This window comes from Acetivibrio mesophilus (genome assembly GCF_004102745.1).
In the GTDB taxonomy this organism is placed as follows: domain Bacteria; phylum Bacillota; class Clostridia; order Acetivibrionales; family Acetivibrionaceae; genus Hungateiclostridium; species Hungateiclostridium mesophilum.
This window is the reverse complement of sequence record NZ_RLII01000005.1, coordinates 115,343-173,013: the sequence shown is the minus strand read 5'-3', so window position 1 is coordinate 173,013 and position 57,671 is coordinate 115,343. Positions and strand designations below refer to the sequence as shown.

The following is a 57,671-nucleotide window of genomic DNA, read 5'->3' as shown; positions in this document are numbered from 1 at the left end:
GTTTTTTATTGTTTCCTCAAGATTGCTTTCAAAGGCTTTACCCAATTTAGCGCAAAGATATTTCTGTGAATTACTGCTTCGGCTATAAACTCCCGATATATTAAAACCATTGTTTTTAAGACCTACGGCAAGAGCACAGCCTACTTTTCCTGCTCCGACAATACCTATATTCATATCCATACCACCCCCCTGCCGTATCTATTCGATTTCTGCCTAACTTCATTTTGCAAAACTATATACGTTGCAATATCCAAAATAATTTAAAATGCTTATTGCAAAATATATAACCAATAGAATAATACCACAATTTCTAAATTTTATTAATAGCATTTATGGCATTAATATCATATATTTTTTAAGTATTTGTTTCACTTATTTTACAAAGAGTTAACAATTGTTGTACGTGACGTTCACTTTTGATATTATACATAATATATGGGTTACGTATTGTTGTTTCTTTTATCTACATAAAACAACTAAAATAATGAGTGTAAAGAGGATAGTGTTATATATGAAAAAAGCTTTGCTATTACTTATAACTCTGTCGGCAATGATTATGTTAAATGTTTCTGTTGCCTGGGCAGATATAAGCCTGAATTTATATTACAATGGGAAAATTCATACTCTTAAGAATACTGTCGTAAATCAAAACGACAGATATTATCTGGATGCCGATGAAATAGGTCAAATACTTGATTTGAAGCTTAAGGCCGACCTTTCAAGCAAAACCCTTTCCATTAATGATGGAAAATCGGTAAGTACATATTCGGCAAGGCCTTTAGATTATTCCATAGTTGGCTTGAAGAATTACAACTCCAATATACCGGAGATAATAAACGAAAGATTTTATCTTCCCTTTGAGTTTATAGAGGAAAAATTTAATTTGATTGTAAAATACGATAAAGAATCCGGCTCTATATATTTTTTAAGAGACAAAGACCTTAAGAACTTCAAGAACATCACTCACGGATATCTATTAGAGGTTCCTTCCCATAGCAGCATTGATCTTTCAGGATCTTTCGACAGCTTTAGCGATAATTCAATTATGATGATTGATGAGAAGGGAGAGTTTAATTATTCAATAAACTCAGATAAGCTAGATGCTACATCTATTGCCGGCATGCGCCTAATTCTCAACGATTACAGTTCTTCTAACGAGCAGATTTTTGAGGAGATTAGCAATTACACAAAAAGCTATTTTAGAGCCATGCAGTCATTGTATAAAAATGAGTTTCTGTTCAGCGGAACCGATGCGGCCTCCAGTGAATCCAATATGAAAATTTTTGCAGACTATAGCGAGTATATCTATGGCCAGCTTTCTAATGTCGTATTGTACAACATAATAAAAAGTGACAAATATTCCTCCGTTGAAGAAACCCATATTATGATAACTATCCCCATCTACTCCAATATGTCGATATATACAATTAATATATCCGGCAAAAGAGGTTTCTTGACTACAGAGAATATAGGCAAAATAAAAGAGCTTATAAATGCCCTTAAAATTCAAAACCTTCCGGCTAATCAAAACTCTCTGAAAATATTCAATGACGTCAAAACCGTCAGAAGTGCAAATTCCGGAATTTATCCGCTACTTTCCGAAAGCGATATTGAATATACTGAATACATAAACTTGCAGCAGAATTTCAAAATGCAATATCCGTCAACATTTACGCCGTATCTGCAAAACAGTATTATCGACAGTCTTGATTTTACAAGCTTTAAAATTGACTACAACAATTATATATCAATTTCCGTGGAAGAAATACATAACCCCGATACATGTATTGAAAACAAACTAAGCATAATAAAATCTTCTCCTTCAGTAAGATCAGACACTATTGAGGAAGGAAATAGCTTGCTTTCCGGCAAGGATTTCCACTATGTAAAATATGAAATAAAAGATGGATTGGACCTGTATTATATTCAGGACTATTATACAACATACAACTCAAAACTTTATAAAATTGAGTTAAACAGCAGATTTGAAAAGCCATCCGCTGCTGTTGTCAATGAGTTTATCAAAATTGCTGAATCAATGGAGTTTATAGATTCTGTCAAAACCGATTTTATCGCCGACATGGGCTTTAACAAATATATAAATGAATATGAAGGATACTCCTTCTCCTATCCGGATACCTGGGAGCTAAAGAACAAATCCACGGATATTAATTTCGACAGGTTTTCTATAGTATGCCCCGAATACTCAGGACCTCTTGATATTTGCATCAATGAATCCGAATCCTTGATTAATGCTTCTACCGAAGAATTGCTAAAGCTATTTGCCGCAAACAATGCAGAGATCGTAAGAAATTATACCACAAACTATTACGCACCCTATGGCACCAAAAACACAAAAATATTAAATACAAGTTCAAGAGTTGAAAATGACATTATCTATATTTATAGATTAATAAATTTTCTGGATGAAGGCCAAAGACACAAACTCGGTTATTCCATCGATATAATAAGAAATGGCAAGATTTACTCTTTGTTTATATCTGTCAGTGACTATTTAAGCTCTAATGGAAGCCTTTTGGACAAAGAGCTTGGTCAGACAATAGATGCCATCGTAGACTCCTTTACTCTCAAGCAAACAAGGGAATACTTAAAAAGAGAGTCTAAAGGAGAGACCCGAAATCAGAAAGTAGTTTTTCTGGAGAATTGCTTTAAGTTGATCCTTGGAAGATCAACAACCATTACCCATGCCCGGACTTTGGATTCAAATGATGATATTCTTGTTCAGATAAGCAACTGCAAAGAAGCCGGAACATATAGGATTAAGTTTGACTATGAAGAAAAAAACTTCGAAATTGTCAGTGCGGTTATGCAGAAGGATGCGGTAAGCTCTTCGGAGCAAAAACTCAGGGAAATGTACAGCAAGAAGGTAATTCACAGTATAAAACCCGACTATGATAATATGGCACTAACAATCCAGTACTCTGACAGTGTTGGTTTGCCTGCTTCCGAAAAAAGCTACTTTATTGACATATTGCCATCGGAAGACGGCTTTGATATTCGTCTGGTAAGAAACTATACTCCGTCAGAACTTATAGATAAATGTAAATCCTATCTGGAAAATTACCTTCTGACCAAAGTGGATGTGCAGTTCCCCAGAGGCTACAACCATTTAAAAAAGCATTTAGGTAAAGGTAGATATGAATCTTATTTTATTAATGTTTTCGCCAAATACGGTAGCAAATCGGGATACTTTCTGCTAAAGATTGATCCCTCCTCAGACAGCATAAGTGCCGTCAGCTTCATCCCCTCGTACGAAGCCGAAGAAGTATCTATAAGTGAATATAAAAGTCTGCAGTTTTAAAACCGCAGACTTTTATCATAATGTACATTATTTTGACTTTATTATTGTTTCTTTGATATACTTGAAAGATATGAGTTTATAAATCCATCCAATTCTCCATCCATAACAGAATCCACACTTATTTCTTCATAATTGGTCCTGTGGTCTTTCACAAGGGTATACGGACAAAACACATAAGATCTTATCTGACTTCCCCATGCTATTTCCAACTGTACCCCTTTCAAGTCCTCTATCTTCTCCTTATTTTCACGCTCTTTAAGCTCCATAAGCTTTGATTTCAGCATTCTCATGGCAGTATCCTTGTTTTGGAACTGCGAACGTTCAGTCTGACAGGCAACTACTACACCTGTAGGTATATGGGTAATTCTTACGGCAGATTCGGTTTTGTTTATATGCTGACCTCCAGCACCACTGGAACGGTAAGTATCAATACGAAGGTCATCCGAATTTATGTGGATTTCAATATCATCACTCATTTCCGGCATAACATCCAGCGAAGCAAAAGAAGTATGCCTTCTCCCCGAAGAATCAAAGGGAGATATTCTAACAAGGCGGTGAACTCCCTTTTCGGATTTCAAAAAGCCGTAAGCATTTTCTCCAACAACTTGGAAAGTAACACTTTTGATACCTGCTTCCTCTCCATCAAGATAATCCAATACTTTTATAGTGAATCCCTTTTTCTCTGCCCACCTGGTATACATTCTAAGAAGCATCTGCACCCAATCTTGGGCCTCAGTTCCCCCTGCACCGGCATGCATCGTCAAAATTGCATTGTTCTTGTCATACTGTCCGGTAAGAAGTGTCTCAAGCTTCAAGGCCTCAAATTCCTTTTTAAAGCTCTTAAAACTTTCCTCTGTCTCCGGAATCACACTTTCATCCTGTTCCTCAATTCCAAGCTCGCACAATGTGATCAAATCCTCCCACTGTGCAACAAGTTTATTGTATCTTTCCAATTTATCCTTTAATGACTTAATCCTTTGCAAAATTTTCTGAGAATTCTCAGTATCGTTCCAGAAATCAGGTTCTGATGCTTTCTGCTCAAGTTCCTCAATCTGATTGCTTAAACTTGCGATGTCAAAGAGATTTCCCCATTTCGTCTAAATTGTGTTTGAAGTCATCTACTTCAAGCTTAATCTGTTCAAGCTCTAACACTTACATCAACTCCTTAAACTATATTTAAATCCCATTACGGATTATTTTACAACACATAAGAAATAATGTCCATGATAAAATTTGATTGGAAAAATTGCATACTGATTAAAATTATCCTGAAATGCGCAATAATTGTAATTGCTATTCCTTTGACTGGTTGGTTTTTTTAATAGAGTTTATGAGTGGTTTTAAAACTTCTACCGGAAGGCCGGCATCCTGAATTTCTTTTGCCAGCTTTATATAGGGCAGATTACTCTCCTTAAGAACCCATCTCTTGATTTCCCCGTCTTCAGTAAAATCAAGTAGCCCACTTGTCTCTTCATAGGTTTCAGTCATCTTTTGCTGGCTTACCTCCAGCTTGTATAATTCCTTTTCCTTTTCATAAGTTTCAGGAGTATTATAGGTGTAAAAAAAAGAATCCCTCACCTGCGCATATTTTGCAAGAATTTTTATTGTTCCGACAAAGGGCATTCTTTCACCACGAGCATATAACTCAAGCATATCAGGGAAAATCAGCGCTCCCAATTTAGTACTAATATCCTCTGATAGTTCCTTATATGTAAGATTTCCCCTTATTAAATCGATATTTTTCCCTATGGTTATTGCATTAACATCCCTGCAATTGGCTCTTCCCAACAAATAATCAATAGATACATCAAAATAATCTGCAAGCTTTTTAAGAACTTCGTAATCCGGTTCCCTCTTAGCAAGCTCATATGACGCCACTGCCTGTCGAGTAATGCCCAAATAATCGGCAATATCTTTTTGTGAAAGTCGCTTTTCTTCCCTAAGTTGTTTAAGCATTGCTGCAAAAGCCATTCCCATACCACCCCGAGACTATTTGACACTATTTTCTCACAATTACAAACACAAAGCAACAAAATGTTAACAATTTATTGATTTTTTATTGACAGCAACAAAATGTTGCTGTAAAATAAAGTATGTACTAAAGACACGCTTTAAATGAGATTTTTTTGTGAAGATTTACAAGCAACATTTTATCACAGGTTATGGACAATAAACAAGTTTTATAGCAAACTTTATTTTTTAAACACAATTATTTAATTAATGTGATCACGTTAATATCAATATAATATTATGATTATTTGGAGGGGGATGCATTGGATAAGATTGAGTTTCTGAGGCAAAAACTTCATAATGTGATTGAGTCAGGTGATCACCATGCCATTCTGACAGTCAGTCAGGAGCTTGATATATTGATTGTAAGACATATGATTCATCAATTGCATTTAAATGAGTGATTTCTATCTTAATGTTTAATAAATTAATTTATGTTTTTATGTAGTACAAGCATTATATAAAATGCTGAAACTGAAAATTTGTTTTATTTAAATTTGTCATCCTGCACAATTTTACATATAATACTTAGTTTTTCGTACTATGTTATACATAGTACATTTTTTTATCTAAAAAAAGCCCGAGGAATCAAAAGTCCCTTGAGCTTTTTTAGATTAGTGCACCATATCGCCTGTTTCCGTTATTTTTTGTTTTTTTCCACAAATCTCTTGATTCTCTTCATTGCCTCAACTATATTATCCATAGAGCTGGCATAGCACGAGCGTATATATCCTTCTCCACATTCTCCAAAGGCTGTTCCCGGCACAACTGCAACCTTTTCCTCCATTAAAAGTCTCTCGGAAAACTCATATGAAGTCATTCCTGTCGATTTTATACACGGGAAAACATAAAAAGCACCTAACGGCTCAAAGCAGTCAAGCCCTGCACTCCTGTAGCCTTCAACCATGATCCTTCTCCTTCTGTTGTACTCTCTCATCATTGTTTCCACATCATCATCACTGTTTCTGAGAGCCTCTATGGCTGCATATTGAGCAGTTGTCGGAGAACACATTATAGCATACTGATGTATCTTATACATCGCTGAAATCAGGTCGGGATGACCTAGGCAATAGCCCAGTCTCCATCCTGTCATGGCATAAGCCTTTGAAAAGCCGTTTATAACCAATGTCTTTTCCTTCATCTCAGGGAAAGATGCAATGGATATATGCTTACCTTCGTAAGTAAGTTCAGAATATATTTCATCCGAAATAACGATTATATCCCTGTCCTTAAGAACCTCAACAATACCCTCAAGATCCTTCTTTTCCATAACAGCACCTGTAGGGTTATTAGGATAGGGTAGAATCAATACCTTGGTTTTATCGGTAATCGCCTTTTCCAAAAGCTCGGGAGTCAAACGGAACTCACTTTCCGCACTCAAGTTAATTATCACAGGAGTAGCTCCTGCAAAAATAGCACATGGTTTATAAGCAACAAAACTAGGTTCCGGAATAATTACTTCATCCCCGGGCCCGACAAGTGACCTTAAAGCTATGTCAATTCCTTCACTTCCCCCGACAGTCACAATAACCTGGTTCTTTGGATCATACTTTAGGTTATATTTCCTCTCCTGGAATTTGCATATCTCTTCTCTAAGCTCTATAAATCCTGCATTGGGAGAATAGTGGGTATATCCCTTTTCCAATGAATAAATGCCTGCCTCCCGGATATTCCATGGCGTCACAAAATCAGGTTCACCTATACTTAGAGATATAGCATCCTTCATTTCATTTACCAAATCAAAAAATTTTCTAATTCCCGATGGAGGTACTTGCCTGACAGATGGCAAGATCATTTCCGAAATATTCATAGAACAACTGCCTCCCTGTCATCTTTTTGCTTTTTTTCAAAAATAGTTCCCTTGTCCTTATACTTTTTTAACACAAAATGTGTTGAGGTGCTTAAAACTGACTCTAAAGGAGATAATTTTTCAGCAACAAATAATGCAACTTCCTTCATAGTCTTACCTTCAACAATAACAGTCAGGTCAAAACCACCGGACATAAGGTAGCAAGCCTTTACTTCCGGATACCTGTATATCCTTTCTGCAACCTTATCAAAGCCTTCTCCTCTTTGCGGAGTAACTTTTACTTCTATCAAAGCAGTTACAGATTCCTTAGTTGTTTTCTCCCAGTTTATCAGACTGATATACCCGAGAATAACATTATCCTCTTCGTACTTCTTTATAGCATCCCTTACCTCTTCAACACTCTTGTTAACCATTGTGGCTATCTGTTCTTCGGTTATTTTATTGTTGCTCTCTAATATTTCCAAAATTTCTTCCATATATATCCACTCCTTTAATAAAGTAATTATTTAAATAATATAAAAACTCCTTCACCCTATAAAACAAGGGACGAAGGAGTATTCCGCGTTACCACCCTAATTAGCACCATATTGGTGCTCACTCTGTCAGTTCTTATAACAGTATATTATTTATCCATACTGCTATAAACACCGTTCCTCAGTAACGTGAGGCTACGTCATCCTCTAATATCAGAGTTTCCTAAACAAAAGAGTGTTAAAGAAACTCACATTTCTCAAGGAGAAGCTCAAGGGCTGCCTTCTATATAGACACTTTGCCGGGCTTCCACTATCCCCGACTCTCTTATAAAGCACCTATATGTACTCTTCCCCATCATCGCAGTTAATAATTATAAAATCAAGTTAAATTATACTATATTTGATGTCACTATGCAAGCAGATTTACTACCAATTTTTATAATATACAAGATAGCTTGCAAACTTCTATTAAGTCTAAGTATTGGATTTGCCCACATACTCTTCCATAATTTCCTCAAGAATAACCTCGGATATTTCATCCTCATCTTCCGACTCATCATTTTCTGTATCGTCGGTGCTCATACCTTCAAAATTCTCTATGTTTTCACTAGCAAACTCCGCAACCCTATCAAGGTCAAACTCATATTTCTTTAGAGTCTTCGTAATTTCTTGCTTTAACGCCTTTATTTCCCGCTTCATATCCACCAGTTTTTCTTTTTCCTGTTCAGTCATCTCTGACAGTTTCTTTCTTTCTTCATTTGCCTTTTCCTTAGCTTCCTGCAATATCGTCTCGGCCTTCTCCTGGGCCTTTATAAGAACATCGGCAATTTTTGCCCTATCCCCACTGATTTGCTCAGCCTTTCTTGCGATATCTTCGTATTTAATCCTTAATTCCCTGCATTGGTTTTTTAAAGCGGATATTTCGTTGTCCTTTTCCTTCAGTTTGTCGTCAAATTCTCTTAAAATCTTCTCAATATATGAATTTACATCGGATTGTTTAAACCCAAATAATGCGGTTCCGAACCTTTTTTCTCCTGCCATCTATGGTTCCTCCTAATTACGAATAATAGAAATTTTGATATATAAAATTACACATTACCAATCCTATATATTCAATCTTTTTTCTAAAAATCCTTCTTTATTTAGAAAAAAATTATAGCTGCACAAAGCAAAAACCATACATTTTGAAGTAATGTATGGCTAATTAAAAGTGTATATCCGAAATTACGGATGTTCACCAATAGTTGCAGATGCTTGTCAACAATTATAAATGTTTGTCAATAGCACTTGCCAGTTCTGATTTTGATCTTGCACCTATAAGCTTCTCCACTACTTCTCCGTTTTTAAACACCATTATTGTAGGAATGTTCATGATTCTGAACTTTTCAGTAACCTCGCCTTCGTCATCAACATTAAGCTTAGCCACCTTCGCTTTGCCGTCATATTCCTCAGCAAGCTCATCAATTATTGGTCCCACCGCTCTGCACGGACCACACCAGGGAGCCCAGAAATCAACCATAACCACATTATCCGAGTTTAATACTTCCTGTTCGAAATTATCTTTTGTTAAAATCGTTACTTTTTCTCCTGCCATTATTTTTCCTCCTAAACGTAGTTTTTTCATTATTTCTTGTACATATTCATAAACAACACAATATGTACCTATTCCCACTTTTAGTATCCGACATTGTCAATAGTTTATATCATTTTTGGAGTTTATAAACATGTTATTATATTCTTACCCGCGACGCAAAAAGGCGAAACATTAATCAATAAAATAATAATTTTTTTATAAATAAATTATAGCCATAATATACATATTTCACAATAAGATAATTTAATCTTCAAAATAATATTTTTTCTACTATGTCTCGTGAAACACAAGAAATCCGATACCCAACTTATAAAGGTGCCGGATTTCTTGATACGTTCCATTACTTTTTTTGCTTAGGCAATCTTATAGATATCAAGGGTTTTATGAATGCGCTCGAATATCAGTCCTGCAGCAAACCAAGCAGGAGCATAGTCAATCCTTACGAGATTATCCACCGCAAACGGCCCTGTATAAAACCAAGGGGCCGCTCCAAAGATATTAGTCAACAGAAGACCACTTGCATACTCTATCCCCCAAATAATTACCACCCAGATAAGTCCCCTGATCGGCCACCTCCATTGCTTTATAATATCGTGTATAGGTTCTAGAAAAAGGGCACATCCATATATAAAGAACATCCAGATGCTTGTATAACCCTGCAGCTTTATATCTCCTGTCAAAAGTGAGTGTAATCCGGTCCAGATTATTTCCATGCTCCATCCAGCCAATCCATAAATAAAAAAACGTTTAATCATAGATTTATTTTCTTCACTTTACATTACTTTTATTAATAGAAATTAATTGCTATACATGAAAATCATGATAACCCTCTTTTAATTTTCAGATTTCTATCACACTGTAGAATAATTACATCTTTATTTGCCAATTATATATAGCAAATATCTAGGGTGGGGTTTTAATGTTCGAAATGCCTGATTCACATTTATCCCACCTTTTATTCTCATTATATAGCAAAGGAGCATTAGTTTGACTAAAATAGCAGAATTCAAATTAAACAGATATAATTCTTTATTAATAAACCTTGCAGCCTTATTAATATTTTCAATAGGTTGCGCACTAATCCTGCCCTTGACCGGAAAAGATCAATGGCTAATATATATCGAAACAGCTTTATATAACGGGCAAATATTGGCTCTTCCTGCAACTCTTCTGGGAGTTATTATCCTTCATGAGTTGCTTCACGGTGTGGCATACATTATATTTGGAGCAAAGCTGAAATTCGGTATAAAGCATTTAAACATTTATACAATGGACATATCGGGAGCACTTTACACTACCTCTCAGATGACTGTAATATTGCTGCTTCCGCTTTTTATACTGACAGGTTTGCTTCTAATCTCGGGAATAATCTTTCCCGAATATATTTATTGGATAGTAATTGGAATCCTGTATAACATATCCGGTTCCTTCGGTGACATTTTTATGCTGGGATATATTCTGTTTAGGGGAAAAAGCTGTAAAATCAAGGATGAAGAGTATGGATTTGGTCTATATTCATAAGTATAAAAAAAAAATAGAGAAAATTTTTCAAAAAACTCTACCAAAAATATTTTAATTGTGATATCATATTGAATAAGAATTCAGGTAATCATATCCATATTTAAGCCATTTCACTAAGTGAGATTCGGCTAAAAGCAGGAGGGGATTAGCGTTCCCGTGCTTTTATAGTAAATGTCTTATAGGTATCACATTGAAATTGTTAGTAGTTTAATCAAATAGTAAATTATTTAGTTCATTTATAAAAATTTCTATAAAACAAATATTTATGTTATTTATTATTCAAAAAAGGATAATAATATAACATATAATAAAATGGAGGGTGCCTATGTATCTTTTTGGAAAAATCACTGTAACAGCTGTAATACCTGACGAACTATCTAAACTAAAAGACATTGCGTACAACCTGTGGTGGTCATGGAATTCTGAAGCTATCGACCTTTATAGGGAAATCGACCTTGCTTTGTGGGAAAAACTCGGAAAGAACCCGGTAAGATTTCTCAAGGAAGTAAGCCAGAAGAAGCTTGAAGCCAAGCTAAGCGATCCCGAATATATGCAAAGATATCGGAATGTAGTAAAGGATTACGAAGCATATATGGGCGAAACCGACACATGGTTTTCCAGAAATTTTCCTGACAAAAAAGACCACATGGTAGCTTATTTCTCTGCTGAATATGGATTGAACGAAGTACTCCCTATATATTCGGGAGGATTGGGTGTATTATCAGGAGACCACTGTAAATCAGCAAGTGACTTGGGAATTCCTTTTACAGCAATAGGATTATTCTATAAGGAAGGATATTTCAGCCAGCACATAAACTCAGAAGGATGGCAGGAAACAATATTTACTCCTCTCAACACCTCAAATCTTCCAATAAAACCGGCTTTAAATCACAAGGGAGAAGAGATATTTATTAGCGTTGAGCTACCCGGCAGAGTTGTATATGCAAAGGTTTGGGTAGTTAAGATAGGACGTGTAAATCTATACTTAATGGATACTGATATCGATCAGAACAGTCCCCATGACAGAGGCCTAACTGCAAGACTCTATGGCGGAAACCAGGAGACAAGAATACAGCAGGAGATTTTCCTCGGAATAGGCGGCGCAAGAGTACTTGATGCCTTAGGTATAAATGCTACTGTATATCATATGAACGAAGGACACTCAGCTTTCCTTGGCCTTGAGCTTATCAGAAAGCTAGTACAGAACAATAATATTCCTTTCAATCATGCTAAAGAAGTAGTTTCTTCCTCTGTTATATTTACTACTCATACCCCTGTACCTGCGGGTAATGATGTGTTCCCGTTGGAAATGATTGATAGGTATTTCGGAAATTATTGGCCTTCTTTGGGCATAAACAGGCATGAGTTTTTGGATCTGGGACTAAAAATTGGAGAACATCACAACTTCAACATGACTGTCCTTGCCTTGACACTGTCAGGACAGAAAAACGGAGTAAGTGAGCTTCACGGTGCTGTATCGAGAAACATTTTCAAAAATGTGTGGCCCGGAATACCCGAAGACGAAGTGCCAATCGGACATATTACAAACGGTATTCATACACTTACATGGCTGTCCCCAAGCATTAAGTATCTTTATGACAAATATCTCGATAACGACTGGAAAGAGCGCCTTTATGAAGAGAAAGTATGGGATAAGGTTGATGATATTCCTGATGAAGAGCTTTGGAAAACCCATTGTGTCTTGAAGACGAAAATGATCGGATATATCCGCGAAAAACTTAAAGAGCAAAGAGCGGCAAACGGTGAGTCCATCGAAAGAATTAAAGAGGTTGACACACTACTTGATTCTAATGCCTTGACCATCGGGTTTGCAAGAAGATTTGCGACCTACAAGAGGGCAAATCTTATATTCAGAGACCTCGCTAGAATTCAAAGGTTATTAAATGATCCCGAAAGGCCAATGCAGATAATATTTGCAGGAAAAGCCCATCCGGCAGACGGACCTGCTCATGAAATCATAAAACATATTAATGATATTGCAAAGCAGGAAGGCTTCAATGGCAAAGTTATTCTCGTAGAAAACTACAATATGACCCTTGCCCGCAATATGGTTCAGGGTGTAGACATTTGGCTCAACAACCCCAGAAGACCTCTTGAAGCCAGTGGAACCAGCGGACAAAAGGTATGTATAAACGGTATAATCAACTTCAGCGTACTGGACGGTTGGTGGTGTGAAGGCTACAACGGCAAAAACGGTTGGGCAATAGGAGATGATACCTTCTACGACAACGAGTATCATCAGGATAACGCTGACAGTGAATCAATTTACAATACACTGGAGAAGCAAATTCTGCCTATCTTCTTTGACAGAAACGAAAAAGGCATACCGGAGAAGTGGGTAAGCATAATGAAAGAATCAATAAAGTCCAACACATGCCGATACAGTACCCACAGGATGGTTCAGGACTATACAAATAAGTATTATATTACTTCAATGGACAGATACGATAAGCTAAAAGCAAGTAATTATCAATTTGCCATCAACCTTTCGGAATGGAAGCGGAAAGTTGCACATTTGTGGCCTCAAGTGCAAATAATTGCCGATAAAACTGCAAACCAATTGAAGGAAAGAAACTTTATATCCGGTGAGACCATTCCGATTTATGCCACAGTTATTCTTGGAGGACTTGAGCCTTCAGATGTAAAGGTTCAGGCTTACTACGGAACCATTGGAAACAATAATGCTATTGAAAATCCTGAAATAATTGACATGAACATGACGGAAAAGAACAGTGATGGTACTTATCTCTATTCTGCAAACATCACTTTATATGAAGGCGGAGAGTATGGATATACCTTCAGGGTAATTCCAAATAATCCGGATATTATTAATCCATTTAATTTAGGACTCATAAGGTGGATTGTTCAGTAACAAAAGCTCACATAATTGCATTTGAAAAGGCAGAAAGATTTGCATAAAATCTTTCTGCCTTTATCATACCTCTATTTTTCCGTATATTCCTCCCCCACCGGCCTCAATAGAAAGCTTTCCTTCCCTTGATAGTATAATGTTCCTTGCAATATCCTCTTTTACTACCTTTATCAATTCATCGTAAGTGGCTTGATGCAATACCTTCATTTCACTTCCGAAAAAATTTATAAGCTTGTCTATAGTTTTAGGGCCCACTTTAGGAAGAAACTCCAGCGGAACCTGATAAAAATAAGGAGGTCTATTATCCAATAAGGGCTTTTGCCTGTCTCTTATTATCATCAACCTGTCCTTTACACCCACCACCACACGGTGCTTATCGGAGACGGGACATTTCAATATCGGGGCATCCCCTTTGATTATTGAATCGCAGACCAAGCAATAAGTTCTGTGATATTTTCCAAGCTTCGGATCCAGTCCATAATTAGCCTTAATCCTTCTTCCATCAATTCCTTTAAAAGCTTTTAATATTTCTTCATAGTTAGGATCTTCCATTTCAAATATATTGTATTCTCTACCCATCTTTGACAGCGAATGGGCATCGGAATTACTGATAAACGCCTTGCCATCAAGCTCCCTCAACTGTCCTGCCATCATTGAATCGGCACTAAGCCCCAGCTCTACTGCAGGAATTTTCTCAAAGGATTTATCGTCAAATATCTCCAGAAGGCTGTCACAACAATTCCCATAAAAGCTCTTGTATGGAGTGAAAACATGAGCCGGAATAAACATACCGCCATAAAAGTCAACTATATCTATGAGCTGCTGAGCTTCCAATCTGCACATATAAGAGCAACTATGGATATTTTTTATGTGATTTTTCATAGCCCCGGCAAAATCTTTGATTGATTTCAATGAGGGAAAAAAGCAAAGCGAATGGGAGCTTCCGCCCTTTTTTTCATGTGTCTCAAGCTCAGCTCCCAATATCAATATCTGTCCTTTTTTATACTCCATTCCTCCGCCCTGTTTCTCTATGAGATCTCCTCTTTCTATAAGCTCTTCAATATCCTCAATAACATAAGGAGATAAGCAGTCAACCGCACCGATAACATCAATCCCCTTTCTAGTGTAGGATTCATATGCTATATTTTCAAAAGTAAGATTATCTGCAGTGGCTTTTTTTATCTCTTTTCCTTTTGAAGACCTTCCAATATGAACATGAAGATCTACGAAATATTCTTCATAGTATCCCCCTCTTTTACTTAAACCCTACCTTCAATACTAAATGAAAATCCTTTAATTTTCAACCGATTATCAACTGACACTCTGATTCTCTCTTTTTACAGCAGACCATTTTCCGCACCGATCACCCCAACATGCCACAACTACATCATTTGATGCTATTTCAATTACTTCACACATATTGGAACAACCATTGCATTCTATACTCTTGGCTTTAAAATCGTTCTGGGTATTCTCAAATCCAAAGAAGTTGGTGTTTTTGCCGTTTTTTATTACTTCTTCCTTAGCTATAAGCGCAGCTCCGTATGCTCCCATTACGTCATAGTATTGGGGTATTATTATCTTTTTGCCTATTGCCCTTTCGAAGGCAGCTACAATTCCAACATTTGCTGCAACTCCCCCCTGAAATACTATAGGCTCTTCAATGTCCTTTCCTTTTGCCAAGTTGTTCAGATAATTTCTAACCAGAGCTTCACAAAGGCCGTTAATAATATCTTCAATGCTGTGTCCGGTCTGCTGTTTGTGTATCATATCGGATTCCGCAAACACTGCACACCGGCCTGCTATCCTTACAGGTGCCGTAGACCTTAATGCAAACGAGCCGAAATCTTCAATCGGTATTTCGAGCCTGGCGGCTTGCCTATCAAGGAAAGAACCGGTTCCTGCAGCACAGACAGTATTCATGGCAAAATCATAAATTATACCGTTTTTGAGAATGATTATTTTTGAGTCCTGTCCTCCTATTTCCAGTATGGTCCTTACCTCAGGCACAAGCTTTTGTGACGCAATAGCGTGGGTTGTAATCTCGTTCTTAACAATATCAGAGCCTATAATTACACTAGCAAGCTGCCTGCCGCTTCCTGTAGTCCCCACTCCCTCTATCTTTATATCCTTGCCAAGCCTTTGGTACAGCGTCTTCATGCCGTTTCTTAGCGCATTGATAGGCTGTCCGCTTGTTCTTAAATAAAGCTTATCAACTATCTCATCCTTTTCATTAATAACCACAAGATTTGTGCTGACCGAGCCAACATCAATCCCCAAATAATGCGAGGTTTTCAACAACTTCCACCCTCTCCCTTCTTTTATTAAGTAAGTCTACAAAGGCCTCTATTCTGGTCATATATCCTGCTTCCCCCGTCATTTCATCAATAATCAGGGTAAGAATGGGTATATTATAATCTCTTTCTACAGCAGGAAGTATGCTTTCTGCCACAATCTCCGGCATACAGGTCAGTGGATAGATTTGTATTATCCCATCAAAACCGCTTTGGGCATAAAGTATTGTGTTTCCTATGGTTTCCTGGGCATGTCCCCCTATCATGGTACCAAGATAAGGTTTTGCAGCCTCAGCATATCTTTTGTCTTTTGCAAAAGGAACAACTGCTTTGAGCATATGTTCAATTATCCAACCACTGATGGTGTTTTCCCTGTATACTTCCACCCCCATATTGCCCAATATCGAATCAATATTAAAACTGCTATAAGAGTCTATAGTTGTATAAATTTCTCCGACAATACCAATTCTCATCGGTTTGAAATCCTTGTCTATTTCCAATTTTAATAACTGATTCTTGGTATCCTCTACAAGCTTTAGAATCTCTTGAGAGCCTTTTACATCAACCACTTTTTTTCTAAAGCTTTCATAGATTCTATCAGTACTTCCCCTTCTAATCTCCCTCGGCCGAATTTTAAATGCCAGTCGTTCCAGTTCATCCACCCTTTTAGCTACAAGGGTTGTATTTTTTATCACTTTCAAAATCCTGTATATATTTAAGCTGCCGGCAAGCTTTTTGATTTTGCCGACAAATTTCATAATATCCCCGTCCGGGGCTTCCAGAACTATTACATCCATGTCATATCCATTGTCTTGAAGTATTTCCCTGCTCATCTCACAGTAATAGCCAAACCTGCACGGTCCCCGGCCACCAGCTGTCAGAATTGTATTCGCTCCTTTTTCATAGGCCTCAACAAAATTTCCAAGATTAATCTTAAGGGGCAAGCATGCCATTTCAGGAGCATACTTTGTTCCTATTTCCAGTGAGCGTTTGCTGCTTAAGGGCGGAATAACATACTCTGCTCCGATATCGTCTAAAAGTGCTTTGACCGCAATATATGTATTACCCATGTGCGGAAATGTTATTATCATTCCTATACCTCCATCTGATCATATCAATAAATGCGTCAAGTCTTGTATCCATACCTGCCTGGCCGGAGTGTTCATCCAATGTCAAAATGATAAAGGGAATATCTTTTGTTCTTCTTATCCTCCTTTCTATCAAATCACAGATAAAAGAATCCACTCCGCATCCAAAACTCATTAAGTATATTATACCGTCAATATCCTCCCTTTCGAGAAAGTGCATCGAGCCTCCAATTGCCCTGCTGCCAAAATTCCAGAATATGCGCTTAGGAAGCACACTGACGTTTTTTCTTATAACTTCTTCCTCAACCATATCTATGGTTATTATTTTCGTGCCCTTTTTTCTTAGCTTATCTATCATATCCATATTGATATAGTTGTCGTATAGGTTGTAGCCATGACCTATTACCGCAATGTTAAGCTCAGGCTCACTGCTTTTTCTAATTACATTGAGCTTTCTGTCTAAAATATCAGAAGGAAGCACGCCCTGTTTTATTTTCTCATCAAATTCTCTGTAGCTCTCCAAAGCCTTCTTATATGCATTCTTTATTTTTCTTTGATCCTTTGTCAAAAAGCCACCTATTTCCATTATGGCTTTCATGGCATTCTTGCCGGATTTTCTGAGATTAATCTCTGTATCAATTAAAGGTGGTAGGTCCTTTATGGTGTTTCTTATCATATCAGGCAATCCACCGAATTTGGGGCATACGTACTCTTTTTTTGATATGCTTGTAAATCTGGGTATGAACAAATAATCAACTCTATCCTTGATATTCATTACATGACCATAAAAGATTTTTACAGGCAAACAGGCTTCAGCAACGCATGACTTTGTACCTTCATCCAAGGTTTTACTTGTGGTATAATCCGACAATACTACTTCCGTATTAAGCTCCTCAAAGAAAGTTTTCCAGAGGGGATAATACTGATAATAAAATAAAGCTCTGGGTATTCCGACTTTTACGTCCATTTACAACACCTCAGAGCTTATTATTTACTTTCAAGATACCGATTATTCAAAATTAAGAAATCTTCAACCAACAGAAGAATAGCAGTTCTATGTTTATCTTTTCAGTTTCTCGGTTATTTTCTGTGCCTCTTCGTTAAGGCCATGATTTATATACATTTTTTGAATCAAATCCAGATAATATGTATTGTCTCCTACCTTATCTTCTGCCTCTTTCAACAACCCTTTGGCCTTATCCTTGTCACCGCCGTTAAATTCTCCCTCGGCCTGATATAAATAATATTCGATATTAGAAGGATTTTCGTTAATTGCCAATTGGCCTATCTCAATCAATTTGGTCCAATTTTCGGCAAGTCTATATGCCTCACAGGCCCGTTCAATATAGTAGACATCTTTTTCAGCCATGTAAAGTTCTTCGTAGCTTTTTCCCGCCTCACCATACTGCTCTTCTCTGAAAAGTCTAAATGCTTTCATTGCTGGGTCTGTTATCTCAATATCATAGTTTTGCTTGTACTCTTCAAACCACTCTGCATACATATCCGAGTCCACAAACTTTTCCACTGTAAGAAGTTCTGCATATTCATCCCTTGTCCTGGAAAAATCCGTAGCTTTGTCTACAAATACAATTTCATATCCTCGGGCAACCTCTATAGGCTCCAGCAATTGTCCCGCCTCTGCAGCAAAAACTGCATTGTCAAAGATAGCCTCATGAAAACCTGCTCTAAGTTCCTTTATCACTCCACCGGATTCTCGCGTATCCTCATCATCGGAATATTGCTTTGCCAAGGTCTCAAAATCCTCATTATTCTTGAGCCTGCTATAAATCTCTTCGGCTAAATTCTTAGCCTCCTCCTGGGTTCTATCCTTACTGGAAATAAATATATGTTTTATGTCCACCTTTTTGTTTTGAATTTTATGTTTTTCGTACCCTTCATCAAGTTCTTGCTCGGTCAAAGTCACATTTTTCTCTTTCGCAGCCTTATATATGGCTTTGTGCCTTAAGATATATCCCTTAATACCGACCTTCATATCCTCTTCCGTTGCGTAGCCTTGGGAACTCATAAACGTTCCGAGAGACGAGCCCGAGTATCTTAGCTTAATAAACCTGTTAATATAATCTTCCACTTCACTGTCCGTTGCTGTTACTCCGGATTTGTTATTTACATAGTCTTCAATCAACATTCTTTCGATTACCTGATCCAGGAGCATATCATTACGTTCATGTTCATTCATTCGCAAAACTTCTGCGTTCCTTTTCCACTTTTCGTAAAATTTATTACTTTCTTCCTTCATAATATCACTGCTTACATAGGAACCGTTAATTTTAAGAACTTCAAAACTAGAGTCCTTTTTTGGTTCTTGAGGCTTGTCCCTTCCTGAAAAAAAATTATCCCCCCATACCAAAGCGATAATTATTACGACAAACAAAACAGCTATACCGGCTATAACAGCTATTTTCCTTTTTCCTGTCATACTGAATAACCCCCACATACAGTTTTAATAATATATGATCCGATTACGAGGCTTGTTGGCGAAAATGCATAAATCCATTATAATGCCCTAATTCAATATTATCACACTTTTAACCTATAGTTCAATGTTATTCGGAAAACACTCTACAATAAGCAAAAGCTCAGAATCCTCGCATCTGAGCTTTTTAACACATTTATCCTACCACAAAACCTTTAGCCCGGGAAAATACTTAAAAAGAGCCTTTCCAAGGATTTTCTCCTTTTTTACAAACTTATTTTGCCAATATCTAGAATCTGTCGAGTTGTTCCTATTGTCCCCCAACATAAAATAACTGCCTTCCGGGACCGTATAGGGGCCAAAATCCCCCACTGTATTTTCCTTAAGATAGGATTCTGCAAGAAGCTCGCCATCAATATATACCTTTCCGGCCTTTATTTCCACTGTTTCATTCGGAAGCCCGATAACCCTCTTTACATAAAGCATCTCTTCATTATCCGGATACTTGAACACTACAATATCTCCTCTTTCAGGATCAGTTAAATAATAATGAATTCTGCTTGCAATAAGTCTGTCATGAGGCATAATCGTATTTTCCATAGATCCGGTAGGCACATATGCGTTCACAATTACGTATTTTGTAAGTAAAAAGGCTACTACCAAGGCCCCTAGAAAATACAAAGCCCAGCTAACGATTTCTTTAAAAATCTCCTGACTCTTATTTCTATTTTCAGTAGATTCAAGGTTATCCATATTTGTATCCATGCCTTTCTCTTCTCCAATGCTTTTTAGTAAACATAAAAGGTGAAGGCCATTAATCGACCTCCACCATAATAACATTTTTCAAATATTAAGCTTTTCCATCGCATCCAAGAACGTTTACAATTTTATGCTTAACAATCTCTTTAATTGCAGTTCTTGCTGGACCTAAGTATTGTCTTGGGTCAAAGTGTGATGGATTCTCAGCAAAATACTTCCTGATTGTTCCTGTAAGAGCAAGTCTTAAGTCTGAGTCTATGTTTATCTTACAAACAGCCATAGAAGCAGCCTTTCTCAGCATGTCTTCCGGCACACCCTTTGCTCCGGGCATTTGGCCACCAAACTTGTTAATCATTTCAACATACTCAGGCATAACTGAGGAAGCACCGTGCAATACAATCGGGAATCCTGGAAGTCTTCTTTCGATCTCTTCCAATATATCAAATCTTAATTTTGCCTCTCCTTTGAATTTGAAAGCTCCATGGCTTGTTCCTATAGCTATTGCCAAGGAATCAACACCTGTCCTCTGCACGAACTCTTCAACCTGATCAGGATCAGTAAATGCAGCATCAGCGTCAGATACATTTACATCATCCTCTATACCTGCAAGTCTTCCCAACTCTCCTTCAACAACAACACCCTTTGAATGAGCGTAATCAACAACCTGCTTAGTAAGCTTTATATTCTCTTCAAACGGATGGTGAGATCCGTCAATCATAACAGATGTAAATCCGCCATCAATACATGATTTGCAAAGCTCGAAAGTATCACCATGGTCAAGGTGTACACAGATAGGAAGTCCAGTTTCCTCAATAGCAGCTTCAATAAGTTTCATCAGGTATGTATGATTTGCATACTTTCTTGCACCTGCGGAAACCTGAAGAATCAATGGAGCATTAACTTCCTTTGCTGCCTCGGTAATACCCTGAATAATTTCCATATTGTTAACATTGAATGCACCTATAGCATATTTGCCTTCATAGGCCTTTTTAAACATTTCGGTACTAGTAACTAATGGCATATTTTCAACTCCTTATATTAAATATAGTGTATTAGTTATTATAGCCACTCTTGTTAAGTTTTTATCATATTTATTTTACCAGATTGAAATCGAAAATCAAGGATAAAATAAAAATTAATTGATATTTTTGGTTCAAGTAGAATTGCATTTCAAAATTAATTATGTTATATTTTTATTTAGTTGTGTTTAAATTAACAATATAAAACAGCACATTCATTTTACATATTTATAAGGAGGTTTTAGTATGAGCCGTTTAGAAGGTGCATGCATATTCGGACAGTCAGGCGGTCCAACATCAGTTATCAATGCAAGTGCGGCAGGTGTTATCGAAGAAGCTTTAAAGCAGGAATGCATTACAGCTGTTTACGGAGCCGCTCATGGAATTAAGGGTATTTTGGAAGAAAACTTCTTTGATATGAGCAAAGAAGATAAATATGAATTGGAGCTTTTAAGGACTACCCCTTCCTCTGCGCTAGGTTCCGTAAGATACAAACTTAAAAATGCAGATGAAGATGAAACAGATTACAAGAGACTTTTAGAAGTATTTAAGAAGTACAATATCAGATATTTCTTCTATAATGGTGGAAATGACTCAATGGATACCTGCAACAAGGTAAGCAAATACATGCAGAAGGTTGGCTACGAGTGTAGAGTTATGGGTGTTCCGAAGACAATAGACAATGACCTCTGGGGAACAGACCACTGCCCTGGCTACGGAAGTGCTGCAAAGTACATTGCTACATCTACTATGGAAGTTTATCACGATGCAAGAGTATATGATACTGGAATGATAACAATCCTCGAAGTTATGGGAAGAAATGCAGGCTGGTTGACTGCTGCGGCAGCTTTAGCTTCATATAAGGGAAATGGTCCTGATTTAATATATCTTCCTGAGCTTCCTTTTGATATGGACAAATTCATTGAAGATACAACAAGAATCTACAAACAGAATGGAAAGGTTATTGTAGCTGTATCGGAAGGTATCAAAGACAAGGATGGAAAATATATTTCCGAATACGGTTCAGACCTTGCAAAATCAAAAGACTCATTCGGACATGCACAATTAGGTGGCCTTGCTTCCACACTGGCGAACATTGTTAAGGAAAAGACTGGCGCTAAGGTTCGTGGCATAGAGTTCAGCCTTCTTCAAAGATGTGCTGCTCACGTTGGTTCCCTTACCGATGTGAACGAAGCTTACCTTGCAGGACAGTCAGCTGTAAAATATGCTGTTGAAGGAAAAACAGACTACATGGTTGCCTTTGAAAGAGCAGAAGGTCCGGAATACAAGTGCAATATCAAGCTCATAAATCTTACTGACGTTGCAAATACTGAGAAGAAAATTCCTCTTGAGTGGATAAACGCTGAGGGAAATGGCCTTACACAGGACTATATCAATTATGCCCTTCCGTTAATCCAGGGAGAATCAAAACCTCCAATCGAGGATGGTCTTCCAAGGTTTGCAAAACTCAAAAAGGTTCTTGCAAAGAAATAATTATCTTAGCGGTACGAAAAATCACAGAAATCATACGACCGTCTGGGCAGAGACTCAGGCGGTCTTGTTTTTACTGCTGTATTTTTCATTAATTCTGCTATAAAGCTCATATAATCTTTGAACTCCATTCTCCAGTTTATAATAATGAGCAATATAAGGTATCAAAAGAACTAAAAAAAGAAAGGCAACAACTAATATTTCAAGCTTTTCCGAAATGGCCGCCGCAAGAACAGACATAAGAAAGAACAACCCAAAGAACAGTGTTACCAACAAATGTATCTGGCGCTCATGCTGCAAAAATTCAATGTGCGACTTATAATAGTTGGCTAAATCCTCCCAGTTAGAACTGTCATTGCCAGAAAGAGCCTCCTTCATCAATTCCTCCACTCTTTTCAAGTATTTAACCATATGGAACACCTCCTGAAATAGAATAGAAATGCCAGTATTAGAAACATCACAATTTTCTTATATATTATTTATTATATATAGTTTGTGAAAAAAAGTCTAATACGGTCTACTAAGGAAATTGCCCATGTTGATGGCAGTTTTCAAAAAAAACATATAAATGCATGAAATATCGCGAAATCTTGCATCCCACGGAGAAAACAGTCATAATTTCTTGATAACTTGAAAATTTGATTTTATAAAGTAATGCATTTCCCTTTTTCAGTTATGGACGGCGATATAAAATAATGTTAAAATGTTATCAATGTGTTTAATAAGACAATTTAAAATGGGGGAAAATTTGTTACATAGATTCGACACTTACAATTTTATACGTCTTAGATTGCAAATTTTCATTATCTCATTGAACACATATATATGATCGATGCTAATTTTTGTGGACTTACTCCACAGTTAAAATTTAAATAAGCTCAAATCAACAAACGAACTAATTCGTTATATATTGGGCAATTGAAAGGAATGGTATGCAAATGGTAAAAAGTAAATCTAAGGTTGCAATTATTGGTACTGGTTTTGTGGGTGCGTCCGCAGCCTTCACAATGGCTTTGCAGCAGACTGCAAATGAACTGGTTTTGATTGATGTCTTCAAGGAAAAATCTATAGGTGAAGCTATGGATATAAACCACGGTCTTCCATTTATGGGACAAATGTCTTTATATGCCGGTGACTATTCCGACATCAAAGACTGTGATGTTATAGTAGTTACAGCTGGAGCCAACAGAAAGCCCGGTGAAACCCGTCTTGATCTTGCAAAGAAAAACGTTTTAATTGCTAAAGAATTGACTCAAAACATTATGAAGCATTACAACCATGGTGTAATACTTGTAGTATCCAACCCTGTTGATATTATTACTTATATGGTTCAAAAGTGGTCTGGCCTTCCTGTCGGCAAAGTTATAAGCTCGGGTACTGTACTTGACAGTATTAGATTTAGATACTTGTTAAGTGAAAAATTAAATGTTGATGCTAAAAACGTACATGGTTATATTATCGGTGAACATGGTGATTCACAGCTTCCTTTGTGGAGTGGTACACATATTGCCGGTAAAAACATCAACGAATATTTTAATGATCCAAAGAGCAATTTAAGAGAAGAAGATAAGGCAATAATCGCTGAAGGTGTTAAAACAGCCGGTGCAACTATTATTAAGAACAAAGGTGCAACATACTATGGTATCGCAGTTGCAGTTAATACAATAGTTGAAACGCTTCTTAAGAATCAGAATACAATAAGAACTGTGGGAACTGTTATAAACGGTATGTATGGAATAGATGATGTTGTAATTAGCCTTCCATCTATCGTTAATTCCGAGGGTGTCCAGGAGGTTCTCCAATTAAACCTGACTCCTGAAGAAGAAGATGCTTTAAGATTTTCAGCGAACCAGGTTAAGAGTGTATTGAACGAAGTAAAAAATCTGTAATTGTGAATGAATATCCGTAGATATTTAATAAATATAATTTGGAGGTAGAATTAAATGGACTACAGAAAGGAATCATTAAGACTTCACGGCGAATGGAAGGGCAAAATTGAAGTTATAAACAAAGTACCTGTTGGAAGCAAAGAGGATTTGTCCCTTGCTTATACACCAGGTGTAGCAGAACCATGTCTTGCAATTCAAAAGGATGTTAATCTTTCTTATGAATATACAAGACGTTGGAACCTTGTAGCAGTAGTTACTGACGGAACAGCAGTTTTGGGTCTCGGAGACATAGGTCCTGAGGCTGGAATGCCTGTAATGGAAGGTAAATGCGTACTCTTCAAGAAGTTTGGTGATGTTGACGCATTCCCACTTTGCATAAGATCAAAGGATGTAGACGAAATTGTAAACACAGTTAAGCTTCTTGCTGGAAGCTTTGGTGGTGTAAACCTTGAAGATATATCTGCTCCAAGATGCTTCGAAATCGAAAGAAGACTTAAGGCAGAATGTGATATTCCGATCTTCCATGATGACCAGCATGGTACAGCTGTTGTTTCGGTTGCAGCAATGCTCAATGCATTAAAGATTGTTAATAAAGACATCAAAGATATAGAAGTTGTTGTAAATGGTTCCGGTGCTGCCGGCATAGCTGTTACAAGACTTCTTATGAGTATGGGTCTTAAAAATGTTATCCTCTGCGATACCAAAGGTGCAATTTATGAAGGCAGAGATAACTTGAACGGCGAAAAGGCTCTTATGGCAAAAATCTCAAATCTCCAGAAGAAAAAGGGAACTCTTGAAGATGTAATCAAAGGTGCTGACGTATTCCTTGGTCTCTCTGTTCCTGGAACAGTTACAAAGGAAATGGTAAAATCCATGGCAAAGGATCCGATTATATTCGCAATGTCAAATCCTACACCGGAAATAATGCCGGATGAAGCAAGAGAAGCAGGAGCAAAGGTAATAGGTACCGGAAGATCCGACTTCCCGAACCAGATAAACAATGTTCTTGCCTTCCCGGGAATATTCAGAGGTGCTCTTGATGTAAGAGCAAGCGATATCAATGACGAGATGAAGATAGCAGCTGCAAAAGCAATAGCTTCCTTAGTCAGTGATGAAGAGCTCAATCCTGATTTCATTCTTCCGCTTCCATTTGATCCAAGAGTCGGAAGCACAGTAGCTGCAGCAGTTGCTGAAGCTGCAAGAAAGACTGGAGTAGCAAGAATCTAATATTTATAGAGAGCTTAAATATTTTAAAGGCAGATAAGGATTTAAATCCCTACCTGCCTTTTTTATTTGTGCTCCTTCTTAAAACTTTTCTTTTGGTTATCGAATATCCAAAATACCCTAAGGATTTTTCCAAAGACCAGTATTCACCATGAGAATAGCATATAAGATCTGCCTTCTCCATACATAGTTTTCCCTTTTTATCAACAATAGCCTCATCCACATTTATAGCTTCAACCTGTGCAATAAACATATCGTGAGATCCCAATTCAATTATATCCTTCACTGTGCATTCAATATTCAAAGGGCTCTCCTTTATCATTGGTACATCCACTACCGACGCCTTTTCCGGAGTAAGCTTCATAGCTTCAAACTTATCAACGTCCCTGCCGGACTTTACACCGCAAAAGTCAGCGGCAAAGGCCAGTTTTCTGGTTGTAAGATTTATAACAAATTGCTTCTTTTCTTTTATTAAATTATATGAATACCGCTCTTTCCTTATGGATATTGAAACCATAGGAGGTTTCGAATTAATTGTTCCAGCCCAGGCGATGGTAATTATATTGGGCTTTCCTTCCCTATCGGAACAGCTTACCATAACAGCCGGAACCGGATTTAGTATAGTTGATGGTTTCCACTGTTGCTTTGCCATTATTCTACCTCTTTAATGCAATTTTATCTTTTATTCTAGGAACAAGTTCACTATTTTTAATAATCAAGACCGCATTTCCTACATACGCTTTCCAAGGGACATCCCGCACAATCCGGTTTTTTTCCATTGCAGTACTTCCCTCCTACTGCGTCTATCTGGGCATGAAAATCATTAAACAGCTTTGTATCATGCTCCAGATTCTCCATAAAGAACTTCTGCATTTCCCCGTAGGTTATGTCCTCATTAAAATAGCCCAGTCTACTGAAAATCCTTCTGGTATACGCATCCACCACAAATATAGGCTTTTCGGCAGCGTATAGAATAATACTGTCAGCTGTTTCTTCACCTATACCATATAATGAAAGCAACTCTTTTCTGAGCCCATAGATATCTCTGCCAAGGAAGCTGTCCAAATCGGCATTGTATTTTTCCTCGACAAAGCTGCAGAACTCTTTTAGTTTTCTTGCTTTCTGTTTATAAAACCTTGTGGACCTTATAAGTTCCTCCAGTTTTTCAGTTTCTACATTGCAGATACCTTCTATACTGAGTAAATTCTCCCTTTCGAGATTTTGTATTGCAATCTCAACATTCTTCCATGAAACAAATTGAGTCAATATCGCTCCAATTATAACCTCAAACTTGGTATCAGCCGGCCACCAGTTTCTAGATCCGTTTCTTTCAAACATAAGATCATATATTTCTTTGAGTTTCTTGTTTATTCCTATGTCCAAACTGATTTCCTCCAGAAAAATTATTAAGTGACACCCCTTCCTATAAAACATTTTACAAAAGGGTCAGGCTTTATATACCTGACCCCCGTTATAACACTTATTTAACTTATTCTTCAGGGTAGTTTTCCCTCTTCGTATAATGAGTATGCAAGAGCTCATGAGCCTTGTGGCCTCCAGGCTCTCCAAAGTATTCATCATACAGCATCTTTATCTTTGGATTCTCATGGGATTTTCTTATAGGCATTGCCTTATCTTCTTCGTAAATTGCCTTTGCCCTTTCACTTCTCAAATCTGTCCAGCTTCTTATCTGAGATGGCTGTATAGGCTGTCCTCCGCCGTTTACACAACCACCTGGGCATGCCATTATCTCAATAAAATGATAATCTGCATCTCCAGCCTTTATTTTGTCAAGAAGCTTTTTGGCATTGCCTAAGCCGTGAGCAACAGCAGCCTTAAGAGTAAGTCCTCCCACTTCTATAGTTGCCTCTTTTATGCCCTCAAGACCCCTTACATCGTTATACTCAATATTGTCTGCAGACTTCCCGCTCAATACTTCGCTAACAGTCCTGATAGCCGCTTCCATAACTCCTCCGGTTGCTCCAAAGATAACACCGGCTCCAGATGCCTCACCCATCGGATCATCAAACTGTTTTTCCGGAAGTGCATTAAAGTCAATACCAGCTTCCTTTATCATTCTTGCCAGCTCCCTTGTTGTAAGAACAACATCCACATCGGCATAGCCTGTTGAAGAGAGCTCCGGTCTTTGAGCTTCAAACTTCTTCGCTGTACAAGGCATTATGGATACAACAAATACCTTTGAAGGATCAATTCCATTTTTCTGTGCATAATAGGATTTCAAAACTGCACCAAACATTTCATGAGGTGATTTACAACTGGATAGATTATCCAAAAACTCAGGATAATTATGCTCACAGAACTTTATCCATCCGGGGCTGCAGGATGTTATCAAAGGCAACTTGCCGCCGTTTTTAATCCTGTTTATAAGCTCAGTACCTTCTTCCATTATTGTCAGGTCAGCAGCCGTATCGGTATCAAATACCTTGTCAAAGCCCAGTCGACTTAATGCTGATACCATCTTTCCAGTCACTCTTGAGCCAATAGGCATTCCAAATTCTTCTCCCAATGCAACTCTAACTGCAGGAGCTGTCTGAACCAATACATGAAGCTCCGGATTTGCAAGAGCATCCCAAACCTTATCGATATCTTCCTTTTCCCTCAATGCTCCCACAGGACATACATTAATACACTGTCCACAGTTTACGCAGGGTACTTCATTGAGAGGCTTATTAAAGGCCGTCGATACAGTGGTACGAAATCCTCTCTCGGTAACATCAATAGCTCCTACACTCTGAATACTCTTACACATGCTGACACAGCGTCTGCACAAAACGCACTTGTTTGGATCTCTTACGATAGAAGGAGAAAAATCATCTACAGGCAAATCACTCATTTCACCTTCAAATCTGATATCCTTTATATTCAAATCCTTAGCTAGTTTCTGCAGTTCACAGTTTTCACTTCTTACACAGGTCAAACATTTCTTCTCATGGTTTGACAGTATAAGCTCCAAGGTCACCTTCCTGGCTTCCCTTACCGCAGGTGTCTGCGTGTATATTTCAAGTCCTTCGGCTACAGGATATACACAGGCTGCCTGAAGGCTTCTGGCACCTTTTATTTCTACAACGCACATACGACAGGCACCTACTTCATTTATATCTTTGAGGAAGCAAAGTGTAGGTATGTCTATATTAGCCTGTCTTGCAGCTTCCAGCACGGTATAATTGGCCGGTACCTGTACCTTGCAGTTATCTATAGTAATATTTACCATTTGCATGTCTTAACCTCTCCTTCCTTTAGGCTTTCTTAGATATGACCTTGAATGGACATTTTTCCACACAAACGCCACACTTAATACATTTGTTTTGATCTATAACATACGGAACCTTCTTTTCACCGCTTATTGCTCCAACAGGGCACTGCTTTGCACATATTCCGCAGCATTTACACTTTTCTGCATCTATTTCAAAGTGCATCAATGACTTACATACTCCTGCACTACACTTCTTATCCCTTACATGTTCAATATATTCGTCCTTGAAGTACCTTAATGTGCTGAGAACAGGATTTGGAGCTGTCTGGCCTAATCCGCACAAAGCTGATGCCTTTATATTCTTTGCCAGTGTCTCCAGCTTTTCAATATCTCCCTCTTCACCTTTACCTTCAGTAATTCTTTCAAGAATTTCATACATTCTCTTTGTTCCTATACGGCATGGCGGACACTTTCCGCATGACTCGTCAACAGTAAACTCGAGGAAGAACTTTGCAATATCAACCATACAGGTATCTTCGTCCATAACAATAAGTCCACCTGAACCCATCATTGAACCCAATTGGATTAATGAGTCATAATCAATCGGTGTGTCAATATGGCTTGCAGGAATACATCCTCCGGAAGGACCTCCGGTCTGTGCAGCTTTAAATTTCTTACCGTTTGGTATTCCTCCTCCAATATCATAGATAACCTCTCTTAAGGTTGTACCCATAGGAATTTCAACCAAACCTGTATTATTGATTTTACCTCCTACAGCAAATACCTTAGTACCTTTACTCTTTTCAGTACCAATGCTTGTAAACCATTCTGCACCATTTAGAATAATCTGAGGGATGTTTGCATAGGTCTCAACATTATTCAATATGGTCGGCTTTTGCCATAAACCTTTTACTGCAGGGAATGGCGGCCTTGGTCTTGGTTCTCCTCTATGTCCTTCTATAGATGTCATAAGAGCAGTTTCCTCACCGCATACAAAAGCTCCGGCACCAAGCCTTATCTCAAGATCAAAATTAAAGTCTGTTCCAAATATGTTATTACCAAGTATTCCATACTCTTTTGCCTGCTGTATGGCAATACTAAGCCTCTTAACAGCAATCGGATATTCGGCTCTTATATAAACAAATCCCTGATTTGAGCCTATAGCATAACCTGCAATCGCCATAGCTTCAATTACAGAATGAGGGTCTCCTTCAAGAACACTTCTGTCCATAAATGCACCAGGGTCTCCCTCGTCGGCGTTACAGCATACATATTTCTGGTCTGCCTCCTGCTTCATGGCAAACTCCCACTTAAGTCCTGTTGGGAAACCTCCGCCCCCTCTTCCTCTTAAGCCGGAGCTTTTAATAGTATCAACAACATCCTTTGGAGTCATTTGGGTCAATACTTTACCCAATGCTTTATATCCGTCAAAAGCAATATACTCGTCAATGCTCTCAGGATTTATAACACCACAATTCCTTAACGCAATTCTGTGTTGTTTTGCAAAAAAGTCATTTTGCTCAACTGAAGCATTTTCATCCTTGCCCGTGCCACCGGGAAGAAGTCTTTTTACAATCCTTCCTTTTACAAGATGCTCCTCAACTATTTCTTTTACATCTTCAACTTTGACCATTGTATACATTGAACCTTCAGGATAAACCACTATAATTGGACCTTCCGCACAGAGTCCAAAGCATCCGGTTCTTACAACTTTTACTTCGTTCTGGATTCCACTTTGGGCAATCTGTGCTTCCAACTCACTTATTATTTTGTTGGAGTTTGATGAAGTACAGCCCGTACCCCCACAAACCAGAACATGCGCTCTATATAATTGCATTTATAACCCTCCTTAACAAAAATAAAAAGTAACTATTTATCTGCTTCCCCGATGGTATATTCAGCACAAACCCTTCCATTAACTATGTGCTCGGCAACAACACGAGCAACCTTTTCGGGGGTCATTTTTACATATGTTACCTTGCCGCCGTCCTTGTCAATTATCTCAACAACAGGTTCAAGCTTGCAAATCCCAATACATCCAGTCATTGTAACTGCTACATTGCTTAAATTCCTTTTGCTTAATTCTTCAACAAAGGCATTCATAACCGGTCTTGCCCCGGCAGCGATACCACATGTAGCCATACCTACAACTACTCTCATATCCTGACTATTAGTTCTCAAATTTATTTGATCAAGAGTCTTTTTTCTTATTTCTTCTAATTCAGCTAAGGATTTCATATAATATCCCTCCAAAAATAGTCTTTACACCATCATTTACATATTCACCAATCCACTTTATCACTTCAAACTGAGTTATCGGAACCTCTCCGAGCCTCTTCTTAATATCAGTGGAATTGAAGTTAAACCTCACATTTTTATTGTCAAGAGTAAGATCATATTCAATATCAGGCCATGCAAGAATAATACCTTCCATAGTCTGACCCAAGTCTCCCAACGGAAGTCGGTCTATATGCGATAGCTTAAAATTCGCCTTTACCTCAGTACCAACGAACTTCTTGGAAGTAACCTTAAGTTCACCCGAAGCCCTATTTGCAGAAGCTTCAAAAAGCGGAATTCCCAGTCCGATTCGTCTGGTGTCCCTTGTGGTGGCAAAAGGATTGGCAACATCTTTTAGAAAGTCGCTTTCCATTCCTATCCCGTTGTCCTTTACTGCTATCTCTAAAAGGTCCGACTCTCTGTCAGCACATATTAGAATGCTAATCTTACTTGCCTTGGCAGTTATTGCGTTCTGTATTATATCCATCAAATGTAAAGATAAGTCTCTCATTATTCCTTATACTTTTCAAGTATTCCTTCTATGTCATCTGGTACAAGTCTGCCGTATACATCATCATTAATCGTTATTACCGGGGCCAATCCACAGGCTCCTATACATCTGCATGCCTCCAGAGAGAACTTCCCGTCACTGGTGCATCCTCCTACATCAAGCCCCAGCTTTTCTTTGAACTTTTCCAAAATAGCTCCGGAACCCTTTACATAACATGCAGTACCCATGCAAACCTGGATTTTATATTTTCCTTTTGGATTTAAGGAAAACTGGGTATAGAATGTTACAACACCGTAAACCTCTGCCAAAGGTACATTAAGCCCTTCAGCTATTTTTTTCTGAACCTCCAAGGGCAGATAACCGTACACTTCCTGTGCTTCATGAAGTACAGGAACAAGTGCCCCCTCTGTATTCTTGTATTTCTCGATTATTTCCTGCAGCTTTTGATCTCTAGAGTCTACTCCGCCGCAGCAGCAGCAATTATTTGCGCTCATTTCTTCAATAACCCCCTAACCAGACGTTTGATTTCTTTTCCAAAATGCATGTTAACATTTTAACAATATCGCCTTAATTATATCAGATATTTACACATTATTCAATACATTTTAGTAATACATTTAGATTTTTTATAGCTTCTTAGAAGTTCTAGAAGCTTTTATTTTCAAGGATTCCAGGAAAACTCAAGAGATAAAATTACGATACAGAATTGTATACAGTATTCCCATGAAGGGTCATATATAGTATATGACATATTTACACCTTGTCACTTTCTTAACGTCTCAATAAGGCACTCAATACTCACTTCATCAAGTTCAATGGTGTTTTCTCTCTCCAGTATATCTCCTAATGAATGGGCGTCAGAAGACATGATAAAATTAAATCTGCTAAGATATGAATTATTGTCAAGGTATTTTGATTTGTCACACAGCTTTGAGATTTCCAGATATTTTATTTCAGGATTATCCGGAATTACTCCAAGATTTGAAGTAATACTATAAGAATCGCGGTCTATGTGGGCAGGAATTACAACACCGCCCAACGCCTCAACATGGGCTAATGCATCGTCAACACTAAGGCTTGTTGCAGTCAAAAGAAGTCTATCCACCTGCCTTAAAACATTGTCCTGCTCATCCAAAACAATTTGCTCCCCAAATATTTCCTTCCGGTTTTTGATATCCGGAAGCGCATTATACACTATCTCCTGCATACAAAGAGCTTCATTAATACCGGGAAAAAGGCATAGGAGGTGAACCTCTTCCCTTGTCTCAAGTTCCATACCGGGAACTGCAACAACTCCTCTTTTTTTTGCACACTCAACCACCGCAACACAGTTCTCCGCCGTGTTGTGATCGGTGACTGCAATGATATCAAGCTGCTTGAGGAAGGCCATATTAACAATGTTGTTGGGTGTCATTTCATTATCCGAGCAGGGGGATAATGCAGAATGAATATGCAGGTCTGTATATACTTTCATAGCAATTTTCCTGCTTCATAAGCTATTTGATAGGCAGTTTTAGATGTTCTTAATATTGCAATATCCTCTTCTGAAGCTTTGTTCAAGGTTGCCTCCTCCACTACAATCCCCTCCGGAATAATGATGCACGGTATATCAACCAATAGAGCAACCGCCACAATATTAACATGAGTATGCACAGTAATCCATGCATCTCCTTTGGAGGCATGGGACATTACCCAGCTTAACAGGTCGCAGATATACATACCCATCACATCTTTTTCCAGACCTTTTTGGCCGGTCAATATTTCCATGTTCAATTGCTCTGCAAACTCTCTAACCTTCATCAATATCTCCCCTTTTCTTTGATTTGATCTCGGAAGCTTCATCTCTATCAAGTACGGGAGGCATCTTTTCTTCCAGCTCCATCATCTGAACTGCAAGGTTTCTTACTTTTTCCCTCAGTTTAAAAATACAGTCCGTCTCATTGGCATTGCCCCTTACTATATCTTCGGCAAGGGCCCGACAGCTTGGAGCACCACATGCACCACAATCCAGCCCAGGCAAACCACTGTTTATGTCATGAAGAGTCTCAAGTTTCTTCATCGCCTTGTCAAAATCCTTGTCAAGCTTCATGATAGGCATGTACTCAACCTTTCCCGTCCATACCAAATCATAATGGTAGTTTTCATTTGAAGTCGTTTCAAATTTCTTTTCCTTTGCTTCATCAATAAACTTCTTTATTACTGTCTTGGCAACATACATATTCTCCACGGTAAGAGGCCCTCCAAGACATCCACCCTGACATGCCAGAGCCTCGACAAAATCTATATCTTCCAACTTTTCGTTCTCTATTTCCTCTAAAATTGCAATTACATTGTGAATTCCATCAACTGCAAGGAATTTGTCCGTTCCAAGGGCTGTGCTCTCTCCTCCGGAATTCGCCCATCGCACTCCAACATAACTGGCACTTCCAAGCTTTTCGGCTTTCTCAATTTTTCCCAATGCAGAGAGTATTCTTAAGTAAATATCCACAATTGAAATTGCCCCGTCCACAAAGGATTTTTCCTTATCAAAAGGAGCTTTTATGCTGGTCACCTTTGCAGCACAAGGAGTAATAAAAAATACGCCGATATCTTCCCGGCGAATTTTCTTGTCTCGGGATACTTCATCCTTTGCAATCTTTGCCGCAACCTCCATAGGTGATTTAAGCTTTAATATATTATCGATAAGGTTTGGAAATCTCACCTGTATAAGTCTCACAACAGCAGGACATGCAGAAGATATAAGAGGCCCGGGGAATTTTCTATCCTCAAGCATCTTTATTGTCTCATTAGTAATAATCTCGGCTGCCCTTGCAACTTCAAAAACGTGGTCAAAACCGCACATTTTAAGTGCTGTGAGGATATGGTCTCTTGACTGTGCTGACTTCAGCTGTCCATAGAGAGATGGAGCCGGTATGGCAACCCTGTATTTATAGTCATTTATCATGTCAATAGAGTCGGTAATAGCCTTTTTGGCATGATAAGGGCAAACCCTTATGCACTCTCCACAATCTATGCACCTTTCATTAATGATCCTGGCCTTGCTCTTCCTCACTCTGATTGCTTCTGTGGGGCACCTTTTTATGCAGTTGGTACAACCTTTGCATTTAACCTCATCTAAAGTGACTGAGTGAAAGTACGGACTCATGTTATCCCCCCAAACACGTTAATGGTCCTCTTTAGGCCTAATTGTCCGTCAAAAACACGGTAATCTCAACAATAGTTCCCTTTCCAACCTCCGTCCTTATTTCAAGCTTATCAGCATATCTTCTCATATTTGGCAATCCCATTCCGGCACCAAATCCCATCTCACGGATACTATCCGGAGCAGTTGTATATCCTTCCTGCATAGCCAGCTCCAAATCAGGTATTCCCGGCCCATCATCCTTAATGCGTATAAGGATTTTATTCCTATCAATTTCAACCTCTGCTATTCCGCCATTGGCATGAATAACAGCGTTTATTTCGGCCTCATACATGGATATGGCTGTCTTTTTTACTTTCTGCGGATCAACACCAAGCTGTATAAGCATTTTTTTAACGCAACTCGATGCTTCTCCAGCAATCGTAAAATCATTTGCAGGTATAACAAAGTCTTTCCTTATTATACCATAAGTCAATCCCAAACACCTCTTTCTGTTATACCTGCGCTATATAACTTACCACACGCAATAAACATCGGATGATTTGTGGTCATGACTGCTATTCCTTTTTCTCTCGCCATTTCTACAATCTTCTCTTCAGGCCTTTTTCCTCTAATAAAAACTATTAGCTTTATATCCATCATTTCTGCCGTCCTAATCACTTGAGGATTTACAAGCCCTGTCAACAAAACCACATTTTCCTTAACGTATGCCATAACATCGCTCATAAGATCCGAGCCACAGGCTGCATAAAACTCCATATCAAGATTTTCGTCCCCTGTCAAAATCTCCGCATCCAGAACACTCAAAATATCTCTCGCCTTCATACATACACCTTAACCTTTACATTTTATATTACCCAAAATTACTTTATATTGTTCCGTCATCTTGCTAGTTAATGATAAAAGCAGCTTCCACCAATAAACTCCCGGATTATTGAGTTGGCTGGAATCTCCTTTGACTCAATCGGCAAGAAATTACTTAAGAATTCAATCAACCTTCTTGCCTCGGAGTATTCAGGCTCAGAAGAGTCTATCTCCCTTAACAGCGGCTCAGCATGCGTTTTTAAAACACCCAATTCAAACATAAGCGATGAATTAAACATTACATCCGCCTCTTCTTGGAATGGGAATATATTTCTTTCCTCACCTCTTCTTACAGAAGGCCAACGGTTTATAGTGTTGGCTGCACTGCAACCTCGGAACTGGAAGTCCCGCACGATTCTTCTAATGATTCTGGTATCCGTAGTAGGTATACGATTATGCTCATCAATATTCATCGATGTAAGTGCACTCACATATATCTTAAATTTGCTCTCCTTTGCAATCGAAGCTGTCAGTCTTTCATTCAGTCCGTGTATACCCTCAATTACGATTATCTGGTCATCATCAATTTTGAGTTTTCTACAAAAGCTTTCTCTGCAGCCATTGGGGAAATTGAAAATCGGAACATCAACTTCCTGTCCTGCTATCAGCTCCGCAAGCTGCTGATTGAAAAGCTTAATATCAATAGCCTCAATAGCCTCAAAGTCATACTCTCCGTTTTCATCCTTGGGGGTAAGTTCTCTATTGACGAAGTAATCATCCAAGGATATGGTAACAGGTCTCAAACCATTTACCTTGAGCTGTATTGAAAGTCTATGGGCAAAGGTGGTCTTTCCCGACGAAGACGGACCGGCAATTAAGACAACCTTTTTCTTATTCTCATTAAAGGCTATCTTATCCGCAATCTGGGCAATCTTCTTCTCATGCAAGGCTTCTGCAACTCGTATAAGCTCATTTATTTTGCCTTCCTTGACAATATCATTCAGCGCCCCAACATCTTCGACACCAAGTATTTTTCCCCATTTCTTGTACTCCGAAAATATACTGAAAAGCTTCTTCTGCTCTTTGAACTCCGGTATTGTGTCGGGATTGGTTTTTGCGGGATGCATTAATATTAGCCCGGGATAATAATATTTCAAATCGAACTTATCTAAATAACCCGTATGGGGTACCATATATCCATAAAAATAATCTTCAAACCCATCGCATTCGTACAAAGTCACATAGGGCTTTTTTCTGTGTTCTATGAAACGGAATCTATCCATCCTTCCGATTTTTCTGAAAAACTCCCTCGCTTCATCAAGTGAGATTATCTTCTTTATGAAAGGAATCTTCAAATCTACAAGTTCCATCATCCTGTTCTTTATCATACTTACTTCTTCAACAGTAAGAGGAGTGTCGCCTTTAACCTCACAGTAAATCCCCTTGCTGATGGAATGACATATTACAACCTTTCTATCAGGAAAAAGGTCATTTACAGCCTTAATAAGAATAAAGCTGAGACTCCTTTTATATATTCTCATCCCATCCTCGTCTGTCAGATCGATAAACTCCACCCGACAGCTTTCATAAAGATGATAGCTCAATTCCTTTATATCATTGTTTACCTTTGCTGCTACAATGGCTGATTTATATTCTTTTTTGCATTCTTCACTCAATTCCTGCAAAGATATTCCTTCAAATACTTCCTTTTCACTATCATCCGGAAACACTACTTTAATTAAATTAAGATTGCTCTCCTTCATATTCAAATAACCCCTTATGAAATGTTTTGTAGTTAATTATTCCGTGCTTTAATAGAATTATTCTATAATCAAAAGCAAAATTCCTCTTTTAATAATAAAATGTAAACAAATCAAGTTATATCATTGTTTCTGTGGCTGGAAATTATCTTGCGTAAATTCCAACATTCTACAATTCCAACACTTTTCACCATATCACTAAGTAGCTCCTCGTTTTCTCCGTAAAATTCGGCTGAAACATCAGCATATAATTGACAATGTATATTTTGGCCATATACTATTATCTGAAGCTTAACCCTATCTCCACTATTTTCAATAATAAAACCGACTTATGTATATTTTATATTCATAATAAGCCTCTCTCCCTGTAATAAAACATTAGTTTGCCTACACCCTTACGAATTCCTCGCATAGCAATATATGCACCCATGCCCGCAACTTTGATCATCATAGCCTCCAATATCTTTTGACCTAGTGCATCCGCATTCTTTTCTTTGTCCTGCGTCTTTTGCCCGAGAGGCCCTTTTTCCGAATAATTCTTCAAGGTAAGCTCCGTCTATACAATGGCTCTTCTTCACCCCAGGTACTCCTTCAATAAGAGGACTGCTACATGTATAAATATTAACTCCATATTTATCAGCAATCTCAACCAATTGGCTTACAAATTCAATTTGCTTTTGCTGTGAAGGAGGAAAATAAGTAAAATTGGCTTTTTTCATTCTTTGCTCCACCTTTTTATACAAGCAAAGAAAGCTTATGGTACAGCGGTTTACCCCAAAGGAAGAAATATCTTTGCATAAAGTCTCAAACACTTTTAGCCTTGCCCTTTCAAAGTTATCGGGTGTCGGTTCTTTTTCTCCTTTTAAACTAAAAATAATAGGGTCAAATCTCCAATTAATTTGCTGTGGTGAGTACTTTCGTGCCAATTGTTCCATCTGGCTGACTGCCTCATTTGTGTCAACAACATTTGGTTCCAAAAACTTCGAATACCCTGTGATTGTAAACTGAAAATACAGATTATACAGCGACAAATATTTAGGATCTTTAAGTACATTAGCAAAGGATTTTGACCACAGGCAAATTGAATGCACCTTTTCATAAGATAAATCCACCATGTATGTGGATTTATTGTATGGATTTTTTACCATTACGTATTCATTTTTCAGACATTCCTGAAGCCATTCATAATAAAAAGTCGGAATATCCGTTCTTCTGCTGCAACTTATTATCTCAAGCACCGGATTTTAAATTCCCCCACTAGTAATTCTTTGATATATTTATTAAAGCATATTATTTTAGGATTACAGATAATATCATAAAAATTATTATTTCTTTTTCATTATACAGCCCTTTTTGCATATTTAAAAGCAGTGAGTCATCTCATTGCAATAATTCAACAAGGCTTTCAAAGGTAATATCACCAAATTTTTTACTATGAACTTGCTTTAAATAAATTTTGTCCGTCTCTAGCTACCTATCACTCTGTTTTCTACACAAATTCCTTATAATAATTTTCTCACTCTACTTTCCTAGCAGCATCTTCCATCCGCTACCAATAAAATATATTGAGAACATCATGATAAATAGGCCTAACAATATAATAATCCAGCGGTATACAGTATTACTTATTAATTTTTTACCCCCGGAAAATGCTATAGAAATTGCCGAATACCATACAAAGTCCGATAATATATGTCCTATGAAAAAGAGCAAAACACCTGTTAACCCAAAAGTATATGACTGACGTATCGATTCCACACCTGTGGACGCCCACCATAAAGTAAAGTATGGATTGGTAGCACTCACAAGAACTCCTGTTAATACAAGATTTCTCATTCCAACACCATTCTCTACTCTTTGGCTTCCTAAAGAAACTGATTTATTAATGCCGGATTTTATCATTCCATAACCCATCCATGCAAGAAAAGCACCGCCAAACAATCCTATAATTCCTGCAACTATCGTATTAGTAAATAAATCTTTAAGTCCAAAGGTCATGACGGTAACTAATATAAGTTCCAGTATTCCATGCCCTAATACTATCAAAGGGCCTGCTGTCCAACCCTTTTTAAGACTACCGTTAATTGTAACTCCCAACATAGGCCCAGGCACGATAGCTCCTGAAAATCCTATTAAAAAGGCACCAATAAATATTCCCCACAAAAACATTTTATTAACCCCTCTTATATCTTAAATACTATACTATCAATTTTGAATTTCTTCACATCTATGGCAAATAAATATTTATGATATTAATATAACATAATTCTAGTTTCAATCAAACAAGTTTTACTACGTAAGTTGGCACATAAAATATATAAACTTCATCAGCGTATTTTTACGTAATGATTGCCTGACTTATCCCCCAACTTCTCTAGAATAGAGACTGGCAAAGTAGTCGTTGTAGCAGACAAAGGGATGTATACTTGTGACAATATTTGGCTTGCAAATGAATACAAGAGAAAATACCGGTAAATATTCAAAAAGCACATCCTACGATGCAGCGGGCTATATCAAGGTGGTAGATTGAGGGAGCTTTTCGGGTTGCCAAAAGCGATTTAGAGCCTCGTCCGGTATATGTGTCGAGAGAAGATCAGATTCATGCACATTTTTACTTGTTTTGTGGTTCTTGTGATTGGCATAATTCTCGAAATGAAAACGTAACGTTGCTATAGTATTGGAAAAATGTTTTAAAAAATGTTCTCACCCCCCTGTTACTTCAATATGGAGGAAGCATTCTCCTGATAACATGAAATGCAATTACAGGAATAAAAATAAGGTTTCGGATTAGGCTCAATCCCCAAAAAGGTTCTTTAACCTGAATTTCAGAAGTTCTCTTATTTTTATAAGCAAGTGCATGACTTATGTTTTCAATATACTTTTTAGAGTATGGAAATAAATAAATGTTTTCTTGCAACTCCTCCGGAATTCCTGCAACTGTTGCACTTGCCCCCAAAATACCGCCTAATATGGCGGCTGTAGTATCAGTATCACCACCGCATTCAATCATTTCTATAATACTTTTTCTAAAATTCCCCTTATAACTTAGCCATGCATGAATAACCACGGGAACAGTATGATATATATATCCGCTGACCCCATTTTTTAATCCTAAACGTTCCACATATTCCCTGGTACTTTCATTATTATAAACACTGTCTACAACTTCTTCAACAATCTTAAGAAACTCTAAGCTTTCATAACCTATAAGAAGTGATTTTAATCCTTCATAAAAACTTGAGGGCGCTACTTCCTTCTTGGTACCGGCGATAAAAGCAGCATATGCAACGGTTAAAGCACCAATTTCTGCTTTTGGATCAGTATGGGTAATCCTTGTAGAAATCCTCACTAGACTTTTCATTTTTTGTATATCATTTCCACAAATAATTCCTATCAAGGCACTCCTCATAGCAGGACCGTTCCCTGCTGAAAAAACACCGCTCTTTTCCGGCGGAAAGCCCACAAGCAATTTTATACATGCCCTTAATGATGCAAATCCTATCCCTAAAGGCATTGATATTATCCATTTTCTCAAGGATCTTGCAAGATACCTTGAAAATATCTCTTCATCTCCTGAGGAATGATACAGTGCGTGAGCAACCATCAACGTATGCTCCGTGTCATCAGAAATAAAACCTTTGCCCATAAAAAACTTTTGACTATTAATGTTTTTATAAAGCTTTCTTTGCCGTTTTGATGATAATCCTTCATATAATAACCCTAATGAATCCCCAACAGCCGTTCCCATTATTGATCCTAAAATTATTTCTTTCACAATTTATCAAATCTCCCCCCGGAAATTTCTCATTTGATATTGTCCTTGAAATGGTGAAGGTTCTCCATGAATTACATCTTCAATATCCTTATTTAAAATCAGCCAGTTGATAATAATTTGATTTTGTCAATGATCTTTTCACTTAACAAAAGTTTACAAGCAGGTATATACTCCTTCGTCGTTAAGCTCTAAATTAAGAAAATGTTCGCTGCCGTCGGTGTCCCAGCCTTTTATAACAACTTCTTTGCCATCCGAAGATACGGACCCGATAAAAGTAGAATGGGATTTTTTTGACCAAAGCATACTTCTGTCTTTGTCATAGCCCCATAAATCGGTGTCAATACTTTCAAAGTCGATGGAATTTATATTGGTTATGGATTGGTTGTCGAATGTATATGCAAAAATATGAACCTTATGTTGATTAACTTCAAAATTTCTTACATACGTATAAAGGAGAGGTTTGTTATCAATATCTATTATCCGATAAAACTCCAAATCGTAAGGCATGTTTTTTTCTATCATAAATATACTGTTGTCAGGATAGTATTGAAACACTTTCCATGTGCTTCTTCCTGAATTGCCGAAATCCTCCGGAGACTGCCTATATTCAATTATTCTTGAATTATTGCTTTCGTGTATACGGATCCACTCTGAAAGCTGTGAAATATTTTCACTAGAAATATCTTGGGGATTTGCTTTTTTTAATAACTCTACCAATTGGTTTAATGCATCTTCGGTATATTTTTCGCTGTCTATTGATGGTTCTTTGGCTTTATCCAATAAGTTTTTTATTTCTAAAAAGCTGTTTGTGTCTTGTACAGAAGTATTCTGTGCTCTTGACGGTTGTTGACAGCCTGATAAAAAGGTGATTATCACACAGACTAATATTTTTAAAAATATCTTTTTCATAAATATCTCATCCCTTTCACTTTATACATAACTAGAATGTAAAAACGATACTTTATTTTACAACTAATCTTCGCTGCTAAACTAACGAATATTTATACTTTCCGACACTGTAGTTTGTGCAGATGTTGAATTGTAAAGAAAATCAACATTGCTTTGACCTTCTGCAGAATTACAACCTGTTAAAATAAATAGCAGAAAAATGACAATAGCAAGTTTTTTCATATTGTCTCCTTATACCCTCTAGTCCGCCCCACCTCGTGAATACCTGTTTTTGATACTATAATTATATCCACTAATTGAGATATTGTACAGGTTAAAGTATAAAATTGTAATTTATAGAGTACTCTCCCTTCGTCAAATCTATTATGATAAGCAAAAAGATTAATTCTCTTGAAGTATGCCGTGCAACTCCTTCCATCTTTATTATTGACATGCAACATGGCAATAATATAAAATAAATTGTTCCTTTATGACATATAAATAATAATTGATGGTAAGAGGTTATGTTATTATGCAAAATAAAATTAGTCACGAGGTAGAAAGAAGAAGGACATTTGCAATTATATCCCACCCTGACGCCGGTAAGACAACCATGACAGAAAAGCTCCTTCTGTATGGAGGTGCTATAAGGCTGGCCGGTTCCGTCAAGGCGAGAAAAGCAAACAAATATGCTACATCCGACTGGATGGAAATCGAAAAACAAAGAGGTATCTCGGTTACTTCAAGCGTTATGCAATTTGAGTACAACAACTATTGTATAAATATATTAGATACTCCAGGTCACCAGGACTTCAGTGAAGATACCTACCGGACTCTTATGGCTGCCGATAGTGCAGTTATGTTGATCGATGGCGCAAAAGGAGTCGAGGAGCAGACCATAAAGCTCTTTCATGTCTGTAAAATGAGAGGTATTCCTATATTTACCTTTGTAAACAAGATGGACAGAGCGAGCAAGGACCCCTTTGAACTCATGGAAGAGCTGGAAAATGTCCTTGGAATCCGTTCCTACCCTATGAACTGGCCAATAGGAACCGATGGAGATTTTAAGGGTGTATATAACAGGAAGCTTTCCCAGATAGAGTTGTTTGAAGGCGGCAATCACGGACAAACTTTCGTTTCTTCAACTAAAGGCAACGTTGATGATAAGATATTTGCCGACCTCCTCGGAGAACATTATCACAACAAACTCTGCGAAGATATCGAGCTTCTTGATATTGCGGGAGATGTATTTGACAGAAAAAAAATACAGCAGGGTGAACTTACCCCTATGTTCTTCGGAAGTGCAATGACCAATTTCGGAGTTCAGCCCTTTCTTGAAGAATTTTTGGAACTATCTCCAAAACCCGGCATAAAGAACTCCTCTGAGGGAGAAGTTGATCCGGAATCGGACAAGTTTACCGGATTTGTATTTAAAATTCAGGCAAATATGAATCCAGCTCACAGAGACAGAATAGCCTTTATCAGAATCTGTTCCGGGCGATTTACCCGCGGTATGTCAGTCTACCATGTTCAACAAGGAAAGGAAGTGCGTCTATCTCAGCCTCAGCAGTTTATGGCACAGGAACGCACTATTATTGAAGAAGCTTATCCGGGAGACATAATCGGCGTGTTTGATCCTGGGATATTCCACATCGGAGATACCTTAAGCGAAGGCAATAGCAAGCTTAGGTTCGAAGGAATTCCAATATTCCCGGCTGAACATTTTGCCAGAGTTACACCGGTAGATACTATGAAACGAAAGCAGTTTTTAAAAGGTATTAATCAGCTTTCCGAGGAAGGAACAATACAGGTATTTAAGCAAATTGATATAGGGGTTGAGTCTCTTATTGTTGGAACCGTCGGAGTTCTGCAATTTGAGGTTCTGGAATACAGGCTTAAGAATGAGTACGGTGTGGATTTAAGAATTCAGCAGCTTCCTCACAGGCATGCCCGCTGGATTATGTCTAATGACATAGATCCTCGTAATCTGACATTGACAAGCTCGACAATGATTGCCAATGATGATGATGAAAGATATGTTCTTTTGTTTGAAAACGAGTGGTCAATACGATGGGCCGAGGAAAAAAATCCTTCGTTAAAGCTTCAGGATATTGCAAAAAAAGATTTTAATTCATAATTCCAATCACGCTTATTTAAGCGCCTTAAAAGCTTTAAACAGCATACATTTTTTAGTTATTAAAGCTCTTCTTCCGAAATCAAATATGATTTTACATAGAAGAGCTTTAATTATATTGATTCATCATATATATTTGTCCATCATAAAAACATTTCAAGGCTTTTCCTGAATTCTTCTATGACTATTAGTTCCTCTACCGGCTCAATTTTAACTCCTAATTTCCTTGTAACAGGCTCAATAGCCATTAAAACATCTTTTCTTTGAATAACAATAGCCTCGGGCAGAGCCTTAATTTTTGCAAGAAGCTGAACAAACGCATCTTGGAATTCTTTCATATACCCCTCGAAATTTGATGTCATAAGAAGATCAAGCATAATGCCCGTTTCTCCATCCGCAGCCAAAAAAACAAGGGGATAATACGGTCTCTCACCTTCTTTAACCAGAGCAGGCACATGAAAGAAATCCAACTCCCAAACACCCATCTTTTTTGCCTTGCTGTGCTTTATTCTTTTTAAAGCCAATTCATCAATTTGCCCATACTCAGAATAATCTTTCTCATTAAATTCTACTTTCATATATTTGTCTTTCCAAACAAGGTCATTTTTCTTTCTAGTGGGAACTCTTACAAGTATTTTACTATCATCATCGGTCATTAATAAGCTTTTATCTTCTTTACAACGCGTAACCACGTCAATTACCTGTTCTATGACATGCTTCATTTTCTCCAGTTCATCGGCATCAATATACCAGGGGCAATAACCGGGTTTAAAGCTTCTAAACTTCGGCCATTGATTCCTTCCCCGGAACTTAAGTCCCAATTCCCGAATTTTATTGAGATCTTTTTTATCCAGCATTTCCCTATCCTCAAAACTCAAAGCAATACAGTCCTGAATATATAGAATATCATCCTGCGGTACTGTATCGTATAGTGTATCCATGTATGACTCTAGCCCTCTTTCGCCAATATATGCGTTTAGTCCAAAAATATCTCCTCCATTTCCTAAAACGCAGCAATATGCGTTCTCTCCTGTTTTGGGATGCTGAACACCAAAAATATCGGTATCTCTAATCCATTCCCAGCAACGCAGTTCTCTAAATTTTACTGCTAAATCATAAATCTCTTTCCATTCATCCAACGTTGCTTCTTTCTTCAATCTCAATTCCACCTTTGCCATTTAATCGTCCTCTATATTTATCAAATTTTTTCTTAGTTTTAATACGCCACTAGTAATATTAACATAAATAATATATACAAGTGAACAGTTTATATTAGAGTTATTAAAATTATTAAAATGAGGGTTCGCATATTGCTCCCCCCCATTTTTATCGTCAGATTCACAAATAATATTGAATTCTTACTTTATAAGGATTGTTATTCTGCTACTTTTTTGCTTACTATTGTTTCACTTTGATCTTTGTTCCTTACATAGTAATGGTCTATAGAGCTTTCCAATATATGTCCGTATGCCCAGTAACCCTCTTCAACATCGCTAAATGGCACCTTAGCTCCTTCAAGAGGACCTCTGAACAACATTTTATTTATTATTGTTACTGCTTCACTACGGGTTATATTGTTATTAGGTTTAAATAGCCTCACACCATTTTCCAAGTAACCTTCTATAAGTCTTACCCTATATATTTCCTCAATGAAGTTTTTAGCCCAATGATTGTTGATATCTGCGAAATTGAATTCATCATGTTCAACATTTTTAAGCTTCAAATAATTAGCCAAAACCGTAGCAAATTCTGCCCTTGTAATAAAGCTATCCGGACGGAATGAACCATCTTCATATCCTGTAAACAGCCCCATTTCTGACACAGCTATTATATTGTTATATGCCCAATGGTTCTTCGACAAATCTGTGTACGTTTTGCTTCCTGCTACTTCTTGTTTCAATCCCAATATCTTAGCCATAATCGTTGCAACTTCAGCTCTTGTTATATTGTTCAAAGGTCTGAAGGTGTTGTCTTCATAGCCGGCAATATATTTGCCGTGATGGTTTTCACCATATCGGTTTGAATAAAGAAGGAATATCGTCTTTGATTCATCGTCATCCTTATTAATAATCGTTCCATCAGCCGTAATGGAAGTAGTGGCCGATGAACTTACTTCCGGCACATCAAGTTGATTTACCTTAAGCTTATATTGAATCTTGCCTGAAGAATTCGCCTTAAGATCTTCTATTTTCCACTCAATGTTATTCTCGTTTTGAGACCCGCCTGCCATATCCTCTGGGGTTGTGTTCTCCGGTATTTCTGCCTTTATAATAATATTACTTACTTGAACATTGGTTTTGTTCTTGTAGGTGATAGTAAAATTAATTACTTCGCCCTCTTCGTATTGCGATTTGTCAGCACTTATGAATATAGACAAATCTACGGCATTAGCGCCAGGAATCTTCGGGCCGGGCTCTACAATTTCTTGGTCTTTGTTGCCACCGTTATTGCCATCATTATTACCGCCATTGTTACCGCCGTTGTTACCACCGTTATTGCCGCCATTATTGTCGCCACCGTTATTGCCACCGCCGTTGTTACCACCGTTATTACCACCGTTATTGCCGCCATTATTGCCGCCACCATTATCTGTCTTCTCTTTTATTGTAACCTTTTTACTTGCCTCAGGTGAAATATTTCCGGCATTATCAATTGTTCTTGCACAAATCTCTGTTTCACCTAATGCAGATATCGTTATTACAGTTCCTTCCTCGTACTTTTCCCAATCCTTTGTAGTCGCACCTTTTAAGCAGTATTCAGTTCTGTTGACTCCAGACTCCTTATCAACTCCCGGCACAATTGTTGCCGTAATTGATTGGCCTTCAGTCTCCTCGGCACTTGTATTAATTATCGGTGCGGTTGGAGGATATGTATCAATGTTATTAATCACCAGTTCTGCTATTGGAGAAACATTTCCTGCTTCGTCAGTTGCCCTTGCTTCTATTGTGCCGTTCTCATCCATTATTATCTTGTCATTTTTAGTTATATCGGTTATTGGCATCCAAGGTCCGTCATTTATCTTTATTTCTTTAACTGCGGCATCTGTCGGATAATAAACCGACACAACAACGCTCTGGTTTGTAGGCTCTGTCTTGTCTGGAACAAGCACTGGTGCATCTGGCGGTACAGTATCAACTATAAACGCTATCTTTGCCGGATATGACCTTACACCTCTTTTATCCACTGCCCAGAAATAAAAGCTGTGATTGCCGTCTTTAAGGTCAAAGGATGACAAATCTATGATTCCGCTTATACTCTGGTCGGTTCCGTCAGATATAATGGAATCCTTAAAAGAATTTCCAACCATACTTTGACTATAATTATCAAAGCTAAAGAACAATTCTAGTGTATCACCTACGTTTTCATCTTTGACATAACCTTCAACATTAATTTTATTGTTTGTAATCTGCCCATATTTCGGCTCCGTAAGATATATTTCGGGAGCAACATTTTCAGTATATTTGATTTCTACTTTATATTTGTAATATTTACACTTTTCTTTAGTTACTCTACCTTGATATTCTACCCAGTACATTCTTGTTGACTCATCATAGCCGGAATCCACTTTCGAAAGAGTTCCTTCATAACCGTCAACACTGTAAAATTCAGTTTCTCGAAAAACACCTATATTGTCCTTTACAGTTAACGTAACTTCCTTTGAGTTCGGTGCCTCTCTATACACGCCATCTGAAACACTGACGGTTATTTGGTCTCCCTCTCTGCTGTAAGACACCTTTCCAGTATCGACAGTAATATCCGAAATATCAAAAAGATTTGATATTTCAACGGTTTTTGAAACACTCTCAATTAAGCTTTCAGGAAAGTCTACAGCCATGGTTTTTACCTGAGGTTCTGCTGATACAAAAGCTACGTTTTGGCAAACCATAGTTAAAAGCAAACATAATCCAACTGCAAACAATACAACTCTTTTGCCCCACATTTTCTTCATTCTTCTCTCCACCTCTTCTAAGTTTTTTGTACGTGTATATCCATGCTTTCCTTTTATTAACTATTATATATTATACTTAATAGAAGATTTTTTCAACAATATATTCTCATTTGTTTTCATAATTTTTTACCTATTTTCAGTGTTATATTTTGAAAAGCAAAAAGACCCTGCATACAATAATATACAAGGTCTTTCTATATTTGGTGAGCCATCCGCGACTCGAACGCGGGACACCATGATTAAAAGTCATGTGCTCTGCCAACTGAGCTAATGGCCCTTATGGCAGGGATGGCAGGACTCGAACCTACGAAATGCCAGAGTCAAAGTCTGGTGCCTTACCGACTTGGCTACATCCCTAAATAAGTGGGGTGAATAGTGGGAGTCGAACCCACGGCCTCCAGAGCCACAATCTGGCGCTCTAACCAACTGAGCTATATCCACCGAACATTAGCGCCTCAAAAAAGGCACAACGATATTCTAAGATAGAATGACATAATTGTCAAGTGGTTTTTTTATTTTTTTTGAAAAAATAATTTCATTACCAAACCCTATAATCTAACCCAACTAATGGGCTCAAATATATATTTTCCTTTACCTATTAATCATTACCCTAAAAATGCTTTTATATACATTTACACCCCGAAGTATAAGAAAAACAGCCATAATTCTACATTTTTATAGCATGTTTGTCATAATTGCTTTTTCCCAAAAAAATCAGCATTGATTTTAAAACCAAAATATTGTAAAGTTTATTATAGAAATATCTGACTAAATAAGTTTTACCCAAAAATATACTAATGATAAACGGTGGTATGATATGAATTTTGTATTAACCTTATGTCTTGGAATGCTGATAGGATTGCTTATCGGAGTAATAGCCGGAACTATCGGAGCTATAATGGGATTGAGGGTATTGCATGTTATGAAGATGAAAAAAATTCAAGATAAGAAGAAATCGGAAGTTAATATCGCCTACAGAGATATTAATTTTCTTAATTCAAAATTCAAAGATGTAGTGTAATCTTTTATTACAACAGGATAATAAAACAAGGGGGTGCTATACCCCCTTATTTTAATCTTATTTGGCCTCTTGGAATGAAAGAGGCCAAATCGAAGGGACTCGATGTCCCGAGCTTTTATTCCTCTTCCAATTCAGCCAACCATGAGTCTGCAACAGCATCGCTGGGCATACGCCAATCCCCTCTTGGAGACAGACTGACCGTACCAACCTTCGGACCGTCAGGCAAGCATGATCTCTTAAACTGCTGACTGAAAAACCGTTTCACAAATACCTTTAACCATTTCTTTATTGTATCGTCAGAGTATTTGCCTTCGAAGGCTTTCTTTGCAAGTAGCAATATTTTCCCCGGTGTCGCTCCATACCTTAACATGTGATACATGAAAAAGTCATGAAGCTCATAAGGCCCTATAATATCCTCTGTCTTTTGATTGATTTCACCCTTTGCATCAGGGGGAAGCAGCTCCGGAGATATAGGCGTATTAAGTATTTTGTACAATACTTCCTTTGCTTTGGCTTCCAGCATATTATCTGCAACCCATTTTACAAGAAAACTCACCAGTGTCTTAGGAATGCTAGAGTTTACCGCATACATGGACATATGATCCCCATTGTAGGTGCACCACCCCAATGCCAGTTCCGAAAGATCACCGGTTCCGATTACAAGCCCGCCTTCCTTATTGGCAATGTCCATTAATATCTGCGTGCGTTCCCTAGCTTGGACATTCTCATAAGTTACATCATGTATGCTCGGGTCGTGACCGATATCCTTAAAATGTTGTAGACAAGCGTCCTTTATATTAATCTCCCTTATTTCCACCTTCATAGACTTCATAAAATTCATGGCATTGGTATAAGTTGCATCGGTAGTTCCAAAGCCCGGCATAGTAATTGCCAAAATATTCTCTCTCGGGATATTTAACAGATCAAAGGCTTTCGCAGTCACCAAAAGTGCCAGCGTAGAATCAAGGCCTCCGGAAACGCCTATAACGGCATGTTTAAGCCCGGTATGTCTCATTCTCTTTGCCAATGCCGATGTTTGAATTGCAAAAATCTCACTGCATCTTTTATCGCGACTGTTCTCATCCGAAGGTACAAAGGGGTGAGGTGCCACATATCTCGTTATGTCCTCTGCTTCAAATTCCTCCAGCTCAAACTTCACCTTTCTAAACCTTTTACCGTCATCCTTTCCAAGCTCCATAAAGCTGGTATTTTTCCTTCTGTCATTCATCAGCTTCATAGCATCAATCTCTGAAAAAATAAGCTGTTCATCGCTTACAAATCTCTCGGATTCTCGGAGCAAAGTTCCATATTCACAGATCATTGCATGGCCTCCAAATACTACATCAGTGGTTGATTCATTCACTCCCGAAGATGAGTAAACATAACCTGCTATGCACCTTGCCGACTGCTGTCTTACCAGTTCCCTTCTGTACTCATGTTTGCCGACAATTTCATTGCTGGCAGACAAGTTAAAAATAATTAACGCCCCGGCCATTGCCTGAAATGAGCTTGGAGGAATAGGAACCCATAGGTCTTCACAGAGCTCAATGCCAAAGCATATTTCCCCTTTCGCATCCTCAAAAAGCAAATCATCGCCAAAGGGCACCTCCTGCCCGCACAATATAATTGCATCCCTCAAGGCATTCTTGCCGGACGCAAACCATCTTTGCTCGTAAAACTCGCTGTAGTTTGGGACATATGTCTTCGGAACAACACCAAGTATCCTCCCTTTTTGAATTGCAACGGCACAATTAAAAAGTTGGTTATCAATACTTAAGGGCATACCAATCAACGATACACAGGAGGAGTTTTTCGTCTCCTCCAGAATTCTATCCAACTGCGCTTTAGCATCGCCAAGCAGAGTCTCTTGGTGAAACAGATCTCCACATGTATATCCTGTTATAGAAAGCTCCGGGAAAACCAATATTCGTATGCCTTCCTTTTCTCCTCTGCCAATAAGGCCGATTATTTCATCGGAATTGTACCGACAACCCCCAACTTTCAATTTTGGTACGGCTGCTCCTACTCTAAAAAAACCGTTTTTCATAAAATCACCTTGAATATTAATTTATATTTTCCCATTAACTTTTATTTTTTCAGTCCCTTGAGTCTTTCCGCTACTTTCTCATACATTTCCTGATATTTTTCCTTCTTGCTCTTTTCTTCTTCAATCACTTTTTGTGGAGCCTTAGAAACAAACCCTTCATTTGCAAGCTTGCTATTTACTCTATCCAATTCTTTTTGAAGATTGGACAATTCCTTCTCAAGCCTTTCAATCTCTTTCTCAATGTCAATAAGGTCCTCTAGAGGAAGGAATATCTCTACGCCAGCTAATATCGAAGCTACGGCATTAGAAGGAATTCCCGACTTATCGGATTGGATAATAACCTCCGAACTTGAAGCAAGCCTTTCAAAGAATACTACTCCTTCCTTCAATGTACCCTGTTCGCTGCTATTGGGCGCAACAAATATGGTTTTTGCCTTTCTTGAAGGAGGAACATTCATCTCCGCGCGGATATTTCTAATATTCTTTATGGCATTCATGATAAGGCTCATCTTTTTTTCTTCCTCAGGGAAATTATAATCCTCTCTGTAAACCGGCCATTTTGAAATCATGATGCTTTCATCCTCTATAACCAAGTGACGGTATATTTCCTCAGTAATAAATGGCATATACGGATGCAGCAGCTTCATGGCTGTACTTAAAACATAGTTTAAAACATACTGGGCTTCAAGTCTTGTTTCATCATCCTTATCATAAAGCCTTGGCTTTACAAGCTCGATATACCAGTCACAGAACTCCTCCCAGATAAATTCATATACCTTCTGGAGAGCTATACCCAACTCATACTTATCCATGTTTTCGGTAACTTCCTTAGTAAGACTGTTTACTCTGCTGAGTATCCACTTATCGGAAGTTGTGAATTTGCCCGGATTAACCTTTGAAAAATCAAGTTCTTCATCAAAATTCATCAGTACAAATCTTGAGGCATTCCATATTTTGTTCGCAAAGTTTCTGCTGGATTCAACCTTTTCATCGGAGAACCTCAAATCATTTCCCGGTGAAGTTCCTATCGTAAGAGCAAACCTTAATGCATCCGTACCGTATTTATCAATTATCTCAAGAGGATCAATACCGTTGCCCAAGGATTTACTCATTTTTCTTCCCTGCGCATCTCTTACAATACCATGTATAAACACATGACTAAAGGGCTCTTTACCCATATGCTCCAATCCCGAGAATATCATTCTTGCAACCCAGAAAAATATAATGTCGTATCCGGTAACAAGAACATTGGTTGGATAAAAATACTTTAAGTCCTCTGTTTCATCCGGCCATCCGAGGGTTGAGAAAGGCCAAAGTGCCGAGCTAAACCATGTATCGAGGGTATCCGGATCCTGTACAATTCTAGAGCTGCCGCATTTCGGACATACATCGGGCATATCGTTTTCCACCATCATGTAACCGCATTCCTGACAGTAATATGCCGGTATTCTGTGTCCCCACCAAAGCTGCCTTGAAATACACCAATCCTGAATGTTTTCCATCCAGTTAAAATATGTTTTTGAGAATCTTTCCGGCACAAATTTGATTGTTCCGTTTTTAACCACTTCTATAGCAGGTTCAGCCAAAGGCTTCATCTTAACAAACCACTGTTTTGAGATTATCGGCTCAATTACCGTAGAGCACCTATAGCAAGTACCTACATTATGGTTATGGTCTTCAATTTTAAATAGCAGGTCCAGGTTTTCTAAATCCTTTATGATCTGCTTTCTGGCTTCATATCTATCCATACCAGCATATTGTCCTGCGAGTTCGTTCATTGTCGCATCATCATTCATAACCCTTATCTGAGGCAGGTTATGCCTTAATCCTACTTCAAAGTCATTGGGGTCATGAGCAGGTGTTATTTTAACAACTCCCGTTCCGAAATCCTTTTCTACATACTCGTCGGCTATAACCGGTATCTCCCTGTTCACAAGAGGAAGAACAACCATTTTGCCTACAAGATGCTTATACCTTTCATCATCAGGGTGTACGGCAATTGCAGTGTCGCCCAGCATGGTTTCAGGCCTTGTAGTGGCTATGACAACAAATTCATTGCTGTCCTTAACGGGGTATTTAATATGCCAGAAATGTCCCGCTTTTTCTTCGTACTCAACCTCCGCATCGGATATGGAGGTATTACATTTCGGGCACCAGTTTATAATTCTTTCACCTCTGTATATAAGGCCTTTCTTATAAAGCCTTACAAAAACCTCTATTACAGCCTTTGAAAGCCCTTCATCCATGGTAAATCTCTCCCTGTCCCAGTCACACGAGCTTCCAAGCTTTTTAAGCTGTTCAACAATCCTTCCTCCGTAATGCTTTTTCCAGTCCCAGGCCCTCTCCAAAAACTTCTCTCTTCCAATGTCCTCTTTTGTAATGCCTTCCTTGGCCATCGCCTCAACAATTTTAGCCTCTGTAGCTATGCTGGCGTGGTCAGTACCCGGAAGCCAAAGGGCACAGTATCCTTGCATCCTCTTCCATCTTATAAGGATGTCCTGAAGGGTTTCATCCAGAGCATGCCCCATATGAAGCTGCCCTGTAATGTTTGGCGGCGGAATAACAATGGTAAAAGGCGTTTTTTCTTTGTCTATTTCAGCATGAAAATACCCTTTCTCCATCCACTCCGCATATAATCTGTCTTCAACCTGTTTTGGGTCATATGTTTTCGCAATATTCTTTTTTTCACACATATAAAAACCTCCACTCACTTAATTATGAATTAACTTTTGTCTATCTGTAAATAATTAACAACATTATCAAACCGGGAAGTGCTATCAGCATCCCTGTCATTTTCACACTGAGGACTGCCTTATCAAATTTATATTTCTCAAGTTCTTCTTCGGATATTTCATTCTCAAAATCGCATTTTGCCTTTTCTTTAAGCTTAAATTTTTCAACAATGGCTTTTGCCGCAAACACAGTAGCAAAACCCGATACAAGAAATAACAACATTAATATTTGCAAAAAAATCATATACAGCTCTCTCCTTAAAAAAATTCTCAATCCTATACTAAAAAAGTCTTCCATCCAACAATTGGACGAAAGACTATCTCCGCGTTACCACCAAAATTCCCATACTCAATGGGCTTCTCAACCTCTATAAAGACTTTGTAGACCCTATAAAGCTTCGAAATAACGGCTCTGTACCGCTGAAGTCTAGTAAGACAAACTTCCACGTAAAAGCTTTGTCCCTTCAACTCCAGAACTCCCAGGCTACCTTCAGCAGTTCGATACTTAAAGGAAACTTCCAGCCGCTGATTTCCCATCTCTATTAAGCCATTGCTGCTTACTCCTCCTGATCATTGCTTGTAACTTTTAATTAATCTTAAGAACATAATAATTAAAACCTTACTACATGTCAAGGTGTTTTAACAGAAACTTTCTCAAAGATAAAAACATGAAAATGGTATGAATAGCTACAATACTGCTCATACCGTTTTTCTTTTAATTAATCTTACCTGTGATTATTATTTCCAGTTATCCGGAATCTCATCATAGTTGGATAGCTTGGTACAGTCCTTAAAACAAGAATCATGATCCTTCACTTTTGAACGGGCTCATAATGTCGGTGTTAAACCTGTTAATTTTTTTTACAACCAATAAAACAGGAACTAAAGTCAGTAACTTTGTCATTATTTGCAAATAACCTTTCCGGAATTTCGGTTAAGCTTTCGCAACGGGCAAAACACCAACTACAATCAGCTACATTAACATTATTGTCAAACAACCCACTGGTAATTAAATTAAATGAAATTGACTATATTCCGTTTTGAAAATTCTGTAAAGCTCATTAAGAAAATAAAGTTGATAAACCCGCATAATAATTGGTACAATACAAATATAAAAATTTACTGGGATGTGTAATAATGAAAAAAATATTCAAGATTCTAATAATGACCCTACTGCTAAATGTGGCCTATGTCGGCTGTAATCACAATGCCAACAATCCGCCGCCAGCCAATAGTCCCGAGCCAACATCAACTATAACCACTCCCCCAACGCCTCTGCCAACCGAGGAGAATCTTGAAGAGCAACAATTAAGAATAGTAGACCATCTGATAGATTCCATGACCTTGGAGGAAAAGGTTGGACAGATATTTATTGTTGCCTTTCGAAAAGGTAGTCTTTCACAGTCCCTAAAGGTATTAGATAATCATACAAAACAACAAATTCAGGACTTTAATCCCGGCGGTGTAATATTGTTCAGTGAAAATATAGATACCATACCGCAGACCCAAAAACTTATCCAGGATATGCAGGAAATCAGTAATATTCCCATGTTTATTGCTGTTGATGAAGAAGGCGGACGCATAGCAAGAGTTGGAAACAACAAAAAAATGCATTCCACCAAAATACCCTCTGCACATATAATAGGGCTTGCCAATGACCCGGAGCTTGCGTATCAGGCAGGTACGATACTGGGTGCAGAATTATCGTCCCTTGGTTTTAACATGAATTTTGCACCGGTGGCCGATGTGAATACCAATCCGGATAATCCTGTTATCGGCGACAGGTCCTTCGGTTCTGATCCTTATAATGTCGCCATAATGGTACAGGAAACCTCCAAGGGTATGCAGGCTCAAAATGTCTGCACAGTTCTAAAGCACTTTCCCGGCCATGGCGATACCTCCTACGACTCACACTTTGGACAAGTGGTAATCAATCATGACATAGAAAGACTCCGTAAAATAGAACTGATACCCTTTAAAAAAGGCATTCTGTCCGGAGCCGATGGGGTTATGACGGCACATATCAAGCTGCCCAATATAACCAGCGATGACCTCCCCGCAACCCTATCCAAAGAAATCCTTACAGGACTTTTAAGAGATGAACTCAACCACGAAAAGCTAATTATAACCGATGCGATGGAGATGAAAGCAATCAGCAGCTACTGGTCTTCTTCTGAGGCTTCCGTCATGGCGTTTAAAGCCGGAGCAGATATTATACTCATGCCTGCTTCTCTGGACGAAGCCTATAACGGCATTCTTGAAGCTGTAAAAAATGGTGAAATAACAGAAGAAAGACTCAATGAATCCTTACGAAGAATCTTTATGGTAAAGCTTGAGAGAAATATACTTGAAAACAAAGAAAGCTCCGTTGACCCAGAAAAGGTATTGGGCAAGCAGGAGCACCTTGACATTGTGGAAAAAATCAGACAAAAAGCCGGGCAATAACGCTCTTATTACTTCATGTAGCCGAAAAGTCTCAGTGCCCTTTCGGCTTCATTCCCAAGCTTCACAGCATTCTTCTCCTTAAATTTGAGCATTGTATTTGCAATAACATTGTCCATCCATCCCATCTTCATAAGCTTCTTGCAGCAGTCATAAACCGATGGGTCGTAAAATGAGTTTTCCCTGCTCCATTGAACATACCTCCACATCAAACGAGGAGATATATTTTTGTTGTATTTGCCAGCAGTATCATAAATACCCGCTATCCAACTGCTGTTCCCTTTGTCCAGTGCCGAGCTGAATATCATGTCAACATATTCGTCAGAGCAATTTGCATCGGGAACTGTTGTAAACTTCCTTGCAATATTAATATCATAATAGAGCTTTTCTCCCATTTCCGACAATTGCTTAATGAGAGCCCATCTGAAAGTATCCTCCAGTCCGTCCCAATAAATGCATGTCTTGAAAAGCTGAACAATATAGAAGCTTTTTTCTCCGGAGTTTAAATAGTACATACATAAAATAAGCTTTAAAACAATATTATTTGACTCGCTGTTTACCAACTTCTTAATATAATACATTGAATATTTCAAAAAAAACACTGAGAATAAGCCTTTTGTCTCGGTTCTAAAAAGATCGGTCTTGCTGTAAAAAGAGCTTACTCCGCGTACTAGCTTAACCCTGTAAATATATTTGTCTATTATTTTCTGACGGTTCTTGCTGAACAAATAAACTGCCTTCATGAATTTACGTCTGAATACATAAGCCTCTATCATGCCTATAATGGAAAGAGTATAATTGCCGTCAACTGCAAGGGACTTTTTAAAATAGTCCTCTGCAAGCTTATATCGTCCGATCATCATATGTAAATTTCCGAGGCAATAATATCCGTAGGCCTTTTTAGGATGCTTTTTTACATACTCCTCATACTTTAGTATTCTAATGTCAATCTTATTCTTATCTAATTTTTTTTTCATATTAATCACCCTGTTCGGTATTCAACATTTCATCCGACTCTGAAAGATAATCATTAATTATCTTTTGAATGTTTGAATCCTTAATAGAAACTGTAATTTCAATCCTTCGGTTTTTTTGACGCGCCCCTTCCGAACTGCCATAGGCAATTGGTCTGAATTCCGAAAAACCTACGGCGG

At 38.0% G+C, this 57,671-nt stretch carries 50 protein-coding genes, 3 tRNA genes and 2 other annotated features (2 of these 55 running past the window's edge); of the genes, 10 read left to right on the top strand and 43 right to left on the bottom strand.

From position 1 onward, the window contains the following. Window positions 1-180: the start of a Rossmann-like and DUF2520 domain-containing protein gene (locus tag EFD62_RS06655; protein ID WP_235832585.1), read on the bottom strand. It extends 702 nt beyond the left edge of the window; 180 of the gene's 882 nt are visible here — the first part of the coding sequence; it begins with the start codon at window positions 178-180; its stop codon lies beyond the left edge, outside the window. A gap of 331 nt (window positions 181-511) precedes the next feature. Between EFD62_RS06655 and EFD62_RS06650 the strand changes: the two genes are divergently transcribed. Beyond that, window positions 512-3,322, top strand: a complete 2,811-nt coding sequence (locus tag EFD62_RS06650) for a stalk domain-containing protein (RefSeq protein ID WP_069194105.1) — start codon at window positions 512-514, stop codon at window positions 3,320-3,322. A 41-nt stretch (window positions 3,323-3,363) separates the two neighbouring features. On the opposite strand, the gene prfB is transcribed toward EFD62_RS06650, so the two are convergent. Together prfB and EFD62_RS06640 are read right to left on the bottom strand one after the other, a co-directional pair. After that, window positions 3,364-4,474, bottom strand: a protein-coding gene (prfB, locus tag EFD62_RS06645) for a peptide chain release factor 2 (protein WP_128705882.1) whose coding sequence is annotated in 2 segments (ribosomal slippage) — window positions 3,364-4,398 and window positions 4,400-4,474 — 1,110 coding nt in all. Because the reading frame shifts where the segments join, the coding sequence is not laid out codon by codon here. A gap of 141 nt (window positions 4,475-4,615) precedes the next feature. After that, window positions 4,616-5,293 (bottom strand): helix-turn-helix domain-containing protein, encoded by a 678-nt coding sequence (locus EFD62_RS06640; protein ID WP_069194107.1) that lies wholly within the window; start codon window positions 5,291-5,293, stop codon window positions 4,616-4,618. Window positions 5,294-5,595: 302 nt separating this feature from the next. Between EFD62_RS06640 and EFD62_RS06635 the strand changes: the two genes are divergently transcribed. Continuing rightward, entirely contained in the window at window positions 5,596-5,736 is a 141-nt protein-coding gene (locus EFD62_RS06635) for an aspartyl-phosphate phosphatase Spo0E family protein (protein WP_069194108.1), read from the top strand. Window positions 5,737-5,972: 236 nt separating this feature from the next. Here EFD62_RS06635 and EFD62_RS06630 read toward each other — a convergent pair whose 3' ends face one another. The 5 genes from EFD62_RS06630 to EFD62_RS06610 all read right to left on the bottom strand — a co-directional run bounded on the left by EFD62_RS06630 (window position 5,973) and on the right by EFD62_RS06610 (window position 9,964). Then, a complete protein-coding gene (locus EFD62_RS06630) occupies window positions 5,973-7,142 on the bottom strand; it encodes an aminotransferase class I/II-fold pyridoxal phosphate-dependent enzyme (protein WP_069194109.1) in 1,170 nt (389 codons plus the stop codon). Further along, window positions 7,139-7,618 (bottom strand): Lrp/AsnC family transcriptional regulator, encoded by a 480-nt coding sequence (locus EFD62_RS06625; protein WP_069194110.1) that lies wholly within the window; start codon window positions 7,616-7,618, stop codon window positions 7,139-7,141. The genes EFD62_RS06630 and EFD62_RS06625 overlap by 4 nt, the downstream gene beginning before the upstream one ends. A 63-nt stretch (window positions 7,619-7,681) precedes the next feature. Continuing rightward, window positions 7,682-7,983, bottom strand: a binding site (T-box leader). Between the two features lie 106 nt (window positions 7,984-8,089). Then, window positions 8,090-8,656 carry a hypothetical protein gene (locus EFD62_RS06620; RefSeq protein WP_069194111.1) on the bottom strand — a complete coding sequence of 189 codons (567 nt, stop codon included), beginning with the start codon at window positions 8,654-8,656 and terminating at the stop codon, window positions 8,090-8,092. Window positions 8,657-8,879: 223 nt separating this feature from the next. Further along, a complete protein-coding gene (gene trxA, locus EFD62_RS06615; RefSeq protein WP_069194112.1) occupies window positions 8,880-9,209 on the bottom strand; it encodes a thioredoxin in 330 nt (109 codons plus the stop codon). Between the two features lie 353 nt (window positions 9,210-9,562). Then, window positions 9,563-9,964: a putative ABC transporter permease gene (locus EFD62_RS06610; protein WP_069194113.1), complete on the bottom strand. Its 402-nt coding sequence runs from the start codon at window positions 9,962-9,964 to the stop codon at window positions 9,563-9,565. Between the two features lie 232 nt (window positions 9,965-10,196). Between EFD62_RS06610 and EFD62_RS06605 the strand changes: the two genes are divergently transcribed. Then, complete coding sequence (locus EFD62_RS06605; RefSeq protein ID WP_069194114.1) at window positions 10,197-10,730, top strand: DUF3267 domain-containing protein; 534 nt, start codon at window positions 10,197-10,199, stop codon at window positions 10,728-10,730. 325 nt (window positions 10,731-11,055) lie between these two features. Next, window positions 11,056-13,623: an alpha-glucan family phosphorylase gene (gene glgP, locus EFD62_RS06600; RefSeq protein WP_069194115.1), complete on the top strand. Its 2,568-nt coding sequence runs from the start codon at window positions 11,056-11,058 to the stop codon at window positions 13,621-13,623. Window positions 13,624-13,686: 63 nt separating this feature from the next. Here the strand turns inward: glgP and EFD62_RS06595 are convergent, their stop codons facing one another. The 7 genes from EFD62_RS06595 to fba all read right to left on the bottom strand — a co-directional run bounded on the left by EFD62_RS06595 (window position 13,687) and on the right by fba (window position 21,219). Further along, complete coding sequence (locus EFD62_RS06595; RefSeq protein ID WP_235832584.1) at window positions 13,687-14,634, bottom strand: endonuclease Q family protein; 948 nt, start codon at window positions 14,632-14,634, stop codon at window positions 13,687-13,689. A 300-nt stretch (window positions 14,635-14,934) separates the two neighbouring features. Next, window positions 14,935-15,924 carry an acyl-CoA dehydratase activase gene (locus EFD62_RS06590; protein WP_069194117.1) on the bottom strand — a complete coding sequence of 330 codons (990 nt, stop codon included), beginning with the start codon at window positions 15,922-15,924 and terminating at the stop codon, window positions 14,935-14,937. After that, window positions 15,893-17,008, bottom strand: coding sequence for a CoA protein activase (locus EFD62_RS06585; RefSeq protein ID WP_069194118.1), 1,116 nt, complete (start codon window positions 17,006-17,008; stop codon window positions 15,893-15,895). Before EFD62_RS06585 ends, EFD62_RS06590 begins: the two co-directional genes overlap by 32 nt. Then, window positions 16,980-17,972, bottom strand: coding sequence for an acyl-CoA dehydratase activase-related protein (locus EFD62_RS06580; protein ID WP_128705880.1), 993 nt, complete (start codon window positions 17,970-17,972; stop codon window positions 16,980-16,982). The genes EFD62_RS06585 and EFD62_RS06580 overlap by 29 nt, the downstream gene beginning before the upstream one ends. 93 nt (window positions 17,973-18,065) lie before the next feature. After that, window positions 18,066-19,442 (bottom strand): peptidylprolyl isomerase, encoded by a 1,377-nt coding sequence (locus EFD62_RS06575; protein WP_069194120.1) that lies wholly within the window; start codon window positions 19,440-19,442, stop codon window positions 18,066-18,068. A 198-nt stretch (window positions 19,443-19,640) separates the two neighbouring features. Next, entirely contained in the window at window positions 19,641-20,204 is a 564-nt protein-coding gene (gene lepB / locus EFD62_RS06570) for a signal peptidase I (RefSeq protein ID WP_069194121.1), read from the bottom strand. 85 nt (window positions 20,205-20,289) lie between these two features. Next, on the bottom strand, window positions 20,290-21,219 hold the full coding sequence (fba, locus tag EFD62_RS06565) for a class II fructose-1,6-bisphosphate aldolase (protein ID WP_069194122.1): 930 nt from the start codon (window positions 21,217-21,219) through the stop codon (window positions 20,290-20,292). Between the two features lie 244 nt (window positions 21,220-21,463). Between fba and EFD62_RS06560 the strand changes: the two genes are divergently transcribed. Then, complete coding sequence (locus EFD62_RS06560) at window positions 21,464-22,711, top strand: 6-phosphofructokinase (protein WP_069194123.1); 1,248 nt, start codon at window positions 21,464-21,466, stop codon at window positions 22,709-22,711. 54 nt (window positions 22,712-22,765) lie between these two features. Here EFD62_RS06560 and EFD62_RS06555 read toward each other — a convergent pair whose 3' ends face one another. Next, window positions 22,766-23,119 carry a hypothetical protein gene (locus EFD62_RS06555; RefSeq protein ID WP_069194124.1) on the bottom strand — a complete coding sequence of 118 codons (354 nt, stop codon included), beginning with the start codon at window positions 23,117-23,119 and terminating at the stop codon, window positions 22,766-22,768. A gap of 521 nt (window positions 23,120-23,640) precedes the next feature. Here EFD62_RS06555 and EFD62_RS06550 point away from each other — a divergent pair. After that, window positions 23,641-24,597 carry an L-lactate dehydrogenase gene (locus EFD62_RS06550; protein WP_069194125.1) on the top strand — a complete coding sequence of 319 codons (957 nt, stop codon included), beginning with the start codon at window positions 23,641-23,643 and terminating at the stop codon, window positions 24,595-24,597. A gap of 54 nt (window positions 24,598-24,651) precedes the next feature. After that, window positions 24,652-25,824: an NAD(P)-dependent malic enzyme gene (locus EFD62_RS06545; protein WP_069194126.1), complete on the top strand. Its 1,173-nt coding sequence runs from the start codon at window positions 24,652-24,654 to the stop codon at window positions 25,822-25,824. A gap of 49 nt (window positions 25,825-25,873) precedes the next feature. Here the strand turns inward: EFD62_RS06545 and EFD62_RS06540 are convergent, their stop codons facing one another. The 17 genes from EFD62_RS06540 to EFD62_RS06460 all read right to left on the bottom strand — a co-directional run bounded on the left by EFD62_RS06540 (window position 25,874) and on the right by EFD62_RS06460 (window position 42,213). Then, window positions 25,874-26,473, bottom strand: a complete 600-nt coding sequence (locus EFD62_RS06540; RefSeq protein ID WP_069194127.1) for a flavin reductase family protein — start codon at window positions 26,471-26,473, stop codon at window positions 25,874-25,876. Window positions 26,474-26,529: 56 nt separating this feature from the next. Next, window positions 26,530-27,204, bottom strand: a complete 675-nt coding sequence (locus tag EFD62_RS06535; RefSeq protein WP_235832583.1) for an endonuclease III domain-containing protein — start codon at window positions 27,202-27,204, stop codon at window positions 26,530-26,532. A gap of 106 nt (window positions 27,205-27,310) precedes the next feature. Beyond that, entirely contained in the window at window positions 27,311-29,059 is a 1,749-nt protein-coding gene (locus EFD62_RS06530; protein ID WP_069194128.1) for an NADH-dependent [FeFe] hydrogenase, group A6, read from the bottom strand. Window positions 29,060-29,078: 19 nt separating this feature from the next. After that, complete coding sequence (nuoF, locus tag EFD62_RS06525; protein WP_069194129.1) at window positions 29,079-30,872, bottom strand: NADH-quinone oxidoreductase subunit NuoF; 1,794 nt, start codon at window positions 30,870-30,872, stop codon at window positions 29,079-29,081. A 32-nt stretch (window positions 30,873-30,904) separates the two neighbouring features. Continuing rightward, window positions 30,905-31,273: a (2Fe-2S) ferredoxin domain-containing protein gene (locus EFD62_RS06520; protein ID WP_069194130.1), complete on the bottom strand. Its 369-nt coding sequence runs from the start codon at window positions 31,271-31,273 to the stop codon at window positions 30,905-30,907. Beyond that, on the bottom strand, window positions 31,257-31,799 hold the full coding sequence (locus EFD62_RS06515) for an ATP-binding protein (RefSeq protein ID WP_235832587.1): 543 nt from the start codon (window positions 31,797-31,799) through the stop codon (window positions 31,257-31,259). Before EFD62_RS06515 ends, EFD62_RS06520 begins: the two co-directional genes overlap by 17 nt. 23 nt (window positions 31,800-31,822) lie before the next feature. After that, a complete protein-coding gene (gene nuoE / locus EFD62_RS06510) occupies window positions 31,823-32,317 on the bottom strand; it encodes an NADH-quinone oxidoreductase subunit NuoE (protein ID WP_069194132.1) in 495 nt (164 codons plus the stop codon). A gap of 269 nt (window positions 32,318-32,586) precedes the next feature. Then, the gene (locus EFD62_RS06505) at window positions 32,587-33,297 is read right to left on the bottom strand and encodes a PHP domain-containing protein (RefSeq protein WP_128705879.1); all 711 of its coding nucleotides are present in this window, start codon (window positions 33,295-33,297) and stop codon (window positions 32,587-32,589) included. Then, entirely contained in the window at window positions 33,294-33,623 is a 330-nt protein-coding gene (locus tag EFD62_RS06500; RefSeq protein ID WP_069194134.1) for a DRTGG domain-containing protein, read from the bottom strand. The genes EFD62_RS06505 and EFD62_RS06500 overlap by 4 nt, the downstream gene beginning before the upstream one ends. Continuing rightward, a complete protein-coding gene (locus tag EFD62_RS06495) occupies window positions 33,613-34,968 on the bottom strand; it encodes a [Fe-Fe] hydrogenase large subunit C-terminal domain-containing protein (RefSeq protein WP_069194135.1) in 1,356 nt (451 codons plus the stop codon). The genes EFD62_RS06500 and EFD62_RS06495 overlap by 11 nt, the downstream gene beginning before the upstream one ends. Window positions 34,969-35,005: 37 nt before the next feature. Continuing rightward, the gene (locus EFD62_RS06490) at window positions 35,006-35,440 is read right to left on the bottom strand and encodes an ATP-binding protein (protein WP_069194136.1); all 435 of its coding nucleotides are present in this window, start codon (window positions 35,438-35,440) and stop codon (window positions 35,006-35,008) included. Beyond that, the gene (locus EFD62_RS06485) at window positions 35,437-35,790 is read right to left on the bottom strand and encodes a DRTGG domain-containing protein (RefSeq protein WP_069194137.1); all 354 of its coding nucleotides are present in this window, start codon (window positions 35,788-35,790) and stop codon (window positions 35,437-35,439) included. The genes EFD62_RS06490 and EFD62_RS06485 overlap by 4 nt, the downstream gene beginning before the upstream one ends. A gap of 68 nt (window positions 35,791-35,858) precedes the next feature. Further along, window positions 35,859-37,532: a nucleoside kinase gene (locus EFD62_RS06480; protein WP_069194138.1), complete on the bottom strand. Its 1,674-nt coding sequence runs from the start codon at window positions 37,530-37,532 to the stop codon at window positions 35,859-35,861. A 392-nt stretch (window positions 37,533-37,924) separates the two neighbouring features. Further along, complete coding sequence (locus EFD62_RS06475) at window positions 37,925-38,767, bottom strand: DUF1848 domain-containing protein (RefSeq protein ID WP_069194139.1); 843 nt, start codon at window positions 38,765-38,767, stop codon at window positions 37,925-37,927. A 283-nt stretch (window positions 38,768-39,050) separates the two neighbouring features. Continuing rightward, window positions 39,051-39,698 (bottom strand): LysE family transporter, encoded by a 648-nt coding sequence (locus tag EFD62_RS06470; protein WP_069194140.1) that lies wholly within the window; start codon window positions 39,696-39,698, stop codon window positions 39,051-39,053. A gap of 550 nt (window positions 39,699-40,248) precedes the next feature. Beyond that, the gene (locus tag EFD62_RS06465) at window positions 40,249-41,304 is read right to left on the bottom strand and encodes an ADP-ribosylglycohydrolase family protein (protein ID WP_083225123.1); all 1,056 of its coding nucleotides are present in this window, start codon (window positions 41,302-41,304) and stop codon (window positions 40,249-40,251) included. 153 nt (window positions 41,305-41,457) lie between these two features. Beyond that, window positions 41,458-42,213, bottom strand: a complete 756-nt coding sequence (locus EFD62_RS06460; RefSeq protein WP_069194142.1) for a hypothetical protein — start codon at window positions 42,211-42,213, stop codon at window positions 41,458-41,460. 511 nt (window positions 42,214-42,724) lie between these two features. Between EFD62_RS06460 and EFD62_RS06455 the strand changes: the two genes are divergently transcribed. Continuing rightward, entirely contained in the window at window positions 42,725-44,329 is a 1,605-nt protein-coding gene (locus EFD62_RS06455) for a peptide chain release factor 3 (protein WP_069194143.1), read from the top strand. A gap of 140 nt (window positions 44,330-44,469) precedes the next feature. On the opposite strand, the gene EFD62_RS06450 is transcribed toward EFD62_RS06455, so the two are convergent. The 5 genes from EFD62_RS06450 to EFD62_RS06430 all read right to left on the bottom strand — a co-directional run bounded on the left by EFD62_RS06450 (window position 44,470) and on the right by EFD62_RS06430 (window position 48,716). Then, a complete protein-coding gene (locus EFD62_RS06450; protein ID WP_069194144.1) occupies window positions 44,470-45,504 on the bottom strand; it encodes a DUF7309 domain-containing protein in 1,035 nt (344 codons plus the stop codon). Between the two features lie 197 nt (window positions 45,505-45,701). Continuing rightward, window positions 45,702-48,275, bottom strand: coding sequence for an S-layer homology domain-containing protein (locus EFD62_RS06445; protein WP_128705878.1), 2,574 nt, complete (start codon window positions 48,273-48,275; stop codon window positions 45,702-45,704). Window positions 48,276-48,476: 201 nt separating this feature from the next. Then, a tRNA-Lys gene (locus EFD62_RS06440) sits at window positions 48,477-48,552 on the bottom strand. 3 nt (window positions 48,553-48,555) lie between these two features. Then, window positions 48,556-48,632: transfer RNA gene (locus EFD62_RS06435), tRNA-Gln, on the bottom strand. 7 nt (window positions 48,633-48,639) lie between these two features. Further along, window positions 48,640-48,716: transfer RNA gene (locus EFD62_RS06430), tRNA-His, on the bottom strand. Window positions 48,717-49,092: 376 nt separating this feature from the next. Between EFD62_RS06430 and EFD62_RS06425 the strand changes: the two genes are divergently transcribed. After that, complete coding sequence (locus tag EFD62_RS06425) at window positions 49,093-49,296, top strand: hypothetical protein (protein WP_069194146.1); 204 nt, start codon at window positions 49,093-49,095, stop codon at window positions 49,294-49,296. 115 nt (window positions 49,297-49,411) lie between these two features. On the opposite strand, the gene EFD62_RS06420 is transcribed toward EFD62_RS06425, so the two are convergent. Genes EFD62_RS06420 through EFD62_RS06410 form a run of 3 tightly spaced genes read right to left on the bottom strand, consistent with a single transcriptional unit; the run spans window position 49,412 to window position 54,319 of the window. After that, entirely contained in the window at window positions 49,412-51,343 is a 1,932-nt protein-coding gene (locus EFD62_RS06420; protein ID WP_069194147.1) for an NAD(+) synthase, read from the bottom strand. 41 nt (window positions 51,344-51,384) lie between these two features. Further along, window positions 51,385-54,036, bottom strand: a complete 2,652-nt coding sequence (locus EFD62_RS06415; RefSeq protein WP_069194148.1) for a valine--tRNA ligase — start codon at window positions 54,034-54,036, stop codon at window positions 51,385-51,387. A 40-nt stretch (window positions 54,037-54,076) separates the two neighbouring features. Then, complete coding sequence (locus EFD62_RS06410) at window positions 54,077-54,319, bottom strand: hypothetical protein (protein WP_069194149.1); 243 nt, start codon at window positions 54,317-54,319, stop codon at window positions 54,077-54,079. A 58-nt stretch (window positions 54,320-54,377) separates the two neighbouring features. Continuing rightward, window positions 54,378-54,658 (bottom strand) — a binding site (T-box leader). A 554-nt stretch (window positions 54,659-55,212) separates the two neighbouring features. Here EFD62_RS06410 and EFD62_RS06400 point away from each other — a divergent pair. After that, window positions 55,213-56,520, top strand: coding sequence for a glycoside hydrolase family 3 protein (locus tag EFD62_RS06400; protein ID WP_069194151.1), 1,308 nt, complete (start codon window positions 55,213-55,215; stop codon window positions 56,518-56,520). An 8-nt stretch (window positions 56,521-56,528) separates the two neighbouring features. On the opposite strand, the gene EFD62_RS06395 is transcribed toward EFD62_RS06400, so the two are convergent. Next, window positions 56,529-57,494 (bottom strand): tetratricopeptide repeat protein, encoded by a 966-nt coding sequence (locus tag EFD62_RS06395; RefSeq protein ID WP_069194152.1) that lies wholly within the window; start codon window positions 57,492-57,494, stop codon window positions 56,529-56,531. A gap of 1 nt (window position 57,495) precedes the next feature. Next, window positions 57,496-57,671, bottom strand: partial view of an OmpA family protein gene (locus EFD62_RS06390; protein WP_069194153.1) — the 3' portion only. Its footprint extends 781 nt past the window's final position; 176 of the gene's 957 nt are visible here — the last part of the coding sequence; its start codon lies beyond the right edge, outside the window — the gene reads right to left on this strand; its stop codon occupies window positions 57,496-57,498.

Coding starts and splice junctions, on each gene's coding strand:
- EFD62_RS06650 (WP_069194105.1), top strand. CDS start 512: ATGAAAAAAGCTTTGCTATTACTTATAACTCTGTCGGCAATGATTATG.
- EFD62_RS06640 (WP_069194107.1), bottom strand. CDS start 5,293: ATGGCTTTTGCAGCAATGCTTAAACAACTTAGGGAAGAAAAGCGACTT.
- EFD62_RS06630 (WP_069194109.1), bottom strand. CDS start 7,142: ATGAATATTTCGGAAATGATCTTGCCATCTGTCAGGCAAGTACCTCCA.
- EFD62_RS06625 (WP_069194110.1), bottom strand. CDS start 7,618: ATGGAAGAAATTTTGGAAATATTAGAGAGCAACAATAAAATAACCGAA.
- EFD62_RS06620 (WP_069194111.1), bottom strand. CDS start 8,656: ATGGCAGGAGAAAAAAGGTTCGGAACCGCATTATTTGGGTTTAAACAA.
- trxA (WP_069194112.1), bottom strand. CDS start 9,209: ATGGCAGGAGAAAAAGTAACGATTTTAACAAAAGATAATTTCGAACAG.
- EFD62_RS06610 (WP_069194113.1), bottom strand. CDS start 9,964: ATGATTAAACGTTTTTTTATTTATGGATTGGCTGGATGGAGCATGGAA.
- glgP (WP_069194115.1), top strand. CDS start 11,056: ATGTATCTTTTTGGAAAAATCACTGTAACAGCTGTAATACCTGACGAA.
- EFD62_RS06595 (WP_235832584.1), bottom strand. CDS start 14,634: ATGGAGTATAAAAAAGGACAGATATTGATATTGGGAGCTGAGCTTGAG.
- EFD62_RS06585 (WP_069194118.1), bottom strand. CDS start 17,008: ATGATAATAACATTTCCGCACATGGGTAATACATATATTGCGGTCAAA.
- EFD62_RS06580 (WP_128705880.1), bottom strand. CDS start 17,972: ATGGACGTAAAAGTCGGAATACCCAGAGCTTTATTTTATTATCAGTAT.
- EFD62_RS06575 (WP_069194120.1), bottom strand. CDS start 19,442: ATGACAGGAAAAAGGAAAATAGCTGTTATAGCCGGTATAGCTGTTTTG.
- lepB (WP_069194121.1), bottom strand. CDS start 20,204: ATGGATACAAATATGGATAACCTTGAATCTACTGAAAATAGAAATAAG.
- fba (WP_069194122.1), bottom strand. CDS start 21,219: ATGCCATTAGTTACTAGTACCGAAATGTTTAAAAAGGCCTATGAAGGC.
- EFD62_RS06560 (WP_069194123.1), top strand. CDS start 21,464: ATGAGCCGTTTAGAAGGTGCATGCATATTCGGACAGTCAGGCGGTCCA.
- EFD62_RS06555 (WP_069194124.1), bottom strand. CDS start 23,119: ATGGTTAAATACTTGAAAAGAGTGGAGGAATTGATGAAGGAGGCTCTT.
- EFD62_RS06550 (WP_069194125.1), top strand. CDS start 23,641: ATGCAAATGGTAAAAAGTAAATCTAAGGTTGCAATTATTGGTACTGGT.
- EFD62_RS06545 (WP_069194126.1), top strand. CDS start 24,652: ATGGACTACAGAAAGGAATCATTAAGACTTCACGGCGAATGGAAGGGC.
- EFD62_RS06540 (WP_069194127.1), bottom strand. CDS start 26,473: ATGGCAAAGCAACAGTGGAAACCATCAACTATACTAAATCCGGTTCCG.
- EFD62_RS06530 (WP_069194128.1), bottom strand. CDS start 29,059: ATGCAAATGGTAAATATTACTATAGATAACTGCAAGGTACAGGTACCG.
- nuoF (WP_069194129.1), bottom strand. CDS start 30,872: ATGCAATTATATAGAGCGCATGTTCTGGTTTGTGGGGGTACGGGCTGT.
- EFD62_RS06520 (WP_069194130.1), bottom strand. CDS start 31,273: ATGAAATCCTTAGCTGAATTAGAAGAAATAAGAAAAAAGACTCTTGAT.
- EFD62_RS06515 (WP_235832587.1), bottom strand. CDS start 31,799: ATGGATATAATACAGAACGCAATAACTGCCAAGGCAAGTAAGATTAGC.
- nuoE (WP_069194132.1), bottom strand. CDS start 32,317: ATGAGCGCAAATAATTGCTGCTGCTGCGGCGGAGTAGACTCTAGAGAT.
- EFD62_RS06505 (WP_128705879.1), bottom strand. CDS start 33,297: ATGAAAGTATATACAGACCTGCATATTCATTCTGCATTATCCCCCTGC.
- EFD62_RS06500 (WP_069194134.1), bottom strand. CDS start 33,623: ATGAAGGTTAGAGAGTTTGCAGAGCAATTGAACATGGAAATATTGACC.
- EFD62_RS06495 (WP_069194135.1), bottom strand. CDS start 34,968: ATGAGTCCGTACTTTCACTCAGTCACTTTAGATGAGGTTAAATGCAAA.
- EFD62_RS06485 (WP_069194137.1), bottom strand. CDS start 35,790: ATGAAGGCGAGAGATATTTTGAGTGTTCTGGATGCGGAGATTTTGACA.
- EFD62_RS06480 (WP_069194138.1), bottom strand. CDS start 37,532: ATGAAGGAGAGCAATCTTAATTTAATTAAAGTAGTGTTTCCGGATGAT.
- EFD62_RS06470 (WP_069194140.1), bottom strand. CDS start 39,698: ATGTTTTTGTGGGGAATATTTATTGGTGCCTTTTTAATAGGATTTTCA.
- EFD62_RS06460 (WP_069194142.1), bottom strand. CDS start 42,213: ATGAAAAAGATATTTTTAAAAATATTAGTCTGTGTGATAATCACCTTT.
- EFD62_RS06455 (WP_069194143.1), top strand. CDS start 42,725: ATGCAAAATAAAATTAGTCACGAGGTAGAAAGAAGAAGGACATTTGCA.
- EFD62_RS06450 (WP_069194144.1), bottom strand. CDS start 45,504: ATGGCAAAGGTGGAATTGAGATTGAAGAAAGAAGCAACGTTGGATGAA.
- EFD62_RS06445 (WP_128705878.1), bottom strand. CDS start 48,275: ATGAAGAAAATGTGGGGCAAAAGAGTTGTATTGTTTGCAGTTGGATTA.
- EFD62_RS06425 (WP_069194146.1), top strand. CDS start 49,093: ATGAATTTTGTATTAACCTTATGTCTTGGAATGCTGATAGGATTGCTT.
- EFD62_RS06420 (WP_069194147.1), bottom strand. CDS start 51,343: ATGAAAAACGGTTTTTTTAGAGTAGGAGCAGCCGTACCAAAATTGAAA.
- EFD62_RS06415 (WP_069194148.1), bottom strand. CDS start 54,036: ATGTGTGAAAAAAAGAATATTGCGAAAACATATGACCCAAAACAGGTT.
- EFD62_RS06410 (WP_069194149.1), bottom strand. CDS start 54,319: ATGATTTTTTTGCAAATATTAATGTTGTTATTTCTTGTATCGGGTTTT.
- EFD62_RS06400 (WP_069194151.1), top strand. CDS start 55,213: ATGAAAAAAATATTCAAGATTCTAATAATGACCCTACTGCTAAATGTG.
- EFD62_RS06395 (WP_069194152.1), bottom strand. CDS start 57,494: ATGAAAAAAAAATTAGATAAGAATAAGATTGACATTAGAATACTAAAG.